The sequence below is a fragment of the Streptococcus mitis genome, from assembly GCF_005844455.1.
GTDB classification, from domain to species: Bacteria; Bacillota; Bacilli; order Lactobacillales; family Streptococcaceae; genus Streptococcus; species Streptococcus mitis_BF.
Genome location: NZ_SPGF01000004.1, coordinates 1 through 57,671 on the forward strand (window position 1 = coordinate 1; position 57,671 = coordinate 57,671).

General features: G+C 39.8%; 57 protein-coding genes, 3 pseudogenes and 2 other annotated features. Of the genes and pseudogenes, 53 read left to right on the forward strand and 7 right to left on the reverse strand.

The window, feature by feature from the left end; translation table 11 throughout:
* The first annotated feature begins 120 nt into the window (after positions 1 to 120).
* The 9 genes and pseudogenes from FGQ53_RS01390 to FGQ53_RS01435 all read left to right on the forward strand — a co-directional run bounded on the left by FGQ53_RS01390 (position 121) and on the right by FGQ53_RS01435 (position 8,742).
* Positions 121 to 771: a helix-hairpin-helix domain-containing protein gene (locus tag FGQ53_RS01390; protein ID WP_138335257.1), complete on the forward strand. Its 651-nt coding sequence runs from the start codon at positions 121 to 123 to the stop codon at positions 769 to 771.
* Entirely contained in the window at positions 755 to 2,995 is a 2,241-nt protein-coding gene (locus FGQ53_RS01395) for a DNA internalization-related competence protein ComEC/Rec2 (RefSeq protein ID WP_138335258.1), read from the forward strand. Before FGQ53_RS01390 ends, FGQ53_RS01395 begins: the two co-directional genes overlap by 17 nt.
* A 72-nt stretch (positions 2,996 to 3,067) precedes the next feature.
* Positions 3,068 to 3,199, forward strand: a sequence feature (ribosomal protein L20 leader region).
* Positions 3,200 to 3,214: 15 nt separating this feature from the next.
* Positions 3,215 to 3,745, forward strand: coding sequence for a translation initiation factor IF-3 (infC, locus tag FGQ53_RS01400; RefSeq protein ID WP_000848180.1), 531 nt, complete (start codon positions 3,215 to 3,217; stop codon positions 3,743 to 3,745).
* Between the two features lie 32 nt (positions 3,746 to 3,777).
* The gene (gene rpmI, locus FGQ53_RS01405) at positions 3,778 to 3,978 is read left to right on the forward strand and encodes a 50S ribosomal protein L35 (RefSeq protein ID WP_001125942.1); all 201 of its coding nucleotides are present in this window, start codon (positions 3,778 to 3,780) and stop codon (positions 3,976 to 3,978) included.
* Positions 3,979 to 4,029: 51 nt separating this feature from the next.
* Positions 4,030 to 4,389 carry a 50S ribosomal protein L20 gene (gene rplT / locus FGQ53_RS01410; RefSeq protein WP_000124836.1) on the forward strand — a complete coding sequence of 120 codons (360 nt, stop codon included), beginning with the start codon at positions 4,030 to 4,032 and terminating at the stop codon, positions 4,387 to 4,389.
* Positions 4,390 to 4,459: 70 nt separating this feature from the next.
* Positions 4,460 to 4,933 (forward strand): annotated as a pseudogene (locus FGQ53_RS12180) (VOC family protein).
* 248 nt (positions 4,934 to 5,181) lie between these two features.
* Positions 5,182 to 5,982 carry a dihydroorotate dehydrogenase electron transfer subunit gene (locus tag FGQ53_RS01425; RefSeq protein ID WP_138335259.1) on the forward strand — a complete coding sequence of 267 codons (801 nt, stop codon included), beginning with the start codon at positions 5,182 to 5,184 and terminating at the stop codon, positions 5,980 to 5,982.
* Entirely contained in the window at positions 5,945 to 6,931 is a 987-nt protein-coding gene (locus FGQ53_RS01430) for a dihydroorotate dehydrogenase (protein ID WP_171019055.1), read from the forward strand. The genes FGQ53_RS01425 and FGQ53_RS01430 overlap by 38 nt, the downstream gene beginning before the upstream one ends.
* Before the next feature lie 98 nt (positions 6,932 to 7,029).
* Positions 7,030 to 8,742 carry a glucosaminidase domain-containing protein gene (locus FGQ53_RS01435; RefSeq protein ID WP_138335261.1) on the forward strand — a complete coding sequence of 571 codons (1,713 nt, stop codon included), beginning with the start codon at positions 7,030 to 7,032 and terminating at the stop codon, positions 8,740 to 8,742.
* 55 nt (positions 8,743 to 8,797) lie between these two features.
* On the opposite strand, the gene pavA is transcribed toward FGQ53_RS01435, so the two are convergent.
* Positions 8,798 to 10,453: an Rqc2 family fibronectin-binding protein PavA gene (gene pavA, locus FGQ53_RS01440; RefSeq protein ID WP_138335262.1), complete on the reverse strand. Its 1,656-nt coding sequence runs from the start codon at positions 10,451 to 10,453 to the stop codon at positions 8,798 to 8,800.
* A 104-nt stretch (positions 10,454 to 10,557) separates the two neighbouring features.
* Between pavA and ybeY the strand changes: the two genes are divergently transcribed.
* The 32 genes from ybeY (at position 10,558) to FGQ53_RS01600 (ending at position 42,740) form a co-directional block, all read left to right on the forward strand.
* A complete protein-coding gene (gene ybeY, locus FGQ53_RS01445) occupies positions 10,558 to 11,055 on the forward strand; it encodes an rRNA maturation RNase YbeY (protein ID WP_000275156.1) in 498 nt (165 codons plus the stop codon).
* Complete coding sequence (locus FGQ53_RS01450) at positions 11,036 to 11,431, forward strand: diacylglycerol kinase family protein (protein WP_000378165.1); 396 nt, start codon at positions 11,036 to 11,038, stop codon at positions 11,429 to 11,431. The genes ybeY and FGQ53_RS01450 overlap by 20 nt, the downstream gene beginning before the upstream one ends.
* Before the next feature lie 16 nt (positions 11,432 to 11,447).
* The gene (gene era, locus FGQ53_RS01455; protein ID WP_138335263.1) at positions 11,448 to 12,347 is read left to right on the forward strand and encodes a GTPase Era; all 900 of its coding nucleotides are present in this window, start codon (positions 11,448 to 11,450) and stop codon (positions 12,345 to 12,347) included.
* Positions 12,348 to 12,402: 55 nt separating this feature from the next.
* Positions 12,403 to 14,484, forward strand: a complete 2,082-nt coding sequence (locus tag FGQ53_RS01460; protein ID WP_138335264.1) for an N-6 DNA methylase — start codon at positions 12,403 to 12,405, stop codon at positions 14,482 to 14,484.
* Positions 14,472 to 15,653 carry a restriction endonuclease subunit S gene (locus FGQ53_RS01465; protein WP_138335265.1) on the forward strand — a complete coding sequence of 394 codons (1,182 nt, stop codon included), beginning with the start codon at positions 14,472 to 14,474 and terminating at the stop codon, positions 15,651 to 15,653. The genes FGQ53_RS01460 and FGQ53_RS01465 overlap by 13 nt, the downstream gene beginning before the upstream one ends.
* A gap of 11 nt (positions 15,654 to 15,664) precedes the next feature.
* Positions 15,665 to 16,174 carry a restriction endonuclease subunit S gene (locus FGQ53_RS01470; protein WP_138335266.1) on the forward strand — a complete coding sequence of 170 codons (510 nt, stop codon included), beginning with the start codon at positions 15,665 to 15,667 and terminating at the stop codon, positions 16,172 to 16,174.
* A 12-nt stretch (positions 16,175 to 16,186) separates the two neighbouring features.
* Positions 16,187 to 17,011: a DNA-formamidopyrimidine glycosylase gene (mutM, locus tag FGQ53_RS01475; protein WP_138335267.1), complete on the forward strand. Its 825-nt coding sequence runs from the start codon at positions 16,187 to 16,189 to the stop codon at positions 17,009 to 17,011.
* Positions 17,011 to 17,616 carry a dephospho-CoA kinase gene (gene coaE / locus FGQ53_RS01480; protein WP_138335268.1) on the forward strand — a complete coding sequence of 202 codons (606 nt, stop codon included), beginning with the start codon at positions 17,011 to 17,013 and terminating at the stop codon, positions 17,614 to 17,616. The genes mutM and coaE overlap by 1 nt, the downstream gene beginning before the upstream one ends.
* Positions 17,603 to 18,802 (forward strand): multidrug efflux MFS transporter, encoded by a 1,200-nt coding sequence (locus tag FGQ53_RS01485; RefSeq protein WP_138335269.1) that lies wholly within the window; start codon positions 17,603 to 17,605, stop codon positions 18,800 to 18,802. The genes coaE and FGQ53_RS01485 overlap by 14 nt, the downstream gene beginning before the upstream one ends.
* Positions 18,802 to 18,951: a 50S ribosomal protein L33 gene (gene rpmG, locus FGQ53_RS01490; RefSeq protein ID WP_001809104.1), complete on the forward strand. Its 150-nt coding sequence runs from the start codon at positions 18,802 to 18,804 to the stop codon at positions 18,949 to 18,951. The genes FGQ53_RS01485 and rpmG overlap by 1 nt, the downstream gene beginning before the upstream one ends.
* A gap of 39 nt (positions 18,952 to 18,990) precedes the next feature.
* A complete protein-coding gene (gene secG / locus FGQ53_RS01495; protein WP_000282517.1) occupies positions 18,991 to 19,224 on the forward strand; it encodes a preprotein translocase subunit SecG in 234 nt (77 codons plus the stop codon).
* 216 nt (positions 19,225 to 19,440) lie between these two features.
* Positions 19,441 to 21,792, forward strand: a complete 2,352-nt coding sequence (rnr, locus tag FGQ53_RS01500) for a ribonuclease R (protein WP_138335270.1) — start codon at positions 19,441 to 19,443, stop codon at positions 21,790 to 21,792.
* Positions 21,755 to 22,222 carry an SsrA-binding protein SmpB gene (gene smpB, locus FGQ53_RS01505; RefSeq protein ID WP_001051750.1) on the forward strand — a complete coding sequence of 156 codons (468 nt, stop codon included), beginning with the start codon at positions 21,755 to 21,757 and terminating at the stop codon, positions 22,220 to 22,222. Before rnr ends, smpB begins: the two co-directional genes overlap by 38 nt.
* 14 nt (positions 22,223 to 22,236) lie before the next feature.
* Positions 22,237 to 23,097, forward strand: a complete 861-nt coding sequence (gene tehB, locus FGQ53_RS01510) for an SAM-dependent methyltransferase TehB (protein ID WP_138335271.1) — start codon at positions 22,237 to 22,239, stop codon at positions 23,095 to 23,097.
* Positions 23,098 to 23,169: 72 nt separating this feature from the next.
* Positions 23,170 to 24,123, forward strand: coding sequence for a competence protein CoiA (locus tag FGQ53_RS01515; RefSeq protein WP_138335272.1), 954 nt, complete (start codon positions 23,170 to 23,172; stop codon positions 24,121 to 24,123).
* 18 nt (positions 24,124 to 24,141) lie between these two features.
* Positions 24,142 to 25,944 (forward strand): oligoendopeptidase F, encoded by a 1,803-nt coding sequence (gene pepF, locus FGQ53_RS01520; RefSeq protein ID WP_138335273.1) that lies wholly within the window; start codon positions 24,142 to 24,144, stop codon positions 25,942 to 25,944.
* Between the two features lies 1 nt (position 25,945).
* Positions 25,946 to 26,659, forward strand: coding sequence for an O-methyltransferase (locus FGQ53_RS01525; RefSeq protein ID WP_138335274.1), 714 nt, complete (start codon positions 25,946 to 25,948; stop codon positions 26,657 to 26,659).
* A 66-nt stretch (positions 26,660 to 26,725) separates the two neighbouring features.
* Entirely contained in the window at positions 26,726 to 27,664 is a 939-nt protein-coding gene (gene prsA / locus FGQ53_RS01530; protein ID WP_138335275.1) for a peptidylprolyl isomerase PrsA, read from the forward strand.
* Between the two features lie 160 nt (positions 27,665 to 27,824).
* Positions 27,825 to 29,048, forward strand: a complete 1,224-nt coding sequence (gene ftsW / locus FGQ53_RS01535; protein WP_138335276.1) for a cell division peptidoglycan polymerase FtsW — start codon at positions 27,825 to 27,827, stop codon at positions 29,046 to 29,048.
* A gap of 24 nt (positions 29,049 to 29,072) precedes the next feature.
* The gene (gene ppc / locus FGQ53_RS01540) at positions 29,073 to 31,769 is read left to right on the forward strand and encodes a phosphoenolpyruvate carboxylase (protein ID WP_138335277.1); all 2,697 of its coding nucleotides are present in this window, start codon (positions 29,073 to 29,075) and stop codon (positions 31,767 to 31,769) included.
* Positions 31,770 to 31,865: 96 nt separating this feature from the next.
* Positions 31,866 to 32,083 (forward strand) — a binding site (T-box leader).
* A 218-nt stretch (positions 32,084 to 32,301) separates the two neighbouring features.
* Complete coding sequence (trpX, locus tag FGQ53_RS01545) at positions 32,302 to 33,297, forward strand: tryptophan ABC transporter substrate-binding protein (protein ID WP_138335278.1); 996 nt, start codon at positions 32,302 to 32,304, stop codon at positions 33,295 to 33,297.
* Positions 33,298 to 33,372: 75 nt separating this feature from the next.
* A complete protein-coding gene (locus FGQ53_RS01550) occupies positions 33,373 to 34,239 on the forward strand; it encodes an ABC transporter permease (protein WP_138335279.1) in 867 nt (288 codons plus the stop codon).
* Positions 34,236 to 34,994: an ABC transporter ATP-binding protein gene (locus FGQ53_RS01555; RefSeq protein WP_138335280.1), complete on the forward strand. Its 759-nt coding sequence runs from the start codon at positions 34,236 to 34,238 to the stop codon at positions 34,992 to 34,994. Before FGQ53_RS01550 ends, FGQ53_RS01555 begins: the two co-directional genes overlap by 4 nt.
* A gap of 89 nt (positions 34,995 to 35,083) precedes the next feature.
* Positions 35,084 to 36,844, forward strand: coding sequence for a DNA primase (gene dnaG / locus FGQ53_RS01560; RefSeq protein ID WP_138335281.1), 1,761 nt, complete (start codon positions 35,084 to 35,086; stop codon positions 36,842 to 36,844).
* 2 nt (positions 36,845 to 36,846) lie between these two features.
* The gene (gene rpoD, locus FGQ53_RS01565) at positions 36,847 to 37,956 is read left to right on the forward strand and encodes an RNA polymerase sigma factor RpoD (RefSeq protein WP_004259586.1); all 1,110 of its coding nucleotides are present in this window, start codon (positions 36,847 to 36,849) and stop codon (positions 37,954 to 37,956) included.
* Positions 37,957 to 37,969: 13 nt separating this feature from the next.
* Positions 37,970 to 38,299: a metal-sulfur cluster assembly factor gene (locus FGQ53_RS01570; RefSeq protein WP_000331929.1), complete on the forward strand. Its 330-nt coding sequence runs from the start codon at positions 37,970 to 37,972 to the stop codon at positions 38,297 to 38,299.
* Between the two features lie 115 nt (positions 38,300 to 38,414).
* A complete protein-coding gene (cpoA, locus tag FGQ53_RS01575; protein ID WP_171019056.1) occupies positions 38,415 to 39,458 on the forward strand; it encodes an alpha-galactosylglucosyldiacylglycerol synthase in 1,044 nt (347 codons plus the stop codon).
* A 15-nt stretch (positions 39,459 to 39,473) separates the two neighbouring features.
* Positions 39,474 to 40,799, forward strand: a complete 1,326-nt coding sequence (locus FGQ53_RS01580) for a glycosyltransferase family 4 protein (protein ID WP_138335282.1) — start codon at positions 39,474 to 39,476, stop codon at positions 40,797 to 40,799.
* Between the two features lie 29 nt (positions 40,800 to 40,828).
* A complete protein-coding gene (locus FGQ53_RS01585) occupies positions 40,829 to 41,005 on the forward strand; it encodes a PspC domain-containing protein (RefSeq protein WP_138335306.1) in 177 nt (58 codons plus the stop codon).
* Positions 41,006 to 41,063: 58 nt separating this feature from the next.
* Entirely contained in the window at positions 41,064 to 41,198 is a 135-nt protein-coding gene (locus FGQ53_RS01590) for a DUF4044 domain-containing protein (protein ID WP_000863855.1), read from the forward strand.
* Positions 41,199 to 41,261: 63 nt separating this feature from the next.
* A complete protein-coding gene (obgE, locus tag FGQ53_RS01595) occupies positions 41,262 to 42,572 on the forward strand; it encodes a GTPase ObgE (protein WP_138335283.1) in 1,311 nt (436 codons plus the stop codon).
* Positions 42,573 to 42,581: 9 nt separating this feature from the next.
* Entirely contained in the window at positions 42,582 to 42,740 is a 159-nt protein-coding gene (locus FGQ53_RS01600; RefSeq protein ID WP_001808548.1) for a hypothetical protein, read from the forward strand.
* A 400-nt stretch (positions 42,741 to 43,140) separates the two neighbouring features.
* On the opposite strand, the gene FGQ53_RS01605 is transcribed toward FGQ53_RS01600, so the two are convergent.
* A protein-coding gene (locus FGQ53_RS01605; protein ID WP_138335284.1) for an IS5 family transposase occupies positions 43,141 to 43,946 on the reverse strand; the annotation gives its coding sequence in 2 pieces (ribosomal slippage) (positions 43,141 to 43,569 and positions 43,572 to 43,946; 804 coding nt in all).
* A 33-nt stretch (positions 43,947 to 43,979) separates the two neighbouring features.
* Here FGQ53_RS01605 and FGQ53_RS12240 point away from each other — a divergent pair.
* The 4 genes and pseudogenes from FGQ53_RS12240 to FGQ53_RS01625 all read left to right on the forward strand — a co-directional run.
* Positions 43,980 to 44,159 (forward strand): annotated as a pseudogene (locus tag FGQ53_RS12240) (transposase); the annotation flags it as partial.
* Between the two features lie 140 nt (positions 44,160 to 44,299).
* Complete coding sequence (locus FGQ53_RS01615; protein WP_138335285.1) at positions 44,300 to 44,941, forward strand: amino acid ABC transporter permease; 642 nt, start codon at positions 44,300 to 44,302, stop codon at positions 44,939 to 44,941.
* A 9-nt stretch (positions 44,942 to 44,950) separates the two neighbouring features.
* Complete coding sequence (locus tag FGQ53_RS01620; RefSeq protein ID WP_138335286.1) at positions 44,951 to 45,580, forward strand: amino acid ABC transporter ATP-binding protein; 630 nt, start codon at positions 44,951 to 44,953, stop codon at positions 45,578 to 45,580.
* A gap of 9 nt (positions 45,581 to 45,589) precedes the next feature.
* Complete coding sequence (locus FGQ53_RS01625) at positions 45,590 to 46,429, forward strand: amino acid ABC transporter substrate-binding protein (RefSeq protein ID WP_138335287.1); 840 nt, start codon at positions 45,590 to 45,592, stop codon at positions 46,427 to 46,429.
* A gap of 61 nt (positions 46,430 to 46,490) precedes the next feature.
* On the opposite strand, the gene lysS is transcribed toward FGQ53_RS01625, so the two are convergent.
* From lysS to FGQ53_RS01650, 5 genes are all read right to left on the reverse strand, one after another.
* Positions 46,491 to 47,981, reverse strand: coding sequence for a lysine--tRNA ligase (lysS, locus tag FGQ53_RS01630; RefSeq protein ID WP_138335288.1), 1,491 nt, complete (start codon positions 47,979 to 47,981; stop codon positions 46,491 to 46,493).
* Positions 47,982 to 48,118: 137 nt separating this feature from the next.
* Entirely contained in the window at positions 48,119 to 48,736 is a 618-nt protein-coding gene (locus FGQ53_RS01635) for a histidine phosphatase family protein (protein WP_138335289.1), read from the reverse strand.
* Positions 48,736 to 49,218: an aminoacyl-tRNA deacylase gene (locus tag FGQ53_RS01640; protein ID WP_138335290.1), complete on the reverse strand. Its 483-nt coding sequence runs from the start codon at positions 49,216 to 49,218 to the stop codon at positions 48,736 to 48,738. The genes FGQ53_RS01635 and FGQ53_RS01640 overlap by 1 nt, the downstream gene beginning before the upstream one ends.
* Entirely contained in the window at positions 49,218 to 50,060 is an 843-nt protein-coding gene (locus FGQ53_RS01645) for a DUF368 domain-containing protein (RefSeq protein ID WP_138335291.1), read from the reverse strand. The genes FGQ53_RS01640 and FGQ53_RS01645 overlap by 1 nt, the downstream gene beginning before the upstream one ends.
* 94 nt (positions 50,061 to 50,154) lie before the next feature.
* The gene (locus FGQ53_RS01650; RefSeq protein WP_138335292.1) at positions 50,155 to 50,955 is read right to left on the reverse strand and encodes a glycoside hydrolase family 25 protein; all 801 of its coding nucleotides are present in this window, start codon (positions 50,953 to 50,955) and stop codon (positions 50,155 to 50,157) included.
* A 158-nt stretch (positions 50,956 to 51,113) separates the two neighbouring features.
* On the opposite strand from FGQ53_RS01650, the gene glmU reads away from it, so the two are divergent.
* From glmU to FGQ53_RS11890, 8 genes and pseudogenes are all read left to right on the forward strand, one after another.
* The gene (glmU, locus tag FGQ53_RS01655; RefSeq protein ID WP_138335293.1) at positions 51,114 to 52,493 is read left to right on the forward strand and encodes a bifunctional UDP-N-acetylglucosamine diphosphorylase/glucosamine-1-phosphate N-acetyltransferase GlmU; all 1,380 of its coding nucleotides are present in this window, start codon (positions 51,114 to 51,116) and stop codon (positions 52,491 to 52,493) included.
* A 9-nt stretch (positions 52,494 to 52,502) separates the two neighbouring features.
* Positions 52,503 to 53,048: an NUDIX hydrolase gene (locus tag FGQ53_RS01660; RefSeq protein WP_000393816.1), complete on the forward strand. Its 546-nt coding sequence runs from the start codon at positions 52,503 to 52,505 to the stop codon at positions 53,046 to 53,048.
* 11 nt (positions 53,049 to 53,059) lie between these two features.
* Complete coding sequence (gene macP, locus FGQ53_RS01665) at positions 53,060 to 53,371, forward strand: cell wall synthase accessory phosphoprotein MacP (protein ID WP_000517862.1); 312 nt, start codon at positions 53,060 to 53,062, stop codon at positions 53,369 to 53,371.
* A gap of 16 nt (positions 53,372 to 53,387) precedes the next feature.
* Entirely contained in the window at positions 53,388 to 54,080 is a 693-nt protein-coding gene (locus FGQ53_RS01670) for a 5'-methylthioadenosine/adenosylhomocysteine nucleosidase (RefSeq protein ID WP_138335294.1), read from the forward strand.
* Between the two features lie 76 nt (positions 54,081 to 54,156).
* The gene (gene rocS / locus FGQ53_RS01675) at positions 54,157 to 54,648 is read left to right on the forward strand and encodes a chromosome segregation protein RocS (RefSeq protein WP_000021242.1); all 492 of its coding nucleotides are present in this window, start codon (positions 54,157 to 54,159) and stop codon (positions 54,646 to 54,648) included.
* Between the two features lie 98 nt (positions 54,649 to 54,746).
* Positions 54,747 to 55,337: a 3'-5' exonuclease gene (locus FGQ53_RS01680; RefSeq protein WP_138335295.1), complete on the forward strand. Its 591-nt coding sequence runs from the start codon at positions 54,747 to 54,749 to the stop codon at positions 55,335 to 55,337.
* Positions 55,338 to 55,345: 8 nt separating this feature from the next.
* Entirely contained in the window at positions 55,346 to 57,109 is a 1,764-nt protein-coding gene (locus tag FGQ53_RS01685) for a glycerophosphoryl diester phosphodiesterase membrane domain-containing protein (protein ID WP_138335296.1), read from the forward strand.
* 340 nt (positions 57,110 to 57,449) lie between these two features.
* Positions 57,450 to 57,666 (forward strand): annotated as a pseudogene (locus FGQ53_RS11890) (IS5/IS1182 family transposase); the annotation flags it as partial.
* Positions 57,667 to 57,671: the final 5 nt, after the last annotated feature.

Below are 57,671 nucleotides of genomic sequence, written 5' to 3' on the forward strand. Positions count from 1 at the left end.
TCCCCGTGATTTGTAGTAGTGATAGGTCTTCTCAGTTTAATTATAAATCAAAATAAAGAGCACAGCACTTTTTCATTCAGTGTTGTGCCTTGAGTGAAACGAAAGGAATGAATTATAAATATGGAAGCAATTATCGAGAAAATTAAAGAGTATAAAATCATTGTCATCTGTACTTGTCTGGGCTTGCTTGTAGGAGGATTTTTCCTGCTAAAACCAGCTCCACAAACACCTGTCAAGGAAACGAATTTGCAGGCAGAAGTTGCAGCTGTTTCCAAGGATTTATCGACCGAAAAGGAAGTGAACAAGGAAGAGAAGGACGAATCGGTTGAACAAGATCTAATCACAGTAGATGTGAAGGGCGCTGTCAAATCGCCAGGGATTTATGATTTGCCAGTAGGTAGTCGAGTCAATGACGCTGTTCAGAAGGCTGGTGGATTGACAGAGCAAGCAGATAGCAAGTCGCTCAATCTCGCTCAGAAAGTTAGTGATGAGGCTCTGGTTTACGTTCCCACTAAGGGAGAAGAAGCAGCTAATCAACAGACTGCTTCGGGGACAGCTTCTTCAGCAAGCAAGGAAAAGAAGGTCAATCTCAATAAGGCCAGTCTGGAAGAACTCAAGCAGGTCAAGGGTCTGGGAGGGAAACGTGCTCAGGATATTATCGACCATCGTGAATCAAATGGAAAATTCAAGTCGGTTGATGAACTCAAGAAGGTCTCTGGCATTGGTGCTAAAACGATAGAAAAGCTAAAAGACTATGTTACAGTGGATTAAGAATTCCCCTATCTCCCTAATCTATCTGAGTTTTCTGTTACTCTGGCTTTACTATGCCATTTTTGGAGCGTCCTATCTCGCACTGCTAGGTTTTGTTTTTTTGCTTGTCTGTCTCTTTTTCCAATTTCCTTGGAAATCGGCTGGTAAAGTTCTAGCTATTTGTGGAGTTTTTGGATTTTGGTTTCTGTTTCAAACTTGGCAACAGACACAAGCTAGTCAAAACCTAGTGGATTCTGTTGAGAGGGTACGGATTTTGCCTGACACTATTAAGGTCAATGGAGATAGCCTATCATTTCGTGCCAAGGTCGACGGCCGTACCTTCCAAGTTTACTATAAACTTCAGTCCGAGGAAGAGAAAGAGTATTTCCAGGTCTTGACAGACCTTCATGACTTGGAACTAGAAGGGAAGCTTTCAGAGCCAGAAGGTCAGAGAAATTTTGGTGGATTTGACTACCAAGCCTATCTGAAAACTCAAGGGATTTACCAGGCACTGACTATCAAGAGCATCCAGTCACTTAAACATGTTAGCAGTTGGGATATAGGTGAAAATTTGTCGGCTTTACGTCGAAGGGCTGTAGTTTGGATCAAGACGCACTTTCCAGACCCTATGCGCAATTATATGACGGGGCTCTTGCTGGGACATTTGGACACGGACTTTGAGGAGATGAATGAGCTTTATTCCAGTCTAGGAATTATCCATCTCTTTACCTTGTCGGGTATGCAGGTGGGCTTTTTCATGGATGCCTTTAAGAAACTCCTCTTACGATTGGGCTTGACCCAAGAAAAGTTGAAGTGGCTGACTTATCCCTTTTCTCTTATCTATGCTGGTCTGACAGGATTTTCAGCATCGGTCATTCGCAGTCTCTTGCAAAAGTTACTGGCCCAACATGGCTATAAGGGCTTGGATAATTTTGCCCTGACTGTGCTTGTTCTCTTTATCGTCATGCCCAACTTTTTCTTGACAGCAGGAGGAGTCTTGTCCTGCGCCTATGCTTTTATCTTGATCATGACCAGTAAAGAAGGCGAGGGTCTCAAGGCTGTTGCTAGAGAAAGTCTAGTCATTTCTTTGGGAATATTGCCCATTTTATCCTTCTATTTTGCAGAATTTCAACCTTGGTCTATCCTTTTGACCTTTGTCTTTTCATTTCTATTTGACCTGGTCTTCTTACCGCTCTTGTCTATTTTATTTGCCCTTTCATTTCTTTATCCAGTCATTCAGCTGAATTTTATTTTTGAATGGTTGGAAGAGATTATTCGCTTGGTATCGCAGGTGACAAGTAGGCCTCTTGTCTCTGGACAACCCAATGCATGGCTGTTGATACTACTGTTGATTTCTTTGGCTTTGGTCTATGATTTGAGGAAAAATATTAAAAGAGCAGCTGGATTCAGCTTACTTATTGTTAGTCTCTTTTTCATGACCAAGCATCCGCTGGGAAATGAAATCACCATGCTAGACGTTGGACAAGGAGAAAGCCTTTTTCTACGGGATGTCACTGGGAAGACCATTCTCATAGATGTAGGTGGCAAGGCAGAATCTGGTAAGAAAATCGAAAAATGGCAAGAAAAGGCGACGACCAGTAATGCCCAGCGAACCTTGATTCCCTATCTTAAAAGTCGTGGGGTAGCCAAGATTGACCAGCTTATTTTGACCAACACAGACAAAGAACATGTTGGGGATTTGCTGGAGGTTGCCAAGGCTTTCCATGTAGGCGAAATTTTAGTGTCAAAAGGCAGTTTGAAACAGAAGGAATTTGTGGCAGAACTACAAGCGACTCAAACAAAGGTACGCAGTGTTACAGTAGGAGAGACCTTGCAAATTTTTGGAAGTCAGTTAGAAGTTCTATCTCCAAGGAAAAATGGAGATGGAGGGCATGAAGACTCACTAGTTCTGTATGGAAAACTCTTGGATAAGCACTTTCTTTTTACAGGAAATTTGGAGGAAAAAGGAGAGAAGGATTTTCTGAAGCACTATCTAGACTTGAAAGTGGATGTTTTGAAAGCTAGCCAACATGGTTCTAAAAATTCATCAAGTTCAGCCTTTCTAGAACAGCTCAAACCAGAGATCACTCTCATCTCAGTTGGAAAGAACAATCGAACGAAACTCCCCCATCAGGAAACCTTGACACGACTGGAAGGTATCAATAGCAAAGTTTATCGAACTGACCAGCATGGAGCTATACGGTTTAAAGGGTGGAATGGTTGGAAAATTGAAACAGTTGGTTAATGAACACAAACTTTTCAAAAAAATAACTTTTTATCTTGACAAGGGCTAGAAAACTTGGTATCATATAAAAGTTGAGAAAAGCAGAAGTGAGAGCTTCTCGCCTTGTGACATTAAGTTGCCTGGCCCTACGGATGAAAAGTTTCTAAGAAACGCTATCATAACGTGCGGGCTTGTATTATTACGAGTCCGCTATTGTTTTTCTCTAATAAAACAAAAGAGGTGAAAACCATAGCAAAGCAAGACTTATTCATCAATGATGAGATTCGTGTACGTGAAGTTCGCTTGATTGGTCTTGAAGGAGAACAGCTAGGCATCAAGCCACTCAGTGAAGCGCAAGCTTTGGCTGATAACGCTAATGTTGACCTAGTATTGATTCAACCCCAAGCCAAACCACCTGTTGCAAAAATTATGGACTACGGTAAGTTCAAATTTGAGTACCAGAAGAAGCAAAAAGAACAACGTAAAAAACAAAGTGTTGTTACTGTGAAAGAAGTTCGTCTAAGTCCAACTATTGACAAGGGTGACTTTGATACAAAACTTCGCAATGCACGCAAATTCCTTGAAAAAGGAAATAAAGTTAAGGTATCTATTCGCTTTAAGGGTCGTATGATTACCCATAAAGAGATTGGTGCAAAAGTTTTAGCCGAGTTTGCTGAAGCAACACAAGATATTGCAATCATCGAACAACGAGCTAAGATGGATGGACGCCAAATGTTCATGCAGTTGGCGCCAGCAACTGACAAAAAATAATTGTCAGAAAGTTAAATAAAGGAGAAAAAATCATGCCAAAACAAAAAACACACCGCGCATCAGCTAAACGTTTCAAACGTACAGGTTCTGGTGGACTTAAACGTTTCCGTGCTTACACTTCTCACCGTTTCCACGGAAAAACTAAGAAACAACGTCGTCATCTTCGTAAAGCATCTATGGTGCATTCAGGAGATTTCAAACGTATCAAAGCAATGCTTACTCGCTTGAAATAATAGCCTAACAGTAAGTAAACAATTCTAGGAAATATTTGGAGGAAATAAAACATGGCACGTGTTAAAGGTGGCGTTGTATCACGCAAACGTCGTAAACGTATTCTTAAATTAGCAAAAGGTTACTATGGAGCTAAACACATCTTGTTCCGTACTGCAAAAGAACAAGTAATGAACTCTTACTACTATGCATACCGTGACCGTCGTCAGAAAAAACGTGACTTCCGTAAATTGTGGATCACTCGTATCAATGCGGCAGCTCGTATGAACGGACTTTCATACTCACAATTGATGCATGGTTTGAAATTGGCTGAGATCGAAGTTAACCGTAAAATGCTTGCTGACTTGGCTGTTAACGATGCAGTAGCTTTCACAGCTCTTGCAGATGCAGCTAAAGCAAAACTTGGTAAATAATAACCTATAAGACTGGAACAGGATTGTCCCAGTCTTTTTAGAAATAAAGGAGAAAAATACGGCTTCAAAAATGCTACACACTTGCTTGCGAGTGGAAAATCTTGAAAAATCAATCGCATTTTATCAAGATGCTTTTGGTTTTAAAGAATTGCGCCGCAAAGATTTTCCAGATCATGCTTTCACCATTGTTTATCTAGGACTTGAAGGTGACGACTATGAGTTGGAGTTGACTTATATAGTAGATTGAAACAAGATGTGAACAAATCGATTAGGAAAGTCAAATTAATTTCTAGAAATATTTTAACAGCCATAACGTACTATTCTAGACTCAATCTACTATAACTACGATCACGGCCCTTATGTGGTAGGAGATGGGTTTGCTCATATCGCCCTCAGTACACCTGATCTTGAGGCTCTTTACCAAGAGCACAGTGCAAAAGGCTATGAAGTGACTGAGCCAAATGGTCTACCAGGAACTGCACCTAACTATTACTTTGTCAAAGACCCTGATGGATACAAGGTCGAAGTCATTCGTGAAAAATAATCTCGTGAAGTCAAGTACAATGTTCGTTTTCTACTTGACTTTTTTTAGCTGAAAGAGTATACTAATAAAAATTTAACCTTTAAGGGGAGTCCAGAGAGACTCACAAGGTGTCAGATGAAAGAATAGTACAATTTTCTAGAGGAGACTTTTTGAGTGTGCTCTCTTGTCTTGTACGATTTTAACTGAGGCCTTGCAATCGCAAGGTCTTTTCTTTATCTGGTCCCCTTAAAATTTAAGGAGGAAAAGTCATGAATCCCACATGTAAGAAACGTTTGGGTGCCATTCGTTTGGAAACCATGAAGGTGGTTGGACAAGAGGAAATTGCGCCAGCAATCTTTGAATTAGTTTTAGAAGGGGAAATGGTTGAAGCTATGCGAGCAGGCCAATTTCTTCATCTGCGTGTGCCTGATGATGCCCATCTCTTGCGCCGCCCTATTTCAATTTCGTCTATTAACAAGGCAAACAAGCAGTGTCATCTCATTTATCGGATTGAGGGCGCTGGGACTGCCATTTTTTCAACCTTAAGTCAGGGAGATACTCTGGATGTGATGGGGCCTCAGGGAAATGGTTTTGACTTGTCTGATTTAGATGAGCAGAGCCAAGTTCTCCTTGTTGGTGGGGGGATTGGTGTTCCACCCTTGCTTGAGGTGGCCAAGGAATTGCATGCGCGTGGAGTGAAAGTAGTGACAGTCCTCGGTTTTGCGGCTAAGGATGCTGTTATCCTTGAAAAAGAATTGGCTCAATATGGGCAGGTCTTTGTAACGACAGATGATGGTTCTTATGGCATCAAGGGGAATGTTTCTGTTGTCATCAATGATTTAGACAGTCAGTTTGATGCTGTTTACTCATGTGGGGCACCTGGAATGATGAAGTATATCAATCAAACCTTTTATGACCATCCAAGAGCTTATCTATCTTTGGAATCTCGTATGGCTTGTGGGATGGGGGCTTGCTATGCCTGTGTCCTAAAAGTACCAGAAAGCGAGACGGTCAGCCAACGCGTTTGTGAAGATGGCCCTGTTTTCCGCACAGGAACAGTTGTATTATAAGGAGAAAATCATGACTAGAAATCGTTTACAAGTTTCTCTACCTGGTTTGGATTTGAAGAATCCTATCATACCAGCATCAGGCTGTTTTGGTTTTGGCCAAGAGTATGCCAAGTACTATGATTTAGACCTTTTAGGCTCTATTATGATCAAGGCAACGACCCTTGAACCGCGTTTTGGCAATCCAACTCCAAGGGTGGCAGAAACACCTGCTGGCATGCTCAATGCAATTGGCTTGCAAAATCCTGGTTTGGAAGTTGTTTTGGCTGAAAAGTTACCTTGGTTGGAAAGAGAATATCCAAATCTTCCTATTATTGCTAATGTGGCTGGTTTTTCAAAACAAGAGTATGCAGCTGTTTCTAGTGGTATTTCCAAGGCAGCTAATGTAAAGGCTATCGAGCTCAATATTTCTTGTCCCAATGTTGACCACTGTAATCACGGACTTTTGATAGGTCAAGATCCTGATCTGGCTTATGATGTGGTGAAAGCAGCTGTGGAAGCTTCTGATGTACCAGTTTATGTCAAACTAACTCCTAGTGTGACCGATATCGTTACTGTCGCAAAAGCAGCAGAAGATGCAGGAGCAAGTGGCTTAACCATGATCAATACTCTAGTCGGTATGCGCTTTGACCTCAAAACCAGAAAACCAATCTTGGCTAATGGAACAGGTGGGATGTCTGGTCCAGCAGTCTTTCCAGTAGCTCTCAAACTCATCCGTCAAGTAGCTCAAACAACAGACCTGCCTATCATTGGAATGGGGGGAGTGGATTCGGCTGAAGCCGCGCTAGAAATGTATCTGGCAGGAGCATCTGCTATCGGAGTTGGAACAGCCAACTTTACTAATCCATATGCCTGCCCTGATATTATCGAAAATTTACCGAAAGTCATGGATAAATACGGCATTAGCAGTCTAGAAAATCTCCGTCAGGAAGTAAAAGAGTCTTTGAGGTAAACTGCAATCAATCTGTTCTTGATTTTTTATTAGTTTGTAATGTTGATTATAGAGAATTTTGATATAATGAAATGAGTAAGAACAGAGGAAAAGAGTTAATGAAGAAATTGAAATTTATTTTTTTAGCCCTGCTATTTTTCTTAGCCAGACCAGAGAGTGCAATGGCTAGCGATGGTACTTGGCAAGGAAAGCAGTACCTGAAAGCAGATGGCAGTCAAGCAGCTAATGAGTGGATTTTTGATGCTCATTATCAATCTTGGTTTTATATAAAAGCAGATGCTAACTATGCTGAAAATGAATGGCTGAAACAAGGTGACGACTATTATTATCTCAAATCTGGTGGCTATATGGCAAAATCAGAATGGGTAGAAGACAAGGGAGCCTTCTATTATCTTGACCAAAATGGAAAGATGAAAAGAAATGCTTGGCTAGGAACTTCCTATGTTAGTGCTACAGGTGCCAAAGTAATAGAAGACTGGGTCTTTGATTCTCAATACGACGCTTGGTTTTATATCAAAGCAGATGGACAACACGCAGAGAAAGAATGGCTCCAAATTAAAGGGAAGGACTATTATTTTAAATCTGGTGGTTATCTACTGACAAGTCAGTGGATTGACCAGGCTTATGTGAATGCCAGTGGTGCCAAAGTACAGAAAGGTTGGCTTTTTGATAAACAATACCAATCTTGGTTTTACATTAAAGAAAATGGGAATCATGCTAATAAAGAATGGATTTTCGAAAATGGTCACTATTATTATCTAAAATCCGGTGGCTATATGGCAGCAAATGAATGGATTTGGGATAAAGAGTCATGGTTTTACCTTAAGTCTGATGGCAAAATGGCTGATAAAGAATGGTTATACGATTCTAAAAGTCAAGCTTGGTACTACTTCAAATCTGGTGGCTACATGGTGAAAAATGAAACAGTAGATGGTTATCAGTTTGGAAGCGATGGTAAATGGCTTGGAGAAAAAGCTACAAATGAAAATGCTTCTTATTATCAAGTAGTGCCTGTCACAGCAAATGTTTATAATGCAGATGGTGAAAAACTCTCCTATATATCACAAGGCAGTGTCGTCTGGCTTGATAAGGACAGAAAGAGTGATGACAAGCGCCTGGCTATTACTGTTTCTGGTTTGTCAGGCTATATGAAAACAGAAGATTTACAAGCACTAGGTGCTAGTAAGGATTTTATCCCTTATTATGAGAGTGATGGCCACCGTTTTTATCACTATGTAGCTCAGAATGCTAGTATCCCAGTAGCTTCTCATCTTTCTGATATGGAAGTAGGCAAGAAATATTATTCGGCAGATGGCCTGCATTTTGATGGTTTTAAGCTTGAAAATCCCTTCCTCTTCAAAGATTTAACAGAGGCTACAAACTACAGTGCTGAAGACTTGGATAAGGTATTTAGTCTGCTAAATATTAATAATAGCCTCTTGGAGAACAAGGGAGCTACCTTTAAGGAAGCCGAAGAACATTACCATATCAATGCCCTCTATCTCCTTGCCCATAGTGCCTTAGAAAGTGATTGGGGACGAAGTAAGATTGCCAAAGATAAGAATAATTTCTTTGGAATTACAGCCTATGATACGACACCTTACCTTTCTGCCAAGACATTTGATGATGTGGATAAGGGGATTTTAGGTGCAACCAAGTGGATTAAGGAAAATTATATTGATAGAGGCAGAACCTTCCTTGGCAATAAGGCTTCTGGTATGAATGTGGAATATGCCTCAGACCCTTATTGGGGCGAAAAAATTGCTAGTGTGATGATGAAAATCAATGAAAAACTAGGTGGCAAAGATTAGTCCTATAATTGGATATGATTTGAGTATAAGTTAAAAATCCTGATTTCAAGTAAAATCAGGATTTTTTCATGGATGCGATTTTTTCTGGGGCTGGTGTGACACGGAGGGTCTTTTGTCCTGTGTAAGTGACAAAGCCGGGTTTTCCACCAGTTGGTTTGTTGAGTTTCTTGACTTCAATCATATCCACCTGAACCAGATTTGACAGGCGCCCTTGAGAGAAGTAGGCGGCCAGCTCAGCTGCGTCTGTTTTGACTTCATCAGATGGGTCAAGATTGCCTGAGATGACAACGTGGCTTCCAGGGATATCCTTGGCATGGAACCAAAGTTCCTCCTTGCGGGCCATTTTAAAGGTTAGTTCCTCATTTTGTAGGTTGTTGCGACCGACATAGATGATGGTTTTGCCATCACTGGCCAGGTACTGTTCTGGTTTTTTGCGTTTCTGGATTTTTTCTCGCTGTCTTCTGCGGATAAAGCCGGTTTGGATCAATTCTTCACGGATTTCAGCGATTTCTTCTAGTCCAGCTTGGTTGAGGACGGTCTCGACACTTTCCAGATAGAGAATGGTTGCCTTGGTTTCTTCAATCAAATCAGTCAAGTATTTGACGGCTTCTTTGAGTTTCTGGTAACGTTTAAAATAGCGTTGGGCATTCTGGTTGGGAGTCAAGGCCTTATCAAGTGCAATCGTAATCGGTTGATTGGTGTAGTAGTTGTCTAGGATAACCTGGCCTTGGTCGTTAGGCACTTGGTGGAGGAAGGTTGTCAGCAATTCCCCTTTTTGGCGAAATTCCTCCGCATTGTCTGTCGCCAATAACTCTTTTTCTTGTTTTTTCAGCTTATGACGATTTTTTTTAAGTTCATTTTCAACACGACGAATGAGTTCGCTAGCTTGCTGTTTGACGCGGTCGCGCTCTGCCTTGTCCTTATAGTAGGTGTCCAACAAATCAGAAAGACTGGTAAAAGTTTCTCCAACCTGATTTGCAAAAGGAACTGGACTAAAGGAAGTCTCTGTCAAGCATGGCTTGGTTTCTTGACTGAAAAAGTTACGGAAAGTAGACAGTTTATCACTAACCAGAATGTTTTCCAATTCATTTGCCGTATCGCGTCCCAGACCTTGAAAGAGGCTTTGAAGGTTTTTAACTGTCGTTTCATGTGTTTGCAGGATTTCAAAGAGTTTCTCGTCCTTGATTGTAAAAGGATTGAGAGATTCCGTACCTGGCGGAGCGATATAGGTTGATCCAGGAAGCAAGGTGCGGTAGCTATTTTGTGAAAAGCCGACGTGTTTAATAACTTCGAGGATTTTATGACTGCTTTTATCGACCAGTAGAATATTACTGTGTTTACCCATGATTTCGATAATCAAGGTTGCCTGGATATGGTCTCCAATCTCGTTTTTATTGGAAACAGTGATTTCCACAATACGGTCATTTTCAATCTGCTCAATAGACTCAATCAGGGCCCCCTGCAAATATTTTCTCAAAACCATGATAAAGGTAGAAGGTTGGGCTGGATTTTCAAAAGTCGTTTGGGTCAGCTGAATGCGTCCAAAAACTGGGTGAGCAGAAAGGAGCAGGCGATGACTTTGGCGATTGCTACGGATTTGTAAGACCAACTCTTGTTCAAAAGGCTGATTGATTTTCTGAATGCGACCGTTAAGCAACTCTCTTTGCAATTCCTCAACCATGTGGTGTAAAAAAAATCCGTCAAATGACATCGTTCTCTCCTTGTGATTGTATTCCATAGTATTATATCAAAAAGGTAGAATAAAATCATGGAAATGTGGTATAATAAAGCCAAGTAAAGAGAAACGAGAAGCACATGTATATTGAAATGGTAGATGAAACTGGTCAAGTTTCAAAAGAAATGTTGCAACAAACCCAAGAAATTTTGGAATTTGCAGCCCAAAAATTAGGCAAAGAAGACAAGGAGATGGCAGTCACTTTTGTGACCAACGAGCGTAGTCATGAACTCAATCTGGAGTACCGTGACACAGACCGTCCGACAGATGTCATCAGCCTTGAGTATAAGCCAGAGTTGGAAATTGCCTTTGACGAAGAAGATTTGCTTGAAAATCCAGAATTGGCAGAGATGATGTCTGAGTTTGATGCCTATATTGGGGAATTGTTCATCTCTATCGATAAGGCTCATGAGCAGGCTGAGGAATATGGCCACAGCTTTGAGCGTGAGATGGGCTTCTTGGCAGTACACGGCTTTTTACATATCAACGGCTATGATCACTACACTCCAGAAGAAGAAGCGGAGATGTTCGGTTTACAAGAAGAAATTTTGACAGCCTATGGACTCACAAGACAATAAACGAAAATGGAAAAATCGTGACCTGATATCCAGTTTAGAATTTGCCCTCACAGGAATTTTTACTGCCATCAAGGAAGAACGCAATATGCGAAAACATGCAGTGACGGCTCTAGTGGTCATTCTTGCAGGTTTTGTTTTTCAGGTGTCACGAATCGAATGGCTCTTTCTCCTATTGAGCATTTTCTTGGTAGTAGCCTTTGAGATTATCAACTCTGCTATTGAAAATGTGGTGGATTTGGCCAGTCACTATCACTTTTCCATGCTGGCTAAAAATGCCAAGGATATGGCGGCTGGTGCGGTATTAGTGGTCTCTCTTTTCGCAGCCTTAACAGGTGCATTGATTTTTCTCCCACGAATCTGGGATTTAATATTTTAAACAGTAAGAGGAAATTATGACTTTTAAATCAGGCTTTGTAGCCATTTTAGGACGTCCCAATGTTGGGAAGTCAACTTTTTTAAATCACGTTATGGGGCAAAAGATTGCCATCATGAGTGACAAGGCGCAGACAACGCGCAACAAAATCATGGGAATTTACACGACCGATAAGGAGCAGATTGTCTTTATCGACACACCAGGGATTCACAAGCCTAAAACGGCTCTTGGAGATTTCATGGTCGAATCTGCCTATAGTACCCTTCGTGAAGTGGATACTGTTCTTTTCATGGTGCCCGCTGATGAAGCGCGTGGTAAGGGGGATGACATGATTATTGAGCGTCTCAAGGCAGCCAAGGTTCCTGTCATTTTGGTGGTAAACAAGATTGATAAGGTCCACCCAGACCAGCTTTTGTCTCAGATTGATGATTTCCGAAATCAGATGGACTTCAAGGAAATCGTTCCAATCTCAGCCCTTCAAGGAAATAACGTGTCTCGTCTAGTGGATATTTTGAGTGAAAATCTGGACGAAGGTTTCCAGTATTTCCCGTCTGATCAAATCACAGACCATCCAGAACGTTTCTTGGTTTCAGAAATGGTTCGCGAGAAAGTCTTGCACCTAACGCGTGAAGAGATTCCTCACTCAGTTGCTGTAGTGGTTGATTCTATGAAACGTGACGAAGATACAGACAAGATTCACATCCGTGCAACCATCATGGTCGAGCGCGATAGTCAGAAAGGGATCATCATCGGTAAAGGTGGCGCTATGCTTAAGAAAATTGGTAGCATGGCCCGTCGTGATATCGAACTCATGCTAGGAGACAAGGTCTTCCTAGAAACCTGGGTCAAGGTTAAGAAAAATTGGCGTGATAAAAAGCTAGATTTGGCTGACTTTGGCTATAATGAAAAAGAATATTAAAAAAACTCTTTAAGAGAGTTTTTTAGTATTACTGAATAATAATGGAGAATAATAAATGTCAGAGCAGTTAATTCAAAATAGTATTTTTTCCACACCAGTAATATTTGATAAATATGAATGTTATAGTATTGGTGCAACAACCGTTAATAACTTGATGAAATTAAATATTATTAAGAATGTAAATCTAAAGAGAAGTCTTGGGAATAAAAAACCAGATGTTTTAATTCTAGATGATAATAAGAACGTAATTATCTATGTTGAGCAAAAGATACCAAGTAAATTTAAGAGTGATAAGGATATTGAAGAAGCGATTAAACAAGAGATAGATGTCGCTAAAGCTTTGGGTTCACTTATTTATATTGTAAGCGACGGTGATTCTTTTATCTGGATTAATCCTAAAAACGGGGAAAAGATTTTAGATGAGAATGGAAATGAAATTAATTTAGCGATAAAGCCAAAAGAAAATGGCAAACAAATTGTCAAGTTCATTAACGATATTTCATTATCTATTTCTGAAACAAATAATCAGATATTGAAAAAGGAATTTTTAGATCCTACTGATTTAGCTCAAAAGATTAATCGAATTTTAAAAAATTTAACTTTTGCATCAGCAAAGATGTCTTTATATACTTTTGTTGAGTTGTTTCTCTTTAAATATTTATCAGATATTGGTGTTTTAAATGGAGAAAATAGTTTTGAATACATTGTTTCTTTATATGAAAAGGAAGGATATTCTACCGCCTATGTTTTAGGAAAATACCTAGAAGGTGCTAGAGAGACGATGGTTAAATTGTTTCCAAAAGGTATGGATGGGACAAGCATTATCAATGGTAAAGTTTTTCATATTGAAAGAGATGAGCAAAACGAATTTATCAGCGTAGATAATACGGATACAGTATTTAAATCTGTTATTTTGGAATTTGAAAAATATGATAAAAAATATGGAAAATTCTTAAATATAAGTAAAGACTTCAAGTCAAAACTGTTTGAAACTTTTATGAAAAATAGTGATGACAAGAGTGATATGGGGCAGTTTTTTACACCATTAAAAATAGTAGATGAAATGGTTTCTATGGTAGATATTTCTGAGGGAATGACTATTTGTGATCCTGCTTGTGGTGTTGGAAAGTTTTTGCTTGAAGCAGTTGAAAAACGTATAGAAGACAGTTATAGCTATTCTAAAGGAAAGTTAGCCTCTAAAATTCGATTTTTTGGCTATGACAAGATGATGTCTGAAAAAGACGATATCACAATTATTCTTGCTAAAGCTAATACGTTAATTTATTTTTCTGAATTATTCCAGAAAAATAATAGTTTTAAAGATGTGCAGACAATTGCAAAAACACTATTAAATGATTCATTTTACTTACATAAGAGTATGTTAGGTACTCTAGAAAATCTGGAAGAAAATAGATACGACTTAATTTTAGCAAACCCTCCTTATTATCAAAGTAAGGAAATGTCAGAGATGGCTAAAGCTACAGATATTTATAAGTATGGCGGTAGTGGTGTTGAAGCTCTCTTCTTAGAGTGGATTATGCGTTCCGTAAAACACGGTGGTGTAGCCAATATTGTTTTACCGGATGGTATTTTTTCTAATCATGCAAATAAAAAGTTAAAAGAAAAGTTAAAAGAACTCTTTTTTATCGACGCTTTGATTTCTTTACCAGTAAATGCTTTTTTCAACACACCTAAAAAAACCTACATTTTGACTATTCGTAAGAAAACAGAGAATGAGATTGAAAATAATATCGTACAAGATTATCCTGTTTTCACCTACATTGCAGGTAGTATTGGTGAAACCTTAGATGTTTATCGATTTGATTCTGAAGAAAATGACTTAAAACAAGCTGTCGTCAAATATAATTTTTATCGCCAATCTCAAGATAGAAATAATTTACAAGAACCAATCAAATCCCACCTTTTAGGTGATTCGAGACTAAAATTACTTCCGATTGAGGAATTAGATAGTAAGAAGAGTTGGATTATTGAAAATTGGTGGTCTGAAGAAGAAAAGATTGCTATTGGTCTAAAAAAAGAAAGACAAGTCGTTTCGATTGATGAATTCCAAGCAATGATTGATGATATGATTTCTCTTATGCAAGATTTCAAGGAGGAGTTAGAATGGTTGAAGTAAGAAGCAAACTTGTAACACTTTCAGAACTATTTACCAATAAAAGAGGAAATAGTAAGTATACGAAAGCTTACGTTAATAAAAATACTGGTGAGTTTGAAGTTTACACTGGTTCAACTAAAACTTCCTTTGGATTTATAGATACATATGAATATGAATCTCCTCATTTAACCTATACAACAGATGGAGAGTATGCAGGAACTCTGGAAATTTTACAAGGTAAATACAATGTTGGGGGACATAGAGCTATTTTAATAAGTAAAGTGGATAATTTATCCTTATTTTATTGTAAATATGTTTTTCAAAGTATATTCTACAATTCTGTAAAACGTGGTGATGTTCCATCATTAGCTTGGTCTCAAATCAAAGATATAAGAGTTAGCATTCCAGTTACTGAAGATGGAGAATTCGACCTTAAAAAACAAGAAGAAATTGTTCGTAAGTTTGAATTAATTGAAGCACGCAAAGAAGAATTGGCTGAAAAGATTGAGACGATCAAGTCAGTAGATGTGGATATTATGTCAGGAGAGACTCCTAAGACTACCTCAATTAAAGTTGCAGATTTGTTTGACTTGACTGTATCAACAAATTCTTCAAAATTTACGAAGACATTTGTAAAAGAAAATGCGGGTGATATACCTGTTTATGGAGCGAGTAGTGATGACTTACCAAGTTATGGTTATTTAAAAGACAATGCTGTAATTATAGACAAAGATGGTAAACGTGAGTTTCCTGTTCGCTATTTTGAAAATTGCTTGACTTACAATATAGATGGTCTTGCAGGCTATGTTTTTTATCATGAGGGTCGCTTTAGTTTAAGTGAAAAAGTACGCCCGTTAGTTATAAAAGAAGAATACGCAGACAAGGTCAACCCTTTATACCTAAAACAAGTTTTAGAGCCAATTTTTCGCTCTCATGTTAAAGGCAGAAAAGGGAAAAATGGTAAAAATGAGTATACAAAGCTAAATACTTCCATGATAAAAGATTTAGAGGTCGTGCTTCCTATTACCTCTTCAGGAGAAATCGACCTTGTAAAGCAAAATCAGATTGTAAAAAATTCTCAAATAATCCTTGAAATGAAAAATAATATTGAGAAGCAAGGATACCAGTTTATTCAATCGAATCTAGACTTTAATTCGAACAATGTTCCATATATATATATATATATATAACCTTAGCTAATTTGTTTGATTTGAAACGTGGTTCTAGTAAGTATACGAAAAAATATTGCTTGGATAACAAGGGGAAGTATCCTGTTTACTCAGCCAATAATTCAGTTCCTCTTGGTTATCGAAACGATTTTGATTTTGATGGTTGTTTTGCTACAATTTCTGTCAATGGTATAGCAGGAAAGATAACTTTAATAGATAATAAGTTTTCTTTGAATGCGGATAGAATGATTTTAATTCCTAAACAGGAAAAAATAAACATTGATTATATTGTTTATATTTTAGAACCTCTTTTAAGACAACAGGTTAAGGGAAGAAGTGGTGAAAATGGCAGAAATGAGTATACCAAAATAGAAAAAAATGTAATTTTGAATACTAAAATTCCTGTTCCTTTTAATAGATTTGGTGAAATTGATTTAGAGATACAAAAGGATATAGTAGAAAAAATTTATAAGTTAAAAAATATAAAAACTATCCTAGGAGAAGAGGTTGAAAAATTATTGCAATTTGAATTAAAATTTTAAGAAGGAGGACTTATGCCTGAATTACCAGAGGTTGAAACTGTTCGTCGTGGCTTAGAAAAATTGATTTTGGGAAAGAAGATTTCGAGTATAGAAATTCGTTATCCCAAGATGATTAAGACAGATTTGGAAGAGTTTCAAAGGGAATTGCCTGGTCAGATTATCGAGTCAATGGGACGTCGTGGCAAATATTTGCTTTTCAACCTGACAGACAAGGTCTTGATTTCTCATTTGCGGATGGAGGGAAAGTATTTTTACTATCCAGACAAGGTCCCTGAACGCAAGCATGCCCATGTTTTCATCCAGTTTGAGGATGGCGGTACTCTTGTATATGAGGACGTACGCAAGTTTGGTACCATGGAACTATTGGCGCCTGACCTTTTGGAAGCCTACTTTATTTCTAAGAAACTAGGGCCTGAGCCAAGAGAGCAGGACTTTGATTTGCAGGTCTTTCAAGCTGCCCTAACCAAGTCTAAAAAGCCTATCAAATCACATCTCCTAGACCAAACTTTGGTAGCTGGTCTGGGTAATATCTATGTAGATGAGGTCCTTTGGCGAGCTCAGGTTCATCCAGCTAGACCTTCCCAGACTTTGACGGCAGAAGAATCGTCAGCTATTCATGACCAGACCATTGCTGTTTTGGGACAGGCAGTTGAAAAAGGCGGTTCCACCATTAGAACCTATACCAATGCCTTTGGAGAAGACGGAACCATGCAGGACTTCCATCAGGTCTATGATAAGACTGGACAAGAGTGTTCACGCTGTGGGACAGTGATTGAGAAATTCCAACTCGGTGGACGAGGAACTCATTTTTGTCCTCAGTGTCAAAGGAGGGGCTGATGGGAAAAATCATCGGAATCACAGGAGGAATTGCCTCTGGTAAGTCAACTGTGACAAATTTCCTAAGAGAAAAAGGTTTTCAAGTGGTGGATGCTGACGCAGTCGTCCACCAGCTACAAAAACCTGGTGGTCGTCTTTATCAGCTCTTAGTTCAGCACTTTGGGCAGGAAATCATCCTTGAAAATGGAGAACTTAATCGCCCTCTCCTGGCTAGTCTCATCTTTTCAAATCCTGAGGAACGGGAATGGTCTAAGCGAATCCAAGGGGAGATTATTCGTGAAGAGTTGGCTACTTTGAGAGAACAGTTAGCTCAGACAGAAACGATTTTTTTCATGGATATTCCCCTGCTTTTTGAGCAGGACTACAGCGCTTGGTTTGATGAGACGTGGTTGGTCTATGTGGACCGAGATGTCCAAGTAGAACGTTTAATGAAAAGAGACCAGTTGTCCAGAAATGAAGCTGAATCTCGTCTGGCAGCCCAGTGGCCTTTAGAGAAAAAGAAAGATTTGACCAGCCATGTTCTAGACAACAATGGCAATCAGGATCAGCTTCTTACTCAAGTACGTATCCTTCTTGAGGGAGGTAAGCAAGATGACAGAGATTAACTGGAAGGATAATTTGCGCATTGCCTGGTTTGGTAATTTTCTGACAGGAGCCAGTATTTCTTTGGTTGTGCCCTTTATGCCCATTTTTGTGGAAAATCTAGGTGTTGGGAGTGAGCAAGCTGCTTTTTATGCAGGCTTGGCTATTTCTGTATCTGCTATTTCCGCGGCGCTCTTTTCTCCTATCTGGGGAATCCTTGCTGACAAATACGGACGAAAACCCATGATGATTCGGGCAGGTCTTGCCATGACTATCACTATGGGAGGCTTGGCCTTTGTCCCAAATATCTATTGGCTAATCTTTCTTCGCTTACTGAATGGTGTATTTGCAGGATTTGTTCCCAATGCAACGGCCTTGATAGCCAGTCAGGTTCCCAAGGAGAAATCAGGCTCTGCCTTGGGTACTTTGTCTACAGGTGTAGTTGCAGGTACTCTAACCGGTCCCTTTATTGGTGGCTTTATCGCGGAATTATTTGGCATTCGTACGGTTTTCTTATTGGTTGGTAGTTTTTTATTCTTAGCTGCTGTTTTGACTATTTGCTTTATCAAGGAAGATTTTCAACCAGTAGCCAAGGAAAAGGCCATCCCAACAAAGGAATTATTTACATCAGTTAAATATCCCTATCTTTTGGTCAACCTCTTTCTGACTAGTTTTGTCATCCAATTTTCAGCCCAATCGATTGGCCCTATCTTAGCTCTTTATGTGCGTGACTTAGGGCAGACAGAGAATCTTCTTTTTGTTTCTGGTTTGATTGTATCAAGTATGGGCTTTTCCAGTATGATGAGTGCAGGAGTTATGGGCAAGCTAGGTGACAAGGTGGGCAATCATCGTCTCTTGGTTGTAGCCCAGTTTTATTCAGTTATTATCTATCTTCTCTGTGCCAATGCTTCTAGCCCCCTCCAACTAGGACTCTATCGATTCCTCTTTGGCTTGGGGACAGGTGCCTTGATTCCTGGAGTTAATGCGCTTCTCAGCAAGATGACACCCAAAGCTGGCATTTCGAGGGTCTTTGCCTTCAATCAGGTATTCTTTTATCTGGGAGGTGTCGTTGGTCCCATGGCAGGTTCCGCAGTAGCAGGTCAATTTGGCTATCATGCTGTCTTTTATGCGACAAGTCTTTGTGTTGCCTTTAGTTGTCTCTTTAACCTGCTTCAATTTCGAACATTATTAAAAGTAAAGGAAATCTAGTGCGAGTAAAAATTAATCTCAAATGCTCCTCTTGTGGCAGTATCAATTACCTAACCAGTAAAAATTCAAAAACCCATCCAGACAAGATTGAGGTTTTAAAGTATTGTCCCAAGGAAAGAAAAGTAACCCTACATCTTGAATCTAAGTAGATTTTATGGTAAAATAATAAGGATTTTAAGGAGTTTGATATGTATAACCTATTATTAACCATTTTATTAGTATTATCTGTTGTGATTGTGATTGCGATTTTCATGCAACCAACTAAAAACCAATCCAGCAATGTATTTGATGCCAGCTCAGGTGATTTGTTTGAACGCAGTAAAGCACGTGGTTTTGAAGCTGTAATGCAGCGTCTGACAGGGATTTTAGTCTTTTTCTGGCTAGCCATTGCCTTAGCATTGACGGTATTATCAAGTAGATAAGAAAATAATGGGCAGGACTAGGTCTTTGCCTCTTTTTATTTTTATACTCTTCAAAAATCTCTTCAAACCACGTCAGCTTCCATCTGCAACCTCAAAACGGTGTTTTGAACAACATGCGGCTAGCTTTCTAGTTTGCTCTTTGATTTTTATTGAGTATTAAAGGATGTTTGAGAAGGTTTTACAGTAAAAGAAAATTAAAAAATCTAGAAAGAAAATATGAAAGATAGAATAAAAGAATATTTGAAAGATAAGGGAAAGGTAACTGTTAATGACTTGGCTCAGGCTTTGGGAAAAGATGGATCCAAGGATTTTCGTGAGTTGATTAAAACCTTGTCCCTAATGGAAAGAAAGCACCAGATACGCTTTGAGGAAGATGGCAGTCTGACTTTGGAAGTCAAGAAAAAACATGAGATTACCCTCAAGGGGATTTTTCATGCCCATAAAAATGGCTTTGGCTTTGTTAGTCTGGAAGGGGAAGAGGACGACCTTTTTGTAGGAAAAAACGATGTCAACTATGCTATTAATGGTGATACCGTTGAGGTCGTGATTAAGAAAGTCGCTGACCGCAATAAGGGAACAGCAGCGGAAGCAAAAATTATTGATATCCTAGAACATAGCTTAACAACCGTTGTCGGTCAAATCGTTCTGGATCAGGAAAAACCTAAGTATGCAGGCTACATCCGTTCGAAAAACCAGAAAATTAGCCAGCCGATTTATGTTAAGAAACCTGCCCTTAAACTAGAAGGAACAGAAGTTCTTAAGGTCTTTATCGACAAATACCCAAGCAAGAAACATGATTTCTTTGTCGCTAGTGTCCTCGATGTGGTGGGGCATTCAACGGATGTCGGGATTGATGTTCTTGAGGTCTTGGAATCAATGGACATTGTATCCGAGTTCCCAGAAGCTGTTGTCAAGGAAGCAGAAAGTGTGCCTGATGTTCCATCTCAAAAGGATATGGAAGGTCGTCTGGATCTAAGAGATGAGATTACCTTTACCATTGATGGTGCGGATGCCAAGGACTTGGATGATGCGGTGCATATAAAGGCTCTGAAAAATGGCAATCTGGAGCTTGGGGTTCACATCGCAGATGTTTCCTATTATGTGACAGAAGGTTCTGCCCTTGATAAGGAAGCCCTTAACCGTGCGACTTCTGTCTATGTGACAGACCGAGTGGTGCCAATGCTTCCAGAACGACTGTCAAATGGTATCTGCTCCCTCAATCCTCAAGTTGACCGTCTGACCCAGTCTGCCATTATGGAAATTGATAAACATGGTCGTGTGGTCAATTACACCATTACACAAACAGTTATCAAGACCAGTTTTCGTATGACCTATAGCGATGTCAATGATATCCTAGCAGGTGATGAAGAAAAAAGAAAAGAATATCAGAAAATTGTTCCTAGTATCGAACTTATGGCTAAGCTCCATGAAAGGCTAGAAAACATGCGTGTGAAACGTGGAGCCCTCAATTTCGATACCAATGAAGCCAAGATTTTAGTGGATAAACAGGGTAAGCCTGTTGATATCGTTCTTCGTCAGCGTGGTGTTGCCGAGCGCATGATTGAGTCCTTTATGCTGATGGCCAATGAAACAGTTGCTGAGCATTTTAGTAAGCTGGATTTGCCTTTTATTTATCGAATCCACGAGGAGCCCAAGGCTGAAAAGGTTCAGAAGTTTATTGATTATGCTTCGAGCTTTGGCTTGCGCATTTATGGAACTGCTAGTGAGATTAGCCAGGAGGCCCTCCAAGACATCATGCGTACTGTTGAGGGAGAACCTTATGCGGATGTATTGTCTATGATGCTTCTCCGTTCCATGCAGCAGGCTCGCTATTCAGAGCACAATCACGGCCACTATGGACTTGCTGCCGACTATTACACTCACTTCACCAGCCCGATTCGCCGTTATCCAGACCTTCTAGTCCACCGTATGATTCGGGACTATGGTCGTTCTAAGGAAATAGCAGAGCATTTTGAACAAGTGATTCCAGAGATTGCGACCCAGTCTTCCAACCGTGAGCGTCGTGCCATCGAGGCGGAGCGTGAAGTCGAAGCCATGAAAAAGGCTGAGTACATGGAAGAATACGTAGGTGAAGAGTATGATGCGGTTGTGTCCAGCATCGTTAAATTTGGTCTCTTTGTTGAATTACCAAATACGGTTGAAGGATTGATTCATATCACCAATCTACCTGAATTTTATCATTTTAATGAACGTGATTTAACCCTTCGTGGGGAGAAATCAGGAATTACTTTCCGTGTGGGACAGCAGATACGTATTCGTGTTGAAAGAGCTGATAAGATGACTGGTGAGATTGATTTCTCTTTTATTCCAAGTGAATTTGATATGATTGAAAAAGGCTTGAAAAAGTCTAATCGCAGTGACAGAGGGCGTGGTTCAAGTCGTCGTTCAGATAAGAAGGAAGACAAGAGAAAAGCTGATTGCTCAAATGATAAGCGCAAGCATTCGTCAAAAGATAAGAAAAAAGGAAAGAAACCTTTTTATAAGGAAGTAGCTAAGAAAGGAGCCAAGCATGGCAAAGGGCGAGGGAAAGGTCGTCGCACAAAATAAAAAGGCGCGCCACGACTATACAATCGTAGATACGCTAGAGGCAGGAATGGTCCTGACAGGAACTGAAATCAAGAGTGTGCGAGCTGCTCGAATCAATCTCAAGGATGGCTTTGCCCAAGTAAAAAATGGGGAGGTCTGGTTGAGCAATGTTCATATCGCTCCTTACGAAGAGGGCAATATCTGGAACCAAGAACCAGAACGCCGTCGCAAACTCCTGCTCCATAAAAAGCAAATCCAAAAGTTGGAACAAGAGACTAAAGGGACAGGAATGACGCTGGTTCCTCTTAAGGTCTATATCAAAGATGGCTATGCCAAGCTCCTTTTAGGCCTAGCCAAAGGGAAGCATGACTACGACAAACGAGAGTCAATCAAGCGACGGGAACAAAACCGTGACATCGCGCGTGTCATGAAAGCTGTCAACCAGCGATAAAAAGAGGAATGAAAATGGAAAAACTAGTTGCCTATAAAAGAATGCCCTTGTGGAATAAAGAAACTATGCCTGAAGCTGTCCAGCAGAAACACAATACCAAGGTCGGAACTTGGGGAAAGATCACAGTTGTAAAAGGAGCCCTCAAGTTTATTGAATTGACCGAAGAAGGAGAAGTTCTAGCTGAACACCTCTTTGAAGCAGGAGCAGACAATCCAATGGCGCAACCGCAAGCCTGGCACCGAGTGGAAGTTGCCACAGATGATGTAGAATGGTACTTGGAATTTTATTGTAAACCTGAGGACTATTTCCCTAAGAAATACAATACCAATCCTGTTCATTCAGAAGTTCTGGAAGCTATGCAAACAGTGAAACCGGGTAAAGCTTTGGATTTGGGCTGTGGTCAGGGGTGCAATTCTCTTTTTCTAGCCCAGCAAGGTTTTGATGTGACAGCTGTGGATCAAAATGAACTGGCCCTTGAAATCTTGCAAAGCATTGTGGAGCAGGAAGATTTGGAAATGCCTGTTGGTCTTTACGACATCAATTCAGCCAGCATTAGCCAAGACTATGATTTTATCGTATCAACTGTTGTTCTCATATTTTTGCAAGCGGACCGCATTCCAGCTATTATTCAAAATATGCAGGAGCACACCACGGTGGGTGGCTACAATCTTATCGTTTGTGCCATGTACACGGAGGATTATCCTTGCTCAGTGAACTTCCCATTCACTTTTAAAGAAGGGGAACTGGCAGACTATTACAAGGACTGGGAACTGGTTAAGTACAATGAAAATCCAGGCCATCTGCACCGTCGCGATGAGAATGGCAATCGTATTCAACTACGTTTTGCGACCATGCTAGCTAAGAAAATCAAATAAACATGAATGAAGATTAGGATTTTCCTGATCTTTTTTGTTTTTTTACGAATAATATAGAAAAGGAGGGAAATCATGTTTGTTGCGAGAGATGCTAGGGGAGAGTTGGTAAATGTGCTAGAGGATAAGCTCGAGAAGCAAGCATACACCTGCCCAGCTTGTGGAGGTCAACTCCGTTTGCGTCAAGGGCTAAGTGTACGGACCCATTTTGCCCATAAATCCCTAAAAGATTGTGATTATTCCTTTGAAAATGAAAGTCCAGAACATCTGGTTAACAAGGAATTCCTCTACCACTGGTTAAAAAAAGAGACAGAGGTTCAATTAGAATACCCCCTTCCAGAGCTTAAACAGATTGCGGATCTATTTGTAAATGGCAATCTAGCTCTAGAGGTTCAGTGTAGCCCATTGCCTCAAAAAGTTCTTAAAGAGCGCAGCGAGGGCTATCGTAGTCAGGGATACCAAGTACTGTGGTTGCTGGGTCAAAAACTGTGGATCAAAGACCGCTTAACCCGTCTGCAACAAGGTTTTCTCTATTTCAGTCACAACATGGGCTTTTATGTTTGGGAATTAGACAAGGAAAAACTAGTTTTAAGACTCAAATACCTGATTCATCAAGACTTACGTGGTAAACTCCATTATCAAATCAAGGAATTTCCCTATGGTCAAGCTAGTTTATTGGAAATATTGCGTTTCCCCTATAAGAAACAAAAAATTTCGCATTTTACAGTTTCTCAAGATAGGGACATCTGTCGCTATATCCGGCAACAGCTTTATTATCAAAATCCCTTTTGGATGAAAGAACAAGCAGAAGCCTATCAAAAGGGAGAAAATCTCCTGACTTATGGACTAAAAGAATGGTATCCACAAATTCGGCCAATAGTAGGCAAATTTTTCCAGATTGACCAAGATTTGACCAGCTATTATCAGCACTTTTACACCTATTACCAAGAAAATCCTCACAATGATTGGCAAAAGCTTTATCCACCAGCCTTTTATCAGCAATATTTCTTAAAAAATATGGTAGAATAGAAAAGATGGAGGAATCTAATGGTATTACAAAGACATGAAATAAATGAAAAAGATACATGGGATCTATCAACGATTTACCCAACTGACCAGTCTTGGGAAGAAGCCTTAAAAGATTTAACAGAACAATTGGAGACAGTGGCCCAGTATGAAGGTCATCTCTTGGATAGTGCGGATAGCCTACTCGAAATCACTGAATTTTCTCTTGAAATGGAACGCCAGATGGAGAAGCTTTACGTTTATGCTCATATGAAAAATGACCAGGACACACGTGAAGCAAAGTATCAAGAGTACTATGCCAAGGCAATGACTCTTTATAGCCAACTAGACCAAGCCTTTTCATTCTATGAACCTGAATTTATGGAGATTAGCGAAAAGCAGTATGCTGATTTTTTAGAGGCTCAACCAAAATTGCAGGTTTATCAACACTATTTTGACAAGCTTTTGCAAGGCAAGGATCACGTTCTTTCACAACGCGAAGAAGAATTATTGGCTGGCGCTGGAGAAATCTTTGGTTCGGCAAGTGAAACCTTCGCTATCCTGGACAATGCGGATATTGTATTCCCTTATGTCCTCGACGATGATGGTAAGGAAGTGCAGCTCTCTCATGGGACTTACACACGTTTGATGGAATCTAAAAATCGTGAGGTGCGCCGTGGTGCTTATCAAGCCCTTTATGCGACTTATGAACAATTCCAACACACTTATGCCAAAACCTTGCAAACCAATGTTAAGGTGCAAAACTATCGTGCCAAAGTTCGTAACTATAAGAGTGCTCGTCATGCAGCCCTAGCGGCCAATTTTGTTCCAGAGAGTGTTTATGACAATTTGGTAGCAGCAGTTCGCAAGCATTTACCACTCTTGCATCGTTATCTTGAGCTTCGTTCAAAAATCTTGGGGATTTCAGACCTCAAGATGTACGATGTCTACACACCGCTTTCATCTGTTGAATACAGTTTCACCTACCAAGAAGCCTTGAAAAAGGCAGAAAAGGCCTTGGCAGTCTTGGGTGAGGATTACTTGAGCCGTGTTAAACGTGCCTTCAGTGAGCGTTGGATTGATGTTTACGAAAATCAAGGTAAGCGTTCAGGTGCCTACTCTGGCGGTTCTTACGATACCAATGCCTTTATGCTCCTTAACTGGCAGGACAATCTAGACAATCTCTTTACCCTTGTCCATGAAACAGGTCACAGTATGCACTCAAGCTATACTCGTGAAACGCAGCCTTATGTTTACGGAGATTATTCTATCTTCTTGGCTGAGATTGCCTCAACTACTAATGAAAATATCTTGACGGAGAAATTGTTGGAAGAAGTGGAAGACGATGCAACACGCTTTGCTATTCTCAATAACTTCCTAGATGGTTTCCGTGGAACAGTTTTCCGCCAAACTCAATTTGCTGAGTTTGAACACGCTATCCACCAAGCGGATCAAAATGGGGAAGTCTTGACAAGTGATTTCCTAAATAAACTCTACGCAGACTTGAACCAAGAGTATTATGGTTTGAGTAAGGAAGACAATCCTGAAATCCAATACGAGTGGGCTCGCATTCCACACTTCTACTATAACTACTATGTATATCAATATTCAACAGGTTTTGCAGCAGCCTCAGCCTTGGCTGAAAAAATTGTTCATGGTAGTCAAGAAGACCGTGACCGCTATATCGACTACCTCAAGGCTGGTAAATCTGACTATCCACTTAATGTCATGAGAAAAGCTGGTGTTGATATGGAGAAGGAAGACTACCTCAACGATGCCTTTGCAGTCTTTGAACGTCGTTTAAATGAGTTTGAAGCTCTTGTTGAAAAATTAGGATTAGCATAAAATGGTTGAATCATATAGTAAAAACGCCAACCATAACATGCGTCGTCCTGTTGTCAAAGAAGAAATTGTAGACTTGATGCGCCAGCGTCAAAAGCAAGTCACAGGTTCTTTGAAAGAATTGGAAGATTTTGCCCGAAAGGAAAATATTCCCATTATTCCCCATGAAACGGTTGCTTATTTCCGTTTTCTCATGGAAACCATACAACCTAAAAACATTCTGGAAATTGGGACGGCTATCGGTTTTTCAGCTCTCTTGATGGCGGAACATGCGCCAGATGCTAAGATTACAACCATTGACCGCAATCCAGAAATGATTGGATTTGCCAAGGAAAATTTTGCCAAGTTTGACAGTCGCAAGCAAATTATTCTCCTAGAAGGAGATGCGGTAGATGTCTTATCAACCCTGACAGAGTCTTATGATTTCGTCTTTATGGATTCTGCCAAGTCTAAATACATCGTCTTTCTGCCAGAAATCCTCAAACATTTGGAAGTCGGTGGTGTGGTTGTCCTGGATGATATTTTCCAAGGTGGTGATGTTGCCAAGGACATTATGGAAGTTCGTCGAGGTCAGCGAACTATTTACAGAGGACTTCAAAGGCTATTTGATGCAACCTTAGATAATCCAGGACTCACCGCAACACTAGTTCCTCTGGGAGACGGCATTCTCATGCTTCGTAAAAATGTAGCAGATGTTCAATTGCCTGACAGCGAATAATTTTCAGAAAAATTTAAGAAAATATAGTAAAATAGATAGGGTAACACTTATCTCAAAGGAGTAGACATGAAGAAAAAACTATTGGCAGGTGCCATTACACTATTATCAGTAGCAACTTTAGCAGCTTGTTCGAAAGGTTCAGAAGGAGCAGACCTTATCAGCATGAAAGGGGATGTCATTACAGAACATCAATTTTATGAGCAAGTGAAAAGCAACCCTTCAGCCCAACAAGTGTTGTTGAACTTGACCATCCAAAAAGTATTTGAGAAACAATACGGTTCAGAAGTAGATGACAAAGAAGTCAATGACACGATTGCAGAAGAAGAAAAACAATATGGTGAAAACTACCAACGTGTCTTGTCACAAGCAGGGATGACGATTGAAACACGTAAAGCTCAGATTCGTACAAGCAAATTAGTTGAGTTGGCAGTTAAGAAGGCAGCAGAAGCTGAATTGACAGATGATGCCTATAAGAAAGCCTTTGACGAGTACACTCCAGATGTAACGGCTCAAATCATCCGTTTGGACAATGAAGACAAGGCCAAAGAAATTCTTGAAAAAGCTAAGGCTAGTGATGCAGACTTTGCTCAATTAGCTAAAGATAACTCAACTGATGAGAAAACCAAAGCGAACGGTGGAGAAATCACCTTTGATTCTGCTTCAACAGAAGTGCCAGAACAAGTTAAGAAAGCGGCATTTGCTCTAGATGTAAACGGTGTTTCTGATGTGATCACAGCCACTGGCACACAAGCTTACAGTAGCCAATATTACATTGTAAAACTCACTAAGAAAACAGAAAAATCATCTAATCTTGATGACTATAAAGAAAAATTAAAAACTGTTATCTTGACTCAAAAACAAAATGATTCAACATTTGTTCAAAGCATTATCGGAAAAGAATTACAAGCAGCTAATATCAAGGTTAAAGATCAAGCCTTCCAAAATATCTTTACCCAATATATCGGTGGTGGAGATTCAAGCTCAAGCAGTTCATCAAAAGAATAAAACAGAAAAGGGCAAGTGCTCTTTTTCTTATGATAAAAATGGTCTATCTGATGGATAATAGTTTTTTTCTTTCGGAAAAAATGGTATAATAGCAATCAAAACTAGAAAACAAACGGAATTTGGGAAGCAATTGTGTTGTTCTCATTAGATTGGTGATACTATGAAGATTAGTAAAAGGCACCTATTAAATTATTCTATTCTAGTTCCTTACTTACTTTTATCTATTTTGGGCTTGATTGTGGTTTATTCGACAACCAGTGCTATTTTAATTCAAGAAGGCCAAAGTGCACTGCAATTGGTCCGAAGTCAGGGACTATTTTGGATATTTAGTTTGATACTGATTGCCTTGATATATAAGTTGAAACTGAATTTTTTAAGAAATGAACGTCTTTTATTTATTGTTATGTTTGTTGAGCTGATTCTATTGGCTTTGGCTCGTTTGATTGGTATTCCTGTCAATGGAGCCTATGGCTGGATTTCTGTAGGACCTTTGACCATTCAGCCAGCCGAATACTTGAAAATTATTATTATTTGGTATCTAGCAAATAAATTTTCCAAACAACAAGAGGATATAGCTATTTATGATTTTCAAGTTTTGACGCAGAATCAGTGGCTTCCTCGTGCGTTTAATGACTGGCGCTTTGTTCTCTTTGTACTGATTGGGAGCCTTGCTATTTTCCCAGATTTGGGGAATGCTTCTATTTTAGCTTTGGTTGCCTTGATTATGTATACGATTAGTGGTATCGCTTATAGATGGTTTATTGCCTTTTTGGGAATTTTGGTGGGAGTTTCTGCCCTATCCTTATCACTGATTTCTTTTATAGGGGTTGATAAATTTTCAAAAATTCCAGTATTTGGTTATGTAGCCAAGCGTTTCAGTGCCTACTTTAATCCCTTTGCCGATTTGGCAGGAGCAGGGCACCAACTTGCAAATTCCTACTTTGCCATGGTAAATGGTGGTTGGTTTGGTCTAGGTTTAGGAAATTCAATTGAAAAACGTGGCTATTTACCAGAGGCCCATACAGATTTTGTATTTTCAATTGTCATTGAAGAATTTGGCTTTGTGGGAGCCAGCTTGATTTTGTCACTTGTCTTTTTCCTTATTTTACGAATTATCTTAGTAGGTATTCGTGCTAAGAATCCCTTTAATTCCATGATGGCGATTGGAGTTGGGGGGATGATGTTGGTACAGGTCTTTGTTAATATCGGTGGAATTTCTGGTATTATTCCTTCAACAGGAGTTACCTTTCCTTTCTTATCGCAAGGAGGGAATAGTCTTCTGGTCTTGTCTGTAGCCATCGCCTTTGTCTTAAATATTGATGCAAGTGAAAAGCGTGCTCAATTGTATGAGGAGTTAGAAGCTCACTCCTCAAACTATATGTAGAGCTGATAGTGGAAAGGATTACCTATGTCTCTTCAAAAATTAGAAAACTATAGTAATAAAGCTGTCGTGCAAGAAGAAGTATTGATTTTAACAGAATTGTTAGAAGATATCACTAAAAATATGCTTGCTCCAGCGACTTTTGAAAAAATCATGCAGTTGAAGGAATTATCAACTCAAGAAGATTATCAAGGCTTGAACCAATTGGTTACTAGTCTGTCAAATGATGAAATGGCTTATATTTCACGCTATTTCTCTATCTTGCCCCTCTTGATTAATATTTCAGAAGATGTGGATTTGGCTTATGAAATCAACCACCAAAATAATATCGATCAAGATTATCTTGGGAAATTATCAGCAACTATCAAAATGGTTGCTGAAAAAGAAAATGCGGTTGAAATTCTTGAACACTTGAATGTTGTCCCTGTTTTGACAGCCCATCCAACACAAGTGCAACGTAAGAGTATGTTGGATTTGACCAACCATATCCATACCCTCTTGCGTAAGTATCGTGATGTGAAATTAGGCTTGATTAATAAGGAAAAATGGCATAATGATCTCCGTCGTTACATTGAGATTATCATGCAGACAGATATGATTCGTGAAAAGAAATTGAAAGTAACCAATGAAATTACGAATGTCATGGAATACTACAATAGTTCATTCCTGAAGGCAGTTCCTCATTTGACTGCTGAGTACAAGCGTCTGGCTAAAAAACACGGCTTGGAGTTGAAACATCCTAAACCAATTACCATGGGAATGTGGATTGGTGGAGACCGTGATGGTAATCCTTTTGTTACAGCAGATACCTTGAAACAATCTGCTATGACTCAGTGTGAAGTCATCATGAACTACTATGATGAAAAGATTTACCAACTTTATCGTGAATTCTCTCTCTCAACCAGTATTGTCAATGTGAGCAAGCAAGTCAGAGAAATGGCTCGTCAATCCAAGGATAATTCTATTTACCGTGAAAAAGAGCTTTACCGTCGTGCCTTGTTTGATATTCAATCAAAAATCCAAGCAACTAAAGCTTATCTGATTGAGGATAAGGAAGTTGGTGCTCGCTATGAAACAGCCAATGATTTTTATAAGGATTTGATTACTATTCGAGATTCCCTCTTGGAAAATAAGGGTGAAGCACTGATTTCTGGTGATTTTGTTGAGTTGATCCAGGCAGTTGAAATTTTTGGTTTCTATTTGGCATCTATTGATATGCGTCAAGATTCTAGTGTTCATGAGGCCTGTGTAGCAGAACTCTTAAAATCAGCAGGAATTCATTCTCGTTATAGCGAACTAAGTGAAGAAGAAAAATGCCAGCTTCTATTGAAAGAATTGGAGGAAGATCCACGTATTCTTTCTGCTACTCATGTTGAAAAATCAGAGTTACTTGAAAAAGAATTGGCCATCTTTAAAGCTGCTCGTAAGTTGAAAGATAAGTTGGGTGATGATGTTATTCGTCAAACCATTATTTCACATGCAACCAGCGTATCAGACATGCTGGAATTGGCTATCTTGCTAAAAGAAGTAGGGCTAGTTGATAAAGAAAGAGCCCGTGTCCAAATCGTTCCTCTTTTTGAAACAATCGAGGACTTGGATCACTCAGAAGAAACTATGAGAGAATACCTTTCTCTTCCTCTTGCTAAGAAATGGATTGCTTCACGTAATAACTACCAAGAAATCATGCTTGGTTACTCTGATAGTAATAAAGATGGTGGCTACCTATCATCATGTTGGACCCTCTACAAGGCTCAACAACAATTGACTGCTATTGGAGATGAATTTGGCGTGAAGGTTACCTTCTTCCATGGCCGTGGTGGGACTGTCGGTCGTGGTGGTGGACCAACCTATGAAGCCATCACATCTCAACCGCTCAAGTCTATCAAGGATCGTATCCGTTTGACGGAGCAGGGTGAAGTAATTGGGAATAAATACGGTAACAAAGACGCTGCTTACTATAACCTTGAAATGCTGGTTTCAGCGGCCATTAACCGTATGATTACTCAGAAGAAGAGTGATACCAATACCTCAAATCGTTATGAAGCTATTATGGACCAAGTGGTGGACCGTAGTTACGATATCTACCGTGATTTGGTCTTTGGTAATGACCATTTCTATGATTATTTCTTTGAGTCAAGTCCAATCAAGGCTATTTCAAGCTTTAATATCGGTTCACGTCCAGCCGCTCGTAAGACAATCACTGAAATTGGTGGTTTGCGTGCCATTCCATGGGTGTTCTCATGGTCGCAAAGTCGTGTTATGTTTCCTGGCTGGTATGGTGTCGGATCAAGCTTCAAAGAATTTATTGATAAAAATCCAGAGAACATCGCTATTCTACGAGATATGTACCAAAATTGGCCTTTCTTCCAGTCACTTCTTTCAAATGTTGACATGGTCTTGTCAAAATCAAATATGAATATTGCTTTTGAATATGCCAAACTTTGTGAAGATGATCAAGTAAAAGCAATTTATGAGACTATTCTAAATGAATGGCAAGTTACCAAGGAAGTCATCTTGGCTATCGAAGGTTATGATGAACTCTTGGCTGAAAATCCATATTTAAAAGCAAGTTTGGATTACCGTATGCCTTACTTTAATATCCTCAACTATATCCAGTTGGAGTTGATTAAACGTCAACGCCGAGGAGAATTATCAAGCGATCAAGAAAAATTGATCCATACAACCATCAACGGAATTGCAACAGGATTGCGTAATTCAGGTTGATACCTATCAAGCTTCCTCTTTTCTATAGGGGAAGTTTTTGAATATTTCAAAAAAATTCTCAAAGAGTCTTGACAAGTAGTTGAAAAATGATATAATTTAACCATTCAGAAAAGTAATCATACAAACTTTGTAGAGAGTCTGTGGTAGCTGAAAGCAGATAAGTGATGATGATGAAAATTGGGCTGAATGTTATGTAGAATTTGAAATCATAAAAATTCGGTGAGCACACCTTACAGTGCATCTCGTTATTGCGAGACAGAGCGATAGGGAAATTCCCTATAATTGAGGTGGTACCGCGCATCGACGTCCTCACACAAGTTTTTTTGTGTGGGGACTTTTTTGATGGAGGTTAGTATGGAAAGAAAACGATGGCGTCGCTTGTTTATACTCAATGAAAATCAAAGTACAAACTAGGAAGCTAGCCGCAGGCTGTACTTGAGTACGGCAAGGTGAAGCTAACGTGGTTTGAAGAGATTTTCGAAGAGTATTAGATAAGTGAAGTATGTTAAAGGAAATAAAAAGGAGAAATAGAATGAAAAATAAACGTTTAATTGGAATTATCGCTGCATTAGCAGTCTTAGTAGCAGGAAGCTTGATTTACTCTTCAATGAATAAACCAGAAACTAAGAATGAGAAGAAAGTTGCCAAAGTTGGTGTCCTTCAGTTTGTGAGCCATCCATCTCTTGATTTGATTTATAAAGGGATTCAAGATGGACTTGCAGAGGAAGGGTATAAAGATGATCAAGTTAAAATCGATTTTATGAACTCAGAAGGTGACCAAAGTAAGGTTGCGACAATGAGTAAACAGTTGGTTGCAAATGGGAATGACCTTGTGGTTGGTATTGCAACACCAGCTGCTCAAGGTTTGGCTAGTGCAACAAAAGACCTACCGGTTATCATGGCTGCTATTACAGACCCAATCGGTGCTAACTTGGTTAAAGATTTGAAAAAACCAGGTGGCAACATTACAGGGGTATCTGACCACAACCCAGCTCAACAACAAGTTGAACTCATCAAGGCTTTGACACCAAATGTGAAAACAATCGGTGCTCTTTACTCAAGCAGTGAAGATAATTCAAAAACACAGGTAGAAGAATTTAAAGCTTATGCTGAAAAAGCAGGTTTGACAGTGGAAACATTTGCAGTTCCTTCAACAAATGAAATTGCTTCAACAGTTAACGTTATGACTAGCAAGGTTGATGCTATCTGGGTTCCAATTGATAACACTATTGCTTCAGCCTTCTCAACTGTTGTATCAAGCAACCAATCAGCTAAAAAACCAATCTACCCAAGCGCAACTGCCATGGTAGAAGCAGGTGCTTTGGCGTCCGTTGTAGTTGACCAACATGACCTTGGTGTGGCAACTGGTAAAATGATTGCTCAAGTTTTGAAAGGTGCAAAACCAGCTGATACACCAGTCAATGTCTTTTCAACTGGTAAGTCAGTGATCAACAAAAAATTGGCACAAGAACTAGGTATTACTATTCCTGAATCTGTTCTAAAAGAAGCAGGACAAGTGATTGAATAATCTGTAATGGAGGAGTTGGGGACATCTCCTCCAATTTTTTACAATAGAAATCGTATAGAAAAGGTTAAGAAACAGATGATATTATCTATTATTTCTCAAGGATTTGTCTGGGCTATTTTAGGTCTGGGAATCTTTATGACATTTAGGATTTTAAACTTTCCAGATATGACGACAGAAGGTTCTTTCCCTCTTGGGGGAGCTGTTGCTGTCACTCTGATAACCAAAGGTGTAAATCCCTTTTTAGCGACACTTGTTGCTGTAGGAGCAGGTTGTTTGGCTGGAATGGCAGCAGGTCTTCTTTATACAAAAGGGAAGATTCCAACCTTGCTCTCAGGAATTTTGGTGATGACATCTTGTCACTCTATCATGCTCTTGATTATGGGACGTGCCAATTTAGGCTTGCTTGGAACTAAGCAAATTCAGGATGTCTTACCTTTTGATTCAGATTTGAACCAACTCTTTACAGGTCTTATCTTTGTCAGTCTTGTCATTGCTCTCATGATCTTTTTCTTGGACACTAAACTTGGACAAGCCTATATTGCTACAGGTGACAATCCTGATATGGCTAGAAGTTTCGGAATTCATACTGGACGCATGGAGCTCATGGGTTTGGTCTTATCAAATGGTGTGATTGCCCTTGCAGGTGCCCTCATTGCCCAGCAAGAAGGCTATGCTGATGTGTCTCGAGGAATCGGGGTTATCGTTGTGGGGCTTGCAAGTTTGATTATTGGAGAAGTTATCTTCAAGAGTTTGAGCTTGGCAGAGCGTTTGGTTACCATCGTTGTAGGTTCTATCGCCTATCAATTCTTAGTATGGGCAGTTATCGCGCTTGGCTTTAACACAAGTTACCTTCGTCTATACAGTGCCGTGATTTTAGCAGTCTGCCTCATGATTCCAACATTTAAGCAAACCATCTTGAAAGGAGCCAAACTAAGCAAATGACAGCAATTGTAGAATTAAAAAATGCAACCAAAGTCGTTAAAAATGGCTTTGATGAAGAAAAGATTATTTTAAATGATGTTTCCTTAGAAATTTTTGAACAGGATTTTATCACGATTTTAGGTGGCAATGGAGCTGGTAAATCAACTCTCTTTAACACCATTGCAGGAACATTATCCTTAACCAGTGGAACCATCCGTATCTTGGGTGAAGATGTTACCAAGTTTTCACCAGAGAAGCGCGCTAAGTATCTGTCTCGTGTCTTCCAAGATCCAAAGATGGGGACAGCTCCTCGTATGACAGTCGCTGAAAATCTTTTGATTGCCAAGTTTCGTGGTGAAAAGCGTGGATTGTTACCAAGACGTCTGGCTAGCTACAAGGATGAATTTCAGGCAACTATTGAAAAAGTAGGAAACGGTCTTGAGAAACATTTGAATACACCGATTGAGTTCTTATCAGGTGGACAAAGACAGGCCTTGAGCCTCTTGATGGCAACCTTGAAGCGTCCTGAATTACTCTTGTTGGACGAGCATACTGCAGCCCTTGATCCAAAGACCAGTGTGGCCTTGATGAAATTGACAGATGAATTTGTCAAGAAGGATAAATTGACAGCACTTATGATTACTCATCATATGGAAGATGCTCTCAAATATGGCAATCGTTTGATTGTTATGAAGGAAGGTCGTATCATCCAAGATTTGAGCCAAGAAGAAAAAGCAAAAATGAAAATCTCTGATTATTATCAACTCTTTGAATAAAGTAGGGAAAACAAGTGAAATGGTTTACTTTTTTTCTGAAATAAAGTATACTATATAAAGTAAACTATGATAACATGGAGGTATTGTGTATGGTTGACAAACAAGTCATTGAAGAAATCAAAAACAATGCCAACATTGTGGAAGTCATAGGAGATGTGATTTCTTTACAAAAGGCAGGACGGAACTATCTAGGGCTCTGTCCTTTTCATGGTGAAAAAACACCTTCTTTCAACGTTGTAGAGGACAAGCAGTTTTATCACTGTTTTGGTTGTGGTCGCTCTGGAGATGTCTTTAAGTTCATCGAGGAGTACCAAGGGGTTGCCTTTATGGAGGCTGTCCAAATCTTAGGTCAGCGTGTTGGGATAGAGGTAGAAAAACCGCTTTATAATGAGCAGAAGCCAGCCTCCCCCCACCAAGCTCTTTATGATATGCACGAAGATGCTGCCAAATTTTATCATGCCATTCTCATGACAACGACCATGGGGGAAGAGGCCAGAAACTACCTTTATCAGCGTGGTTTGACAGATGAAGTGCTCAAGCATTTTCGGATTGGTTTAGCACCTCCAGAACGAAACTATCTCTATCAACGTTTGTCTGGTCAGTATCGTGAAGAGGATTTCTTGGATTCAGGATTATTTTACCTCTCGGATGCCAATCAATTTGTAGACACCTTTCATAATCGGATTATGTTTCCCTTGACCAATGATCAGGGAAAAGTCATTGCCTTCTCAGGTCGTATCTGGCAGAAAACGGATTCACAAACTTCTAAGTATAAAAATAGCAGATCGACTGCAATTTTTAACAAAAGTTACGAATTATATCATATGGATAGGGCAAAAAAATCTTCTGGTAAAGCCAGTGAGATTTACCTCATGGAAGGGTTCATGGATGTCATTGCAGCCTATCGGGCTGGAATCGAAAATGCTGTGGCGTCTATGGGTACGGCCTTGAGTCGTGAGCATGTTGAGCATCTGAAAAGGTTAACCAAGAAGTTGGTTCTTGTTTACGATGGCGATAAGGCTGGGCAAGCTGCGACATTGAAAGCCTTAGATGAAATTGGCGATATGCCTGTGCAGATCGTCAGCATGCCTGATAACTTGGATCCAGATGAGTATCTACAAAAAAATGGACCAGAAGACTTGGCCTATCTATTAACGAAAACACGTATTAGTCCGATTGAGTTTTACATTCACCAGTACAAGCCTGAAAATAGTGAAAATCTGCAGGTACAGATTGAGTTTATTGAAAAAATAGCTCCCTTGATTGTTCAAGAAAAGTCTATCACTGCTCAAAACAGCTATATTCATATTTTAGCTGACAGTCTGGCGTCCTTTGATTATGCCCAGATTGAGCAGATTGTGAATGAGAGCCGTCGGGCACAAAGGCAGAATCGCATGGAAGGAATCTCCAGACCGACGCCAATCACCATGCCTGTCACCAAGCAGTTATCGGCTATTATGAGGGCAGAAGCCCATCTACTTTATCGAATGATGGAATCTCCTCTTGTTTTGAACGATTACCGTTTGCGAGAAGATTTTGCATTTGATACACCTGAATTTCAGGTCTTATATGACTTACTTGGCCAGTATGGCAATCTTCCTCCAGAAGTTTTAGCAGAGCAGACAGAGGAAGTTGAGAGAGCTTGGTACCAAGTCTTAGCTCAGGATTTACCTGCTGAGATGTCACCGCAGGAACTTAGTGAAGTAGAGATGACTCGAAACAAGGCTCTCTTGAATCAGGACAATATGAGAATCAAAAAGAAGGTACAGGAAGCTAGCCATGTAGGAGATACAGACACAGCCTTAGAAGAATTGGAACGTTTAATTTCCCAAAAGAGAAGAATGGAGTAATAATGGCAACAAAACAAAAAGAAGTAACAACATTTGACGTACAAGTAGCAGAATTTATCCGTAATCATAAACAAAAAGGGACAGCAACTGATGATGAAATCAATGCTAGTCTAGTTATTCCTTTTACCTTGGACGCTGATGGGATTGAAGATCTCTTGCAACGAATTCAGGATGCAGGGATTTCAATTACAGATAACGAAGGAAATCCAAGTGCGCGTGTTCTTAGTGCAGAAGAAGAGCCAGAACTTAGCGATGAGGATTTGATTGGTTCAACTTCTGCTAAGGTCAATGACCCTGTCCGTATGTACTTGAAAGAAATCGGGGTCGTTCCTCTCTTGACCAATGAAGAGGAAAAAGAATTGGCACTAGCTGTTGAAGCTGGTGATATCGAAGCCAAACAACGTCTTGCGGAAGCCAACCTTCGTTTGGTTGTTTCCATTGCCAAGCGTTATGTCGGCCGTGGTATGCAGTTCCTTGACTTGATTCAAGAAGGGAACATGGGCTTGATGAAGGCGGTTGACAAGTTTGACTATTCTAAAGGATTTAAGTTCTCAACTTACGCAACGTGGTGGATTCGTCAAGCCATCACTCGTGCTATCGCGGATCAAGCTCGTACCATTCGTATCCCAGTCCACATGGTTGAAACCATTAATAAATTGGTTCGTGAACAGCGTAACCTTCTTCAAGAATTGGGACAAGATCCAACGCCTGAACAAATCGCTGAACGTATGGATATGACTCCTGACAAGGTTCGTGAAATCTTGAAGATTGCTCAAGAACCAGTATCTCTTGAAACGCCAATCGGTGAAGAGGATGATAGCCACCTTGGGGACTTTATCGAAGACGAAGTGATTGAAAATCCAGTGGACTACACAACTCGTATCGTCTTGCGTGAGCAGTTGGATGAGGTCTTGGATACTCTTACAGACCGTGAAGAAAATGTTCTACGTTTGCGTTTTGGACTAGATGATGGGAAAATGCGCACCCTTGAAGATGTTGGTAAAGTCTTTAACGTAACCCGTGAGCGTATCCGTCAGATTGAGGCTAAAGCTTTGAGAAAACTACGTCAACCAAGTCGCAGCAAACCGCTTCGTGATTTTATTGAAGACTAAGAGTGAGGAAAATATGGCTTATACAGAAGAGCAAATTGAAAACATCAAAACACGGATTTTAACAGCCTTGGAAGAAGTCATCGACCCTGAGTTGGGAATCGATATTGTCAATCTTGGTTTGATTTATGAGATTCGTTTTGATGGAGACACAGGGCAAACAGAGATTGACATGACTTTGACAACTATGGGTTGTCCCCTAGCAGACCTTTTGACGGACCAGATTTATGATGCCATGACAGAGGTGCCAGAAGTAACTGATACTGAGGTCAAATTAGTCTGGTATCCAGCCTGGACCGTTGAAAAAATGAGTCGTTATGCCCGCATTGCCCTAGGCATTAAGTAGACATATAAAAGCATGTGAGAGACCGTTGGAGAAGTGAGGAATTTTCCCCCTCTTTTCCTCTAGTCTCTCCTTTCTTTTGCTGATTTTATTCAAAGAAAATGATATAATAGTACTTATGGAAAAAAAGAAATTACGCATCAATATGTTGAGTTCAAGTGAGAAAGTAGCTGGACAAGGAGTTTCAGGTGCCTACCGTGAATTAGTTCGTCTTCTTCACCGTGATGCCAAGGACCAATTGATTGTTACTGAAAATCTACCAATTGAGGCAGATGTGACTCACTTTCATACGATTGATTTCCCTTATTATTTATCAACCTTCCAAAAGAAACGCTCAGGGAGGAAAATTGGCTATGTGCATTTCTTGCCTGATACACTTGAGGGGAGTTTGAAGATTCCATTTTTCTTAAAGGGAATTGTCAAACGCTATGTATTTTCTTTTTACAACCGGATGGAGCACTTGGTTGTGGTCAATCCTATGTTTATTGAGGATTTGGTGGCAGCTGGTATTCCACGTGAAAAAGTGACCTATATTCCTAACTTTGTCAATAAGGAAAAATGGCATCCCCTTTCACAAGAAGAGGTAGTGAGACTGCGAACAGATCTAGGTCTTAGTGAAAATCAGTTTATCGTAGTAGGAGCTGGTCAGGTTCAGAAACGCAAAGGCATTGATGACTTTATCCGTCTGGCTGAGGAATTGCCGCAAATTACCTTTATTTGGGCGGGTGGTTTCTCTTTTGGGGGCATAACAGATGGTTATGAACGCTACAAGAAAATGATGGAAACCCCCCCTAAAAATTTGATTTTTCCAGGTATTGTGTCACCAGAGCGGATGCGCGAATTGTATGCCCTAGCCGACCTTTTCTTGTTGCCTAGTTACAATGAGCTCTTTCCTATGACTATTTTAGAAGCTGCCAGTTGTGAAGCTCCTATTATGTTGCGTGATTTAGATCTTTATAAGGTGATTTTGGAGGGAAATTATCGGGCGACAGCAGATAGAGAAGAGATGAAAGAAGCTATTATGGAATATCAAGCCAATCCTGCTGCCTTAAAAGCCCTTAAAGAAAGAACTAAGAATATTTCTAGAGAGTATTCTGAAGAGCATCTGTTACAAATCTGGTTGGACTTTTATGAGAAACAAGCCGCTTTAGGGAGAAAGTAAAAAGTGAGGTAATCTATGCGAATTGGTTTATTTACAGATACCTATTTTCCTCAGGTTTCAGGTGTAGCGACCAGTATTCGAACCTTGAAAACCGAGCTTGAAAAGCAGGGGCATGCTGTTTTTATCTTTACGACGACCGATAAGGATGTCAATCGTTATGAAGATTGGCAAATTATCCGCATTCCAAGTGTTCCTTTTTTTGCTTTTAAAGATCGTCGCTTTGCCTATCGAGGCTTCAGCAAGGCGCTTGAAATTGCCAAACAGTATCAACTGGATATTATCCATACTCAGACAGAATTTTCTCTTGGCTTGTTGGGGATTTGGATTGCGCGTGAACTGAAAATTCCAGTCATCCATACTTATCACACCCAGTACGAAGACTATGTGCATTATATTGCCAAGGGGATGCTGATTCGTCCGAGTATGGTCAAGTACCTCGTCAGAGGTTTCTTGCATGATGTGGATGGGGTTATTTGCCCGAGTGAGATTGTCCGTGATTTGCTATCTGACTATAAGGTCAAGGTGGAAAAACGGGTCATTCCAACCGGGATTGAATTAGCTAAGTTTGAGCGTCCGGAAATCAAGCAGGAAAATTTGAAAGAACTGCGTAGTAAATTAGGGATTCAAGATGATGAAAAGATGTTGCTTAGTCTTTCCAGAATTTCCTATGAAAAAAATATTCAAGCGGTTTTAGCAGCCTTTGCAGAAGTTCTGAAAGAAGAAGACAAGGTCAAACTGGTAGTAGCTGGGGACGGTCCTTATCTGGATGACCTTAAAGAGCAAGCCCAGAAACTAGAGATTCAAGGCTCCGTCATCTTTACAGGGATGATTGCTCCTAGTGAGATAGCTCTTTACTATAAGGCGGCAGATTTCTTCATCTCGGCATCTACAAGTGAAACCCAAGGTTTGACCTACTTGGAAAGCTTGGCTAGTGGAACGCCTGTCATTGCACATGGAAATCCTTATCTGGACAATCTTATCAGTGATAAAATGTTTGGAACCTTGTATTACGGTGAACATGATTTAGCTGGAGCTATTCTGGAAGCCCTGATTGCAACACCAGACATGAATGAGCATACCTTATCAGAGAAGTTGTACGAGATTTCAGCTGAAAACTTTGGGAAACGAGTGCATGAGTTTTATCTGGATGCCATCATTTCAAATAACTTCCAGAAAGATTTAGCAAAAGATGATACGGTCAGTCAGCGTATTTTTAAGACAGTTTTGTATCTTCCGCAAAAGGTGGTCGCTGTACCGGTAAAAGGCTCTAGACGCATGCTGAAGGCTTCAAAAACACAGTTAATTAGCATGAGAGATTATTGGAAAGACCATGAAGAATAGAAAGAGGAACAGCTATGAAAAAACAATTAATGAGAAGTGGGCGTGACAAAAGGATCGCGGGTGTTTGTGCCGGTGTGGCTTATTATTTTGATGTGGATCCTACCATTGTTCGTGTAATATGGGGTGTTCTTGCTTTTGGTTACGGAGCAGGAATTGTAGCTTATATCATTTTATGGATTATTGCACCTGTATCAACTGACTATTGAAAACTAGCTCAATTCATGCTAAGATAATAGAAAATAGAATGTAACGAAGGAGAGAAAAATGGCATTTGGAGATAATGGAAATCGTAAAAAAACCTTGTTTGAGAAAATAACCTTGTTTATCGTGATTATCATGCTAGTAGCAAGTTTATTGGGAATTTTTGCAACTGCAATTGGTGCCCTCAGCAATCTATAAAATAGATTCAAGAAAATTTAGTGACTGGGATTTCCCAGCCCTTTTTTAAAGTGAGAAGAAATAATGAGTATGTTTTTAGATACAGCTAAGATTAAGGTCAAGGCTGGTAATGGTGGCGATGGCATGGTTGCCTTTCGTCGTGAAAAATATGTCCCTAATGGAGGTCCTTGGGGTGGTGATGGTGGTCGTGGAGGCAATGTGGTCTTCGTTGTAGACGAAGGACTACGTACCCTCATGGATTTCCGCTACAATCGCCATTTCAAGGCTGATTCCGGTGAAAAAGGAATGACCAAAGGGATGCATGGTCGTGGTGCCGAGGACCTTAGAGTTCGAGTGCCACAAGGTACAACTGTTCGTGATGCAGAGACAGGCAAGGTCTTGACAGATTTGATTGAACACGGGCAAGAATTTATCGTAGCCCATGGTGGTCGTGGTGGACGTGGAAATATCCGCTTTGCGACACCAAAAAATCCTGCACCGGAAATCTCTGAAAATGGAGAACCAGGTCAGGAACGTGAGTTACAATTAGAACTAAAAATCCTTGCGGATGTCGGTTTAGTAGGATTTCCATCTGTTGGGAAATCAACACTTCTAAGTGTTATCACCTCAGCTAAACCTAAAATTGGTGCCTACCACTTTACCACTATCGTGCCAAATCTTGGTATGGTTCGTACCCAATCAGGTGAATCCTTTGCAGTAGCCGACTTGCCAGGTTTGATTGAAGGGGCTAGTCAAGGTGTTGGTTTGGGAACTCAGTTCCTCCGTCACATTGAGCGTACACGTGTCATCCTCCACATCATTGATATGTCAGCTAGTGAAGGCCGTGATCCTTATGAGGACTACCTAGCGATCAATAAAGAGCTGGAGTCATATAATCTTCGTCTCATGGAGCGTCCACAGATTATCGTAGCCAACAAAATGGACATGCCTGAAAGTCAGGAAAATCTTGAAGAATTCAAGAAAAAATTGGCTGAAAACTACGATGAATTTGAAGAGTTACCAGCTATCTTCCCGATTTCTGGTTTGACCAAGCAAGGTCTGGCAACGCTCTTGGATGCTACAGCTGAATTGTTAGACAAGACACCAGAATTCTTGCTCTACGACGAGTCAGATATGGAAGAAGAAGCTTACTACGGATTTGACGAGGAAGAAAAAGCCTTTGAAATTAGTCGTGATGACGATGCGACATGGGTGCTTTCTGGTGAAAAACTCATGAAACTCTTTAATATGACCAACTTTGATCGTGACGAATCAGTTATGAAATTTGCCCGCCAATTACGTGGTATGGGGGCTGATGAAGCCCTTCGTGCGCGTGGAGCTAAAGATGGTGACTTGGTCCGCATTGGTAAATTTGAGTTTGAATTTGTAGACTAGGAGACTGGTATGGGAGATAAACCGATATCTTTCCGAGATGCGGATGGTAATTTTGTTTCCGCCGCAGACGTTTGGAATGAAAAGAAATTGGAAGAACTATTTAATCGTCTCAATCCAAATCGTGCCCTGAGGTTGGCACGAACTAAAAAAGAAAATCCATCACAGTAAAGAAGATAAAACTCCAATTATCAGTCAAGTTAACTGTAACAAATAGAAGCTAAGATCGAGAAAGGGCAAAGTTTGTCCTTTCTTTTACTTGTAAATTATAATATAGTGGATTGAAACTAGAGCAGTACACTACGGCTGCTAAAATATTTCTAGGAATTAATTAGGAAAATAAAATTAATTTCTAGAAATATTTTAACAGTTATAACGTACTATTCCAGATTCAATCTACTGTATTGTCCTATTCTAGCTTTAAGACACTATAGTAGATTGAAATAAGATGTGAACAAAGTGATTGAGAAAGTCAATTTTTTCTAGAAATGTTTTAGCAACTGTAATGTGCTATTCTAGATTCAATACGCTATATATTTTTTGAAAGTTCTATAATAGACTTCCTGCGAAACTAAAATCCTAGTTCACGGTTGATAATTCCAGCAATCAAATTCATTCGTAATCCAAACCGTTTGCGTCGATTTCGATAGGTTGTTGAAAATATTTTAAACGTTTTTACTTTGGCAAAAATATTCTCAACCTTGATTCTCTCTTTAGATAGCGCATGGTTATAGGCTTTATCTTCAAGAGTTAGTGGCTTAAGTTTGCTTGATTTCCTCGGAGTTTGCGCTTGTGAATACATCTTCATGAGTCCTTGATAACCACTGTCTGCCAAGATTTTACCAGCTTGTCCGATATTTCTGCGACTCATTTTGAACAACTTCATATCGTGGTAATAGTTCACAGCGATATCCAAAGAAACAATTCTCCCTTGGCTTGTGACAATCGCTTGAGCCTTCATAGCATGATATTTCTTTTTACCAGAATAATTGGCTAGTTGATTTTTTTAGGACGATTGATTTTTACCTCTGTTGCATCCACAATCACCGTATCCTCAGCACTAAGATGAGTTTTTGAAATCGTAAAACCACTTTGAATAAGAGTTGATTCAACCCATTGACTCCGACGGATTAAGTTGCTTTCGTGAATGCCAAAATCAGCCGCAATTTGTTCATAAGTACGGTATTCTCGCATGTATTGAAGAGTAGCCATGAGGAAATCTTCTAAGCTTAACTTGGGAGTTCGTCCACCTTTTGCGTGTTTATGTTGATAAGCTGTTTTTAACACAGCTAACATCTCTTCAAAAGTAGTGCGCTGAACACCAACAAGGCGCTTAAATCGTACATCAGTTAATTGTTTGCTTGCTTCATAATTCATAGAACTATTGTACCATATTTTGTTTCGCAGGAAGTCTATTATGCGCACCCCTATGCCTCTTGGGAAAGGGGGACTACTGAGAATCACAACAGGCTCCTTCGTAGATGGTTACCTAAAGGAACTAAGAAAACGACTCCTAAAGAAGTCGCCTTAATCGAAAATTGGATTAATAACTATCCTAAAAAATGCTTGAACTACAAGTCACCCAGAGAAGACTTCTGGATGGCTAACTTGAACTTAAAATTCGCCGACACTATATTTTTTCTATTAAAAAAGAATTTTTTTACAAAAATAGTTGGTTATTTAGTTTATTTATGCTATAATAGGAACAATTATTTTAAGGAGGTGTCAGTATGTCTTATTTGTTTGAGATATTACCGAGTTTATTGAGTGGTGCAAGCATGACTTTACAGGTTTTTGCGCTGGTCTTGATTTTTTCTATTCCCTTGGGCGTTTTGATTGCCTTTGCCTTGCAAGTCCGTTGGAAGCTCCTCCATCATCTGATTAACATTTATATCTGGATTATGCGGGGGACACCCTTGCTCTTGCAATTGATCTTTATCTATTATGTGCTCCCAAGTATTGGGATTCGTTTGGATCGTCTTCCTGCGGCTATCATTGCCTTTGTTTTGAATTATGCGGCTTACTTCGCTGAAATCTTCCGGGGGGGGATTGATACCATTCCTAAAGGTCAATATGAGGCTGCTAAGGTATTGAAGTTTAGTCCTTTTGACACAGTCCGCTATATTATCTTACCACAGGTGACCAAGATTGTTCTTCCTAGCGTATTTAATGAGGTTATGAGTTTAGTCAAGGATACTTCTCTGGTCTATGCTCTAGGTATTTCAGACCTTATCTTAGCAAGCCGAACAGCTGCCAACCGTGATGCCAGCCTTGTTCCCATGTTCTTGGCAGGAGCCATTTACTTGATTTTGATTGGGATTGTGACAATCATTTCCAAAAAAGTTGAGAAGAAGTACAGTTACTATAGATAGGAGGCTGCCATGTTAGAATTACGAAATATCAATAAAGTCTTTGGTGAAAAGCAAATTTTATCTAATTTCAGTCTAAAAATTCCTGAAAAGCAAATCCTAGCTATCGTTGGACCTTCTGGTGGAGGTAAGACAACCCTCTTACGTATGCTTGCAGGTCTTGAAACCATTGATTCAGGGCAAATCTTTTATAATGGAGAACCTTTAGAATTGGATGAACTTGAGAAGCGCAATCTACTAGGATTTGTATTCCAAGATTTTCAACTTTTCCCTCATTTATCAGTTCTAGATAATTTGACCTTATCGCCTGTGAAAACCATGGGAATGAAGCAGGAAGAGGCAGAGAAGAAGGCGCGTGGTCTTTTGGAACAATTAGGACTGGCAGGGCACGCAGATGCTTATCCCTTCTCACTATCTGGTGGACAAAAGCAGCGAGTGGCCTTGGCGCGTGCTATGATGATTGATCCAGAAATCATTGGCTACGATGAACCAACTTCTGCCCTAGATCCAGAATTACGCTTGGAAGTGGAAAAACTGATTTTGCAAAATAGGGAACTTGGCATGACCCAGATTGTGGTTACCCACGATTTGCAGTTTGCTGAAAATATCGCAGATCAGATTCTCAAGGTTGAACCCAAGTAGGAGGTGCCAATGACTAATAAGAAAATTGCTTTAGTATTGGTTTCGCTCCTGACCCTCTTTTTAACTGCATGTACTCAGAAGGCTAGTGATCCAAAGCAGGATAACTGGGATAAGTATCAAGAGCAGGGAACCATTACTATTGGTTTTGACAATACCTTTGTACCCATGGGATTTGAAGAAAAGAATGGCCAATATACAGGATTTGATATTGATTTGGCACAAGCTGTCTCAGATAAATTAGGCTTCAAAGTGCAATTCCAGCCAATCGACTGGGATATGAAGGAAACGGAACTGCAAAATGGAACTATTGATGCCATCTGGAATGGCTATTCTGCCACTGATGAACGCCGAGAGAAGGTTGCTTTTAGCATTCCTTATATGGAAAATCAGCAAGTTCTGGTTGCCAAGAAAAGCCAGCAGATTCATTCGGTAGAGGATATGAAGGATAGGACCTTAGGAGCCCAAGCAGGTTCATCTGGTTATTTAGACTTTGAAGCCCAGCCAGATTTACTGAAAAATCGTGTAAAAGACCAGAAGGCCAATCAGTACCAGAGTTTCAATGAGGCCTTGATTGATTTGAAAAATGACCGGATTGATGCCTTGTTGATTGACCGAGTATATGCTAATTATTACCTCCAGTCTGAAGGTATATTAAATGATTACAATGTTTTTTCAGCAGGATTTGAAAGTGAATCTTTTGCGGTCGGAGTTAGACCTGCTGACAAAAGATTACTACAAGCTTTAAACCAAGCCTTTATCGCACTACACCAAGAAGGAAAGTTCCAAGAGATTAGCCAAAAGTGGTTTGGAGAAGATGTAGCAACCAAAGAAGTGAAAAGTAGAGATTGAGTTTTCCTCAGTCTCTTTTTGCATCGAAAAATCCCCTGACAAGAGCCAGAGGATAAGAGTATTATTTCATTGTTGGAAAGAGCAATACATCACGGATAGTTGTTGTATCAGTGAGGAGCATGCAGAGACGGTCGATACCGATTCCCAAACCACCTGTTGGAGGCATACCATATTCAAGAGCCTCAATGTAGTCGTAGTCGATGCCTGTCGCTTCATCGTCACCAAGTTCTTTGGCTTTAGCTTGGGCTTCAAAACGGCTAAGTTGGTCGATTGGATCGTTCAACTCAGTAAAGGCATTACCGTACTCCTTAGTCATGATGAAGAGCTCGAAACGGTCAGTAAAGCGTTCGTCTTCAGGATTTTTCTTAGCGAGTGGAGATACAGCTACTGGATGTCCATAGACAAAGGTTGGTTGGATCAAGGTTTCTTCAACAAACTCTTCAAAGAAGGCATTGATAATGTGACCAACTTCAGTGTAATGTTTTTCAACTGGAACTTTCTTCTCAGCAGCGATAGCTTTGGCTTCCTCGAAAGTCATGTCTTGCCAGAAATCTACACCAGTAATTTCTTTGATAGCATCCACCATGTGAACACGCTTAAATGGTTCGTTAATCTTGATTTCAGTTCCTTGATAGTTAACTGGACCATCTCCCTTAACTGATTTAGCAGCGTGTTGGATAATACCTTCAGTCAAGTCCATGATGTCTTGGAAGTCTGCATAAGCTTGGTAAACTTCGATAGAAGTGAACTCAGGGTTGTGAGTAGCATCCATTCCCTCGTTACGGAAGATACGGCCAATTTCATAGACACGTTCCATACCACCAACGATAAGGCGTTTTAAGTGAAGCTCGGTTGCGATACGAAGGACCATGTCAATGTTTTGGGCATTGTGGTGAGTGATAAATGGACGAGCAGCAGCACCACCAGCTTCGTTGTGAAGAACAGGCGTTTCTACTTCAAGGAAGCCTTTTTGGTCAAGGTAACGACGGATTTCAGAAATGATTTTTGAACGAGTGACAAAACGCTCAAAGCTTTCACGGTTAGAAATCAAGTCAAGGTAACGTTTACGGTAAATTGTTTCAACGTCTGTCAAACCGTGAAATTTCTCTGGAAGTGGACGAAGAGCTTTAGACAAGTGTGTAATGTGGGTTGCCTTGATAGAGAGTTCTCCCATATCTGTACGCATTACTTGGCCTTCGACACCAAGAAAGTCACCAAGGTCTGCTTTTTTGAAGATTTCGTAGTTTTCTTCACCGACAGCATCTTTACGAACGTAGATTTGGATTTGACCTTCACGATCTTGAAGGTGGGCAAATCCTACTTTACCTTTACCACGTTTGGTTACCAAGCGTCCTGCGATAGTAGCTGTTTCGTTTTTATCATGTAATTGTTCTTTATCGAGGTCAGCATATTTATCTTTTAATTCTTGGGAATTTGCAGTGCGTTCAAAGCGTTTTCCGAAGGGATCAATTCCTTGTTCACGGAGCGCAGCCATTTTTTCACGGCGAACGATCTGCTGGTCATTTAGTTCTTCCATATGTTCTGTAGACATGGGATCCTCCTAGTTTTACTCAAAATTGAATACGATGAGTCATTTTTTGCGATACTCCCATTTTATCATAAATAGCAGAGAAATTCACGGATAATCTTTCAAAACTAAAAAGAACTTGACGATAAAATCAAGTTCTGTTATTGATAGGAAGTATCATTCCAAGTATCGAGAGTAAATGTTTGAAAATCATGGGTGTCAAGAATGGTCAGGCTGGCATTTGCTAGACCGCCATCTTTATGAAGAAGAGGTTCTTTATAACCTAGAAGAGTACGAAGACTAGCAGTAAGATTGGCGCCGTGGCCGACAATTAGAATATGCTCAGCCGGACTATCTTTGAGTGATTTGATAAATTGGATAGTCCGTTGAGTTGTGCTATAGAGGGATTCGGCTCCAAATATTTGAGTATCAAATTTAGCCAGATTAGAACGAAAAGCCTGGATTTGTTGTGGGTAAATAGCTTCCAAAGTTGCGATTTTCAAACCTTCTAATTTCCCCAGATGCCATTCACGGAGATTAGGAACACTTTCTAAAAGACAGGGTGTTTGGAGTTGACTTTGGATAATCTCGGCAGATTTGACCGCTCGAGGTAAATCACTTGCATAAATCTGATCAAAAGGAATTTCCTTGAGATACTGACCGAGTTTTTTGAGGGTGTCAATGGATTCAGGAAGTAGGGGAGAATCGCCACTAGCACCTTGAAAGCGTCCTTCTTGGTTCCAGACCGTACGGCCGTGGCGGACAAAGTAGAGTTTCATTACTTACTGTCCTCCAAAATATCTGCAAAGTCAGCCTTTACAAAGCTAGCCAAGTCTTGTGGTGCGACGATAATGCTGTGACCAACTTCCCCAGCAGAGACAATCATTTGATCTAAGTCTAGAGCAATCTTATCGATAAAAATGGGGTAATTGTGTTTCTGACGAATGCCGACAGGATTATTGGCTCCATGAATGTAGCCAGTTGTTTTTTCCAAGTCCTTTTGTGGAATCATGCTCACTTTTTTATTGCCAGAAATTTTGGCTAGTTTCTTTTCCGACAAGTGCTGAGTGATAGGGACAATTCCGATAATCGGTCCTGTCTTGTCTCCCAAAAGAGCCAAGGTTTTGAAAATCTGATCTCGGTAATAACCTTGCGGAAGTTCTCCTTCCAGGGCATTGATTTGAATCCCTTGATGTTGGATACCTGCTTTAGACAGGATTTGTTCTACTAATGTTTTTTTTACTTTAACTTTTTTTGCCATTATTTATACTTATCCTCCAATTGGCTCATCCAAATACCAAGCCAGATTCCCAACGCAAAGAAGAAGGCGATGATGACATAACCAACAAGTGAAAGGCCTGTATATTGGATGCTTTCAGCGTTTCCTACATTTGGAATCAAGATCAAAAGAGTACTTGATAAGACGATTCCAATGATGAAATGATAGACGCGTGAGTGGTAGTTATTTAAGGCATAATCCATCAATTTTGAAAAAATGATGAGAGTTGCGCCTGCTCCGATTCCAATCGGGAAGAAAGTTCCCAAGAGGTCAAAGGTTTTAAAACCAGTCAACATAGGAGCATAGAGACCCAGAATCAATAGTAGATTTGATGGGCTGAGGCCAGGAACTAATACACCAAGGGCCAAAAGTGCACCTGCTAGGACGAAGTTAAGAAAGCTGGCGCTTAAGGTTCCAACAACAAAATTTAAGGCATAGAGACCTAGTCCAGAAAAGATAAAGGTTGCCCAGAACCAAGTTAAATCAATCTTGTCTCGGTCAGATTCTCGAGTTGATTCTTTGAGGAGGCCAGGAACAGTACCAATGATGGCACCCGCAAAGCTCCATAAAACAAAGGCCTGATAATTTTCAAGCAGGTATTCAATCGGATAAGAAAATAAGCCGATTCCCAGAAGCATACCAATCGCAACTGGAATAAAGTATAAAACATTTTCTTTAAAGTCTTTAAAGGGGTGGGCCAGAAAGCCAATCATCCGTTCATAAATTCCTAAGATTGCTGCTAGAACCCCTCCGGAAATTCCCGGTAGGATAAATCCAAGAGCAATCACAATCCCTTTAATAAGGCGTGCTAACCATGAGAGCATATGTTTCCTCCAACTATTTCTATTTCAAAAAATCCTTACTATATTGTATCACAATCAAACACAAAAAGAAAAAGCAAATGATAAACAAATGCTTTTAAGGTTTTAAAAAGAGTTTTCTAAAGGTTTCTTCTTTGTTTTTTAAGGAAGAGATGACGTTGATATCCAAATCGTGGTCAAAACCAGCAATTTTTCCTTTTGAAGTGTATTGGTGGATGTCGTAATCTAAGTCTGTATTAGGTTTGCTCTCGAAAAATCCAGTATTTGAACCATAGGAAGGAATCCAAACAGAATTAAACTTGTCTGTATCAATACTGTGTTCTTCCATGAAGTAGACCCCAACGTAGATTCCGATGTTTTTAGCACCTAGTGATTCTAGCTTTGCTCGAAAGGCTTCAACACCTTCGTTCATATTGGACATGGTTTTTTCTTCCACATCTAGCCAATAGTAACTTGGGCTGTATGGTGAAGAGGCGTTATAGAATACCTCAGCAGCCTTTTCCATGTCTTGGACACTTTTTCCAGCTAAATAAGCATAGACACCAACTGGGACATTTCGTTTTTGAAACTCAGTGATATGGGTTTTAAAGGCCTTATCAACACCATTAACAAAGGAAGCATCGTTCTCTTTGGACGTTTGAGCGCCACTATGGACGCGAACAATGGCTCCAGAAATGTTTTGGGACAGAGTATCGTAATTAATTTCCTCAGGACGCTGCCAACCAGAAACATCAATTACCGGTTTATCTAAGTTATGTAATGCTTGGGTTTTTATTTGAGTAATATTTGATTTTGTTTTTACAGGATAATCTTCATAATGGGGGCGATTTAGGATTAACATAAAAATTATAATCCCAAAAAAACCAAATAAAATAAGCGGATTAAATTTCTTTCTCATATTTCATCATTTTACCTTAAAAATGATGAAAAATCAAAAAAAAAATACTCAAAAAATGGGTTAAGGAAAGGACTTTGGAGCATTTTTTTCATTCAAGGGCGCGGAATGATTTGAAATATGGTATAATAAAAGGGAATTTCTAGAGAAAAGAGAAGATTATGTCAAATTATGCCATTATTTTAGCAGCGGGTAAAGGGACTCGCATGAAATCTGATTTGCCAAAAGTGTTGCACAAGGTTGCGGGTATTTCAATGTTGGAACACGTTTTCCGTAGTGTGGGAGCTATCCAACCTGAAAAGACAGTAACAGTTGTTGGACACAAGGCGAAATTGGTTGAAGAGGTCTTGGCTGGACAGACAGAATTTGTGACTCAATCTGAACAGTTGGGAACTGGTCATGCGGTTATGATGACAGAGCCTATCTTAGAAGGTTTGTCAGGGCACACCTTGGTCATTGCAGGAGATACTCCTTTAATCACAGGTGAAAGCTTGAAAAATTTGATTGATTTCCACATCAATCATAAAAATGTGGCGACTATCTTGACTGCTGAAACAGATAATCCTTTCGGCTATGGACGAATTGTGCGTAATGACAATGCTGAGGTTCTTCGCATTGTGGAGCAGAAGGATGCTACAGATTTTGAAAAACAAATCAAGGAAATCAACACTGGAACTTACGTTTTTGACAACGAACGTTTGTTTGAGGCTTTGAAAAATATCAATACCAACAATGCTCAAGGTGAATACTATATTACAGATGTCATTGGCATTTTCCGTGAAGCTGGTGAAAAAGTTGGTGCCTATACTTTGAAAGATTTTGATGAGAGTCTTGGGGTAAATGACCGTGTGGCTCTTGCGACTGCTGAGTCGGTTATGCGTCGCCGCATCAATCGACAACACATGGTCAATGGCGTTAGCTTTGTTAATCCAGAAGAAACTTATATCGATATTGATGTTGAGATTGCTCCTGAAGTTCAAATCGAGGCCAATGTTACCTTGAAAGGTCAAACGAAAATTGGTGCTGAGACTGTTTTGACAAACGGTACTTATGTAGTGGATAGTACAATCGGAGCAGGAGCTGTCATTACCAACTCTATGATTGAGGAAAGCAGTGTTGCAGACGGAGTCACTGTAGGACCTTATGCTCATATTCGTCCAGGTTCAAGTCTAGCTTCCCAAGTCCATATTGGTAACTTTGTTGAGGTTAAAGGTTCTTCAATCGGCGAGAATACCAAGGCAGGTCATTTGACTTATATTGGAAACTGTGAAGTGGGAAGCAACGTTAATTTTGGTGCAGGAACTATTACAGTCAACTATGACGGTAAAAACAAATATAAGACAGTTATCGGTAACAATGTCTTTGTTGGTTCAAATTCAACCATTATTGCGCCAGTAGAGTTAGGTGACAATTCTCTTATTGGTGCTGGTTCAACTATTACCAAAGATGTTCCAGCGGATGCTATTGCAATTGGTCGTGGTCGTCAGGTCAACAAAGATGAATATGCAACTCGCCTTCCTCATCATCCTAATAATCAGTAGGAGTCTGTCATGGAATTTGAAGAAAAAACGCTTAGTCGAAAAGAAATCTATCAAGGCCCAATTTTTAAACTGGTTCAAGATCAGGTTGAATTACCAGAAGGCAAGGGAACTGCCCAACGTGATTTGATTTTCCACAATGGAGCTGTTTGTGTTTTAGCTGTAACAGATGAGCAAAAACTCATCTTGGTCAAGCAGTACCGTAAGGCTATCGAGGCTGTCTCTTACGAAATTCCAGCTGGAAAACTGGAAGTAGGAGAAAATACAGACCCTGTCGCAGCAGCCCTTCGTGAATTAGAGGAAGAAACGGCCTATACAGGGAAGTTAGAACTCTTGTATGACTTTTATTCAGCCATTGGCTTTTGTAATGAAAAGTTAAAACTATATCTAGCAAGCGATTTGACAAAAGTGGAAAATCCACGTCCGCAGGATGAAGATGAAACCTTGGAAGTCCTTGAAGTGAGCCTAGAAGAAGCCAAGGAATTAATCCAATCAGGTCACATCTGTGATGCCAAGACAATTATGGCTGTTCAATACTGGGAATTGCATAAAAAATAGAGGAGGTCAGTATGGGTAAACCTTTATTAACGGATGAAATGATTGAAAGAGCTAATAGAGGCGAAAAAATTTCAGGTCCCCCTTTGCTAGATGATGAGGAGACTAAGATTTTACCAACCTCTTCTTCCCGTTTTGGTTATGCCAATCCTAAGGAACATGGTTTTAGCCAGGAAACCTTGAAGATTCAGGTCGAACCGTCTATTCATAAAAGCCGTCGCATTGAAAATACCAAGAGAAATGTCTTCAATTCTAAGTTAAATAAAATCTTATTTGCAGTCATCTTTCTCTTGATTTTGCTTGTCTTAGCAATGAAACTTTTGTAATAGAAAAGGAATTGAAATGAAAATAGGAATTATTGCGGCTATGCCAGAAGAACTGGCTTATCTGGTCCAGCATCTAGAAAATGCCCAAGAGCAAGTTGTTTTAGGGAATACCTATCACACAGGAAGCATTGACTCTCATGAAGTCGTTCTTGTAGAAAGTGGAATTGGTAAGGTCATGTCTGCTATGAGTGTGGCGATTTTGGCTGATCATTTCCAAGTGGATGCTCTTATCAATACAGGCTCAGCTGGGGCAGTAGCAGAAGGCATTGCTGTTGGGGATGTTGTGATTGCTGACAAATTATCCTATCATGATGTGGATGTCACAGCTTTTGGCTATGCTTATGGGCAAATGGCGCAACAACCGCTTTATTTCGAATCAGATAAAACTTTTATTGCTCAAATCCAAGAGAGTTTATCTCAATTGGACCAAAACTGGCATTTTGGTTTAATTGCTACAGGAGATAGTTTTGTTGCAGGAAATGATAAGATAGAAGCGATTAAGTCCCATTTCCCAGAAGTTTTAGCCGTTGAGATGGAGGGGGCAGCTATTGCTCAGGCAGCGCATGCCCTTAATCTTCCAGTCTTAGTTATCCGTGCTATGAGTGACAATGCTAACCATGAAGCAAACATCTCTTTTGATGAGTTTATTATCGAAGCTGGACGTCGCTCTGCCCAAGTCTTACTAGCCTTTTTGAAGGCTTTAGATTAAGCGAAAATTTGACAGTTTTTCTAGCTTATGATAAGATTTAAGTAAAGAAAAGCTAGAAAACGTTTCAGAGGATATTATGAGTATTGAAATGACCGTCAGTGAGATTGCAGAGGTCTTAGGATTATCTCGCCAAGCAATCAATAACCGTGTCAAAGAATTACCAGAAGAAGACACAGATAAAAATGACAAAGGAGTAACAGTCGTTACCAGAAGTGGCTTGATTAAGCTAGAAGAAATCTACAAAAAAACGATTTTTGAAGATGAGCCTGTCAGTGAAGATGTCAAGCAACGTGAACTGATGGAGATTCTAGTAGATGAGAAGAATGCAGAAATTCTCCGTCTCTATGAACAATTAAAGGCCAAGGATCGTCAGCTATCAGAAAAAGATGAGCAAATGCGTATCAAAGACCGTCAGATTGCGGAGAAAGACAAACAACTCGATCAGCAGCAACAATTGACTCTTCAAGCCATGAAGGATCAAGAAAATCTTAAGCTAGAGCTGGACCAAGCAAAAGAAGAAGTCCAATCCACTAAGAAAGGCTTTTTTGCTCGTTTATTTGGAGGATAATCAAGGAGCTGTTTAGGTTACATGCTAACCTGATGGCTTCTTTTGTTTCTAAATAGTATAGTTGCTCAATTAAAATAACAGTATAGGAGAGGTAAAGAATGGAACGATTAGAAGAGTACATTGCTTTTGACTTAGAATTTAATCAGCACGAAGGGCAAACACACCTGATTCAAGTATCGGCAGTGCGTTTTAGAAATGGTCAGGAAATAGATGCCTATGATTCCTATGTCCATACCAGCGTTCCTCTAAAAAGCTTTATCAATGGATTGACTGGGATTACAGCTGAGACCTTAAAAGATGCCCCACCAGTTGAGACAGTTATAGCAGAATTTCAAGAGTTTGTGGGTTCTTTGCCGATGGTAGGGTACAATGCTGCTAAAAGTGATTTGCCTATTCTAGCGGAGCATGGTTTAGACTACAGCCGGCAGTACAAGGTGGATTTGTATGATGAAGCTTTTGAACGTCGCAGTTCGGATTTACATGGTATTGCCAATCTCAAGTTGCAAACTGTTGCCTCGTTTCTTGGATTTCAAGGTCAGTCCCATAATAGCTTGGAGGATGCTCGGATGACGGCGCGTGTTTACGAGTCCTTTCTAGAGTCTGACCAAGCTAGGGAATTGTTAGAGACAGAAAGTAGCCTATCAAACAATCCGTTTGGTGGCTTGGACTTGTCTCAATTATTTGACTAGGAGTGCCTATGAAACCTGAAAAACCTAAAAATCTAGGTTTTAGAAAAATCTACTTTAATCTAGATAAAATTCTCTTTCTCTTTTTCTTGATATTTATGATGATTGAGTTTGTCTGGTTGCCACTTAATTCTTGGATTGCTGGACTGTTGCTCCGTCAGACAGGTTATCTCTTTCTTTCCTACAATAATATTTTATCTATTATAAAGGGTTTTCCCTTTGTTAGTCTTGCTTTATTTGTTCTGGTAACTGTTAATTTACTGGTCGCCTATTACCAGATAGGGCTCCTCTTTATCGGAGCTCGACACCTCCTCTGTCATGAAAAGAGAACCCTACTGGAGTACAGTCGCAACGTCTTTCGCCAAAGTTTCTTGTTTATGAAGCAAGTGACGATTTCAAAAATGGCCTTTATTTTCTTTTATGTCATGATGCTCTTTCCATTGATTCGAAAGATTTTAAAGATTTATTACCTCAATAAAATCGTCATTCCGGAATTCATAGTAGCCTATGTAGAAGATAAGTATTGGTTGGTCGGTTTGGTAATCACTGTTCTAGCCTTGCTGCTGTTTTACATTTCAATACGTTTGATGTTTGCCCTACCCCAGCTTTTGTTTGAGAAGAAAACAGTCAAAGAAGCAGTCAAATACAGTCTAGAGAAGACCAAAAGGCAATCTTGGTTTTATATTTGGAACTTGCTTTGGATTATCGTCAAAACGTATCTATTTTTCATTCTTCTCTTGATCCCAATCTTAGCGAGTCAGGTACTGATGGATGGAGTGACCCATAAGGAATCTCTTGTATTAGGAATCATTAATTTTGTCTTGATTAAGAATTTCCACTATATGGCCTTGACCTATTTCCTTATTAAGTTTGTTTCCTTTTTGATAGGAGAAGAATTAGAAATCACACCAAGGAGAAAGAAAGACCACTGGATGAGATGGGGAGTGATGGGCTGTGCCGGCATCTTTTTCGCGCTTGAGGGTTATGTTTATTTGGAAGCTCCAGTAGCACATAAACCTTTAGTTATTTCTCACAGAGGAGTATCTAATAAGAATGGTGTGCAAAATACTGTCCAATCGCTAGAGAGGACAGCTCAGCTATCTCCAGACTTCGTTGAGACAGATGTTCAGGAAACAAAAGATGGCCAGTTTGTCATGATGCATGATGCTAATATTAAGAATTTGACAGGAGTCAATGCCAATCCTCAAGATCTAACTTTGGATGAATTAACCAAACTCGATATTTCTGAAAATGGCTATCATAGCAAGGTGTCTAGTTTTGATGAGTATCTCAACAAAGCCAATGAATTGCATCAGAAACTTCTTATTGAAATTAAAACAAGTCGAAAAGATAGTCCAGATATGATGAAACGCTTTATGGACAAATATGGAGATGTTATTAAACGGAATAATCACCAAATGCAGTCCTTAGACTACCATGTGATTGACCAGGTGTTAGCCTATGATTCACAAATTCCAGTCTATTTCATCCTACCTTACAATAGTATCTTTCCAAGAACCAAAGCCACAGGTTACACCATGGAGTATTCAACCTTGGATGAAAATTTTGTCAACAAGCTATGGAATACCGATCAGAAATTGTACGTGTGGACCATTAATAGTTCGGAGTCTTTTGATAAATCTGTTCAGCTAGGAGCTGATGGCATGATAACAGATGACTTGGAAATGGTTCAGGATCAAGTTACCATTGCCCAAGAAGATCCAGAGTATACGGATTTACTGTTTAAACAGGCTATGGAATTCTTCAATTTTTAGTAAAAAAAGAAGTTGATTAAAAACTCACCTCTAAAATAGTAAAAAAACGAGCGATGTATCAGTTGGATATGCTCGTTTTATTATGCCATGGTTTATAATTGATACTCAATGAAAATCAAAGAGCAAACTAGGAAGCTAGCCGCAAGCTGCTCAAAACACTGTTTTGAGGTTGTAGATAAGACTGACGAAGTCAGTCACAGATATACGGTAAGGCAATGCTGACGTGGTTTGAAGAGATTTTCGAAGAGTATGAAATAAGAATAAAACAGGAAGTAATGCCTATGAGGTGGTTGAACTAGGTTATTTATGTCAGATGTAAAATGGTTAATAACTTCTGCGTGAAGAAGGCTTTCGAATTTATGTCAAACAGAAAATGGATCTTGCCCCCTTGGGGAAGATGAGAGAGTATTGTTGGCATGTGCAGAGTTTATGTTAGAAATAAATAAGCTGTCATAACATAGCTAGGATTTATCTTTATGAGTATGAAGCTCACAAAATTGGTCAAGAATCTAGCATCTAAAACATCAATTATACAAAAACACATTCTCTCTTTGGCTTGATT

Coding starts and splice junctions, on each gene's coding strand:
- FGQ53_RS01620 (WP_138335286.1), top strand. CDS start 44,951: ATGTTAGAATTACGAAATATCAATAAAGTCTTTGGTGAAAAGCAAATT.
- FGQ53_RS01635 (WP_138335289.1), bottom strand. CDS start 48,736: ATGAAACTCTACTTTGTCCGCCACGGCCGTACGGTCTGGAACCAAGAA.
- ftsW (WP_138335276.1), top strand. CDS start 27,825: ATGAAGATTAGTAAAAGGCACCTATTAAATTATTCTATTCTAGTTCCT.
- ppc (WP_138335277.1), top strand. CDS start 29,073: ATGTCTCTTCAAAAATTAGAAAACTATAGTAATAAAGCTGTCGTGCAA.
- FGQ53_RS01660 (WP_000393816.1), top strand. CDS start 52,503: ATGGAATTTGAAGAAAAAACGCTTAGTCGAAAAGAAATCTATCAAGGC.
- smpB (WP_001051750.1), top strand. CDS start 21,755: ATGGCAAAGGGCGAGGGAAAGGTCGTCGCACAAAATAAAAAGGCGCGC.
- obgE (WP_138335283.1), top strand. CDS start 41,262: ATGAGTATGTTTTTAGATACAGCTAAGATTAAGGTCAAGGCTGGTAAT.
- glmU (WP_138335293.1), top strand. CDS start 51,114: ATGTCAAATTATGCCATTATTTTAGCAGCGGGTAAAGGGACTCGCATG.
- FGQ53_RS01650 (WP_138335292.1), bottom strand. CDS start 50,955: ATGAGAAAGAAATTTAATCCGCTTATTTTATTTGGTTTTTTTGGGATT.
- pavA (WP_138335262.1), bottom strand. CDS start 10,453: ATGTCATTTGACGGATTTTTTTTACACCACATGGTTGAGGAATTGCAA.
- era (WP_138335263.1), top strand. CDS start 11,448: ATGACTTTTAAATCAGGCTTTGTAGCCATTTTAGGACGTCCCAATGTT.
- FGQ53_RS01670 (WP_138335294.1), top strand. CDS start 53,388: ATGAAAATAGGAATTATTGCGGCTATGCCAGAAGAACTGGCTTATCTG.
- ybeY (WP_000275156.1), top strand. CDS start 10,558: ATGTATATTGAAATGGTAGATGAAACTGGTCAAGTTTCAAAAGAAATG.
- tehB (WP_138335271.1), top strand. CDS start 22,237: ATGGAAAAACTAGTTGCCTATAAAAGAATGCCCTTGTGGAATAAAGAA.
- FGQ53_RS01680 (WP_138335295.1), top strand. CDS start 54,747: ATGGAACGATTAGAAGAGTACATTGCTTTTGACTTAGAATTTAATCAG.
- dnaG (WP_138335281.1), top strand. CDS start 35,084: ATGGTTGACAAACAAGTCATTGAAGAAATCAAAAACAATGCCAACATT.
- FGQ53_RS01525 (WP_138335274.1), top strand. CDS start 25,946: ATGGTTGAATCATATAGTAAAAACGCCAACCATAACATGCGTCGTCCT.
- FGQ53_RS01555 (WP_138335280.1), top strand. CDS start 34,236: ATGACAGCAATTGTAGAATTAAAAAATGCAACCAAAGTCGTTAAAAAT.
- FGQ53_RS01425 (WP_138335259.1), top strand. CDS start 5,182: ATGAATCCCACATGTAAGAAACGTTTGGGTGCCATTCGTTTGGAAACC.
- FGQ53_RS01465 (WP_138335265.1), top strand. CDS start 14,472: ATGGTTGAAGTAAGAAGCAAACTTGTAACACTTTCAGAACTATTTACC.
- FGQ53_RS01515 (WP_138335272.1), top strand. CDS start 23,170: ATGTTTGTTGCGAGAGATGCTAGGGGAGAGTTGGTAAATGTGCTAGAG.
- secG (WP_000282517.1), top strand. CDS start 18,991: ATGTATAACCTATTATTAACCATTTTATTAGTATTATCTGTTGTGATT.
- FGQ53_RS01460 (WP_138335264.1), top strand. CDS start 12,403: ATGTCAGAGCAGTTAATTCAAAATAGTATTTTTTCCACACCAGTAATA.
- FGQ53_RS01625 (WP_138335287.1), top strand. CDS start 45,590: ATGACTAATAAGAAAATTGCTTTAGTATTGGTTTCGCTCCTGACCCTC.
- mutM (WP_138335267.1), top strand. CDS start 16,187: ATGCCTGAATTACCAGAGGTTGAAACTGTTCGTCGTGGCTTAGAAAAA.
- FGQ53_RS01685 (WP_138335296.1), top strand. CDS start 55,346: ATGAAACCTGAAAAACCTAAAAATCTAGGTTTTAGAAAAATCTACTTT.
- FGQ53_RS01640 (WP_138335290.1), bottom strand. CDS start 49,218: ATGGCAAAAAAAGTTAAAGTAAAAAAAACATTAGTAGAACAAATCCTG.
- FGQ53_RS01600 (WP_001808548.1), top strand. CDS start 42,582: ATGGGAGATAAACCGATATCTTTCCGAGATGCGGATGGTAATTTTGTT.
- pepF (WP_138335273.1), top strand. CDS start 24,142: ATGGTATTACAAAGACATGAAATAAATGAAAAAGATACATGGGATCTA.
- rpoD (WP_004259586.1), top strand. CDS start 36,847: ATGGCAACAAAACAAAAAGAAGTAACAACATTTGACGTACAAGTAGCA.
- rplT (WP_000124836.1), top strand. CDS start 4,030: ATGGCACGTGTTAAAGGTGGCGTTGTATCACGCAAACGTCGTAAACGT.
- FGQ53_RS01580 (WP_138335282.1), top strand. CDS start 39,474: ATGCGAATTGGTTTATTTACAGATACCTATTTTCCTCAGGTTTCAGGT.
- FGQ53_RS01585 (WP_138335306.1), top strand. CDS start 40,829: ATGAGAAGTGGGCGTGACAAAAGGATCGCGGGTGTTTGTGCCGGTGTG.
- FGQ53_RS01485 (WP_138335269.1), top strand. CDS start 17,603: ATGACAGAGATTAACTGGAAGGATAATTTGCGCATTGCCTGGTTTGGT.
- coaE (WP_138335268.1), top strand. CDS start 17,011: ATGGGAAAAATCATCGGAATCACAGGAGGAATTGCCTCTGGTAAGTCA.
- FGQ53_RS01435 (WP_138335261.1), top strand. CDS start 7,030: ATGAAGAAATTGAAATTTATTTTTTTAGCCCTGCTATTTTTCTTAGCC.
- FGQ53_RS01615 (WP_138335285.1), top strand. CDS start 44,300: ATGTCTTATTTGTTTGAGATATTACCGAGTTTATTGAGTGGTGCAAGC.
- FGQ53_RS01590 (WP_000863855.1), top strand. CDS start 41,064: ATGGCATTTGGAGATAATGGAAATCGTAAAAAAACCTTGTTTGAGAAA.
- FGQ53_RS01395 (WP_138335258.1), top strand. CDS start 755: ATGTTACAGTGGATTAAGAATTCCCCTATCTCCCTAATCTATCTGAGT.
- FGQ53_RS01570 (WP_000331929.1), top strand. CDS start 37,970: ATGGCTTATACAGAAGAGCAAATTGAAAACATCAAAACACGGATTTTA.
- trpX (WP_138335278.1), top strand. CDS start 32,302: ATGAAAAATAAACGTTTAATTGGAATTATCGCTGCATTAGCAGTCTTA.
- rocS (WP_000021242.1), top strand. CDS start 54,157: ATGAGTATTGAAATGACCGTCAGTGAGATTGCAGAGGTCTTAGGATTA.
- rpmI (WP_001125942.1), top strand. CDS start 3,778: ATGCCAAAACAAAAAACACACCGCGCATCAGCTAAACGTTTCAAACGT.
- lysS (WP_138335288.1), bottom strand. CDS start 47,981: ATGTCTACAGAACATATGGAAGAACTAAATGACCAGCAGATCGTTCGC.
- rnr (WP_138335270.1), top strand. CDS start 19,441: ATGAAAGATAGAATAAAAGAATATTTGAAAGATAAGGGAAAGGTAACT.
- FGQ53_RS01550 (WP_138335279.1), top strand. CDS start 33,373: ATGATATTATCTATTATTTCTCAAGGATTTGTCTGGGCTATTTTAGGT.
- FGQ53_RS01390 (WP_138335257.1), top strand. CDS start 121: ATGGAAGCAATTATCGAGAAAATTAAAGAGTATAAAATCATTGTCATC.
- cpoA (WP_171019056.1), top strand. CDS start 38,415: ATGGAAAAAAAGAAATTACGCATCAATATGTTGAGTTCAAGTGAGAAA.
- FGQ53_RS01430 (WP_171019055.1), top strand. CDS start 5,945: ATGGCCCTGTTTTCCGCACAGGAACAGTTGTATTATAAGGAGAAAATC.
- macP (WP_000517862.1), top strand. CDS start 53,060: ATGGGTAAACCTTTATTAACGGATGAAATGATTGAAAGAGCTAATAGA.
- FGQ53_RS01645 (WP_138335291.1), bottom strand. CDS start 50,060: ATGCTCTCATGGTTAGCACGCCTTATTAAAGGGATTGTGATTGCTCTT.
- prsA (WP_138335275.1), top strand. CDS start 26,726: ATGAAGAAAAAACTATTGGCAGGTGCCATTACACTATTATCAGTAGCA.
- FGQ53_RS01450 (WP_000378165.1), top strand. CDS start 11,036: ATGGACTCACAAGACAATAAACGAAAATGGAAAAATCGTGACCTGATA.